This is a genomic window from Nocardioides cremeus (assembly GCF_030518195.1).
Classification (GTDB): Bacteria; Actinomycetota; Actinomycetes; order Propionibacteriales; family Nocardioidaceae; genus Nocardioides; species Nocardioides cremeus.
In genome coordinates this window covers 1-53,257 of the sequence record NZ_JAULSC010000015.1, presented here as the reverse complement: position 1 = coordinate 53,257, position 53,257 = coordinate 1, and the positions used below count along the sequence as shown (strand labels likewise).

Below are 53,257 nucleotides of genomic sequence, written 5' to 3'. Positions count from 1 at the left end.
GTGCGCGAGGCGTACGACGCCGCGCACTGACCCGCACCCACCAGCACCACCCAGCAGCACCCCAGCACCACCCGGAGGCCCGTTCGCTGACAGCGGACGGGTCTTCGGTCGTGAGGGGGAACGCGTAGGCTGGTCGTGGGGTTGGAACAGATGTCTCCACCGCTCGACGATCGGGCGGGGAATCCCCCACACAGCTTGAGGAGCGATGCCCATGTTCGAGCGGTTTACCGACCGAGCCCGCCGGGTGGTCGTGCTGGCCCAGGAAGAGGCCCGCATGCTCTCCCACAACTACATCGGCACCGAGCACATCCTGCTGGGCCTGATCCACGAGGGCGAGGGCGTGGCCGCGAAGGCGCTGGAGAGCCTCGACATCTCGCTCGAGGCGGTGCGTGCCCAGGTCGAGGAGATCATCGGCCAGGGCCAGCAGGCGCCCAGCGGCCACATCCCCTTCACCCCGCGCGCCAAGAAGGTGCTCGAGCTCTCGCTGCGCGAGGCGCTCCAGCTCGGCCACTCCTACATCGGCACCGAGCACATCCTGCTCGGGCTGATCCGCGAGGGAGAGGGCGTGGCCGCGCAGGTGCTGCAGAAGCTCGGCGCCGACCTCAACCGGGTCCGCCAGCAGGTCATCCAGCTGCTCTCGGGCTTCCAGGGCAAGGAGTCCACGGCCTCGGCCGCGGCGGCGACGTCCGGTGCCGGCGAGGCGCCGTCGTCCTCGCTGGTGCTCGACCAGTTCGGGCGCAACCTGACCCAGGACGCCCGCGAGGGCAAGCTCGACCCGGTGATCGGGCGCGACCAGGAGATCGAGCGGGTCATGCAGATCCTCTCGCGGCGCACGAAGAACAACCCGGTCCTGATCGGTGAGCCCGGCGTCGGCAAGACCACCGTCGTCGAGGGCCTGGCCGCCGACATCGTCAAGGGCAACGTGCCCGAGACGCTGAAGGACAAGCAGATCTACACGCTCGACCTGGGTGCCCTGGTGGCCGGCTCGCGCTACCGCGGTGACTTCGAGGAGCGCCTGAAGAAGGTGCTGAAGGAGATCCGCACCCGCGGCGACATCGTGCTGTTCATCGACGAGATCCACACCCTCGTCGGTGCCGGCGCGGCCGAGGGCGCGATCGACGCCGCCAGCATCCTCAAGCCGATGCTGGCCCGCGGCGAGCTGCAGACCATCGGTGCCACCACGCTCGACGAGTACCGCAAGCACCTGGAGAAGGACGCCGCGCTCGAGCGCCGCTTCCAGCCGATCCAGGTCGCGGAGCCCTCGATCGCGCACACCATCGAGATGCTCAAGGGCCTGCGCGACCGCTACGAGGCGCACCACCGGGTCACCATCACCGACGAGGCGCTGGTCTCGGCCGCCACCCTGGCCGACCGCTACATCTCCGACCGGTTCCTGCCCGACAAGGCGATCGACCTCATCGACGAGGCCGGCTCGCGCCTGCGCATCCGCCGGATGACCGCGCCCGCCGACCTGCGTGAGTACGACGACAAGATCGACGCGGTGCGGCAGAAGAAGGAGGCCGCCATCGACGGCCAGGACTTCGAGGCCGCCGCCCGGCTGCGCGACGAGGAGAAGCAGCTCATCCTCAAGAAGGCCGAGCGCGAGAAGCAGTGGCGCGCCGGCGACATGGACGAGGTCGCCGAGGTCGACGAGGAGCTGATCGCCGAGGTGCTCGCCGTGGCGACCGGCATCCCGATCGTGAAGCTGTCGGAGGAGGAGTCCACGCGGCTGCTCAAGATGGAGGACGAGCTGCACAAGCGCGTCATCGGCCAGGACGAGGCCGTCCGGGCCCTGTCGCGGGCGATCCGACGTACGCGTGCCGGCCTGAAGGACCCCAAGCGTCCCGGTGGTTCGTTCATCTTCGCCGGCCCCTCGGGCGTCGGAAAGACGTGGCTCTCCAAGTCGCTCGCCGAATTCCTCTTCGGTGACGAGGACTCGCTGATCCAGCTCGACATGAGCGAGTTCTCCGAGAAGCACACGGTGAGCCGTCTGTTCGGTTCTCCTCCGGGCTACGTCGGTTATGAAGAGGGCGGTCAGCTGACCGAGAAGGTGCGGCGCAAGCCGTTCTCGGTGGTGCTCTTCGACGAGGTCGAGAAGGCGCACCCCGACATCTTCAACAGCCTGCTGCAGATTCTCGAGGAGGGCCGTCTGACCGATTCGCAGGGTCGGGTGGTCGACTTCAAGAACACCGTCATCATCATGACCACCAACCTCGGCACCCGAGACATCGCCAAGTCGGTCCACCTCGGTTTCAACCAGGGTGGCGACGCGGCCGGTTCCTACGAGCTGATGAAGGGCAAGGTCCGCGACGAGCTCAAGCAGCACTTCCGGCCCGAGTTCCTCAACCGGGTCGACGAGACGATCGTCTTCCCGCCGCTCTCGCGCGAGCAGATCGTGCACATGGTCGACAACATGGTCGCCGGTGTGGAGCTGCGGCTTCGCGACCGCGACATGGGCCTGGAGCTGACGCAGACGGCCAAGAACCTGTTGGCCGAGCGGGGCTTCGACCCGGTCCTGGGTGCCCGGCCGCTGCGCCGCACGGTGCAGCGCGAGATCGAGGACACCCTCGCCGAGAAGATGCTCTTCGGCGAGGTCGGCCCCGGCCAGCTGGTGCTGGTCGACGTGGAGGGCGAGGGCGCCGAGGCGACCTTCACCTTCACCGGCCAGAAGGTCGCGGCGCTGCCCGACGTCCCGCCGCTCGAGGCCGCCGGCGCGGTCGAGGGCCCGGACGACGAGTCCGGCCCGACCGACGTGCCGAAGGGTGGCCCCGCTCCCGAGTGAGGCGCCTGAGCACTCACTCGTGCGTCCGGGGCCGCGGGGGACGTCATACCTCTGGCTCGAACGGACGTTCCGCCCGTACGACGTCCCGCGCGCCTCAGGGCAGGGCGTAGACGTCGGGCGCGACCTGGGCGACCAGCCGGTCGGCGACCAGTCCGGCCAGGCAGCGGGTGCGCTGCGCCTCGTCGGGCCAGGTCGCGTCGAGGGCCGAGCGGTGCACCGGCGCGTGGTTCTCGCGCAGCACCGCCATCAGCCGGCCCCGGCACTGCCGGTCGGTGCCGTCCCAGGCCTGCGCGCGCCGCGGCGGGCCGTCGTACGCCGGGTGGCCGGCCAGGTGCCACGCGCACCGCTCGGCGACCGGGCAGGCCTCGCAGCGTGGGCCGGCCGCGGTGCAGACCAGCGCTCCCAGCTCCATCACTGCGACCGCCCAGGTGGCCGCGGTGGCGGCGTCGTCGGGCACCAGCGCCGCGGCGGCGTCACGCTCGGCGCGGGTCAGCGAACGCCCCGGCAGCTCGGCGCCGCCGACGACGCGTGCCAGCACCCGGCGCACGTTGGTGTCGAGCACGACGTGGCGGCGCCCGAAGGCGAAGCTCGCCACCGCCGCGGCGGTGTAGTCGCCGACCCCGGGCAGGGCGAGCAGGTCGTCGTAGTCGGAGGGCACCTCGCCGTCGTGCTCGGCGACGATCGCGGTGGCGGCGGCGTGCAGCCGCAGCGCGCGGCGCGGGTAGCCCAGCCGACCCCAGGCCCGCACGGCCTCGCCGGTCGGCTCCGCGGCCAGGTCGGCGGGGGTGGGCCAGCGCTCCAGCCAGGCCTCGTGCACCGGCAGCACCCGCACGACCGGGGTCTGCTGCAGCATCAGCTCGGAGACCAGCACCGACCACGGCGAGGCCTCCGGCCGACGCCAGGGCAGGTCGCGCTGGTGCTCGTCGTACCAGTCCAGGATCGGGTCGTGCAGGTCGCTGGTGGGCATCGGTGACATTCTCCGCCAGGGCCTCGGAGCGCCTCGCCGAGCCCCCCGCCGAGGCTGGCTAGATTGGTGCCCCATGAGCACCATGACCCGGGGACCCCACGCGCCCGCGGTCTACTGGCGCCGACGTCTGGTCGTGGCGCTGGTGGCCCTCTTCCTCGTCTTCGGCACCGCCCGGCTGCTCGGGCTCGGCGGCGACGACGACACCGCCGAGGACCAGCTGGTGCAGAGCTCGGCCGAGACGACGTCGGAGACCGAGGAGACGTCGGGGCAGGTCGCCCCCTCGTCGGTGCTGCCGACCAGCGACGCCGCCGCCACCTCCGGGGACGGCACCGGGCAGACCAGCGGCCAGGGCTCGGGGAAGAACAAGAAGAAGAAGGCCAAGGAGCCCGCCGCGCCCCCCGAGCCGGTCGGCACGTGCGTGGCCAGCGACGTCCGGGTCGAGCCCGTCGTCGAGGACGCGGTGGCCGGGCGCAGCGTGACCATCGGCCTCGAGCTGCGCACCCGCGACGCGGTGGCCTGCACGTGGGAGGTCTCGCCCGGCGCGCTGACCATGAAGATCACCTCGGGGCCCGACGAGATCTGGACCAGCCGGCAGTGCCCCAAGGCGGTGCCGACCGAGGAGGTCGTGCTGCGCAACCAGGGCACTACCACGGTCGAGGTGGTCTGGAGCTCGCGCCGCTCCGACGACTCGTGCAGCAAGCTGACCGACTGGGCGCTCCCCGGCTTCTACCACGTGACGGCGGCCGCGCTGGCCGGTGAGCCGCGCGACCTCCAGTTCGAGCTGGAGGCGCCGGTGGCGCCCACCGTCACCGCCTCGCCCGAGCCGGAGACCGGCGAGAAGAACAAGAAGAAGGATCGCGGCTAGGCCCGCGAGCGCCCCAGCACCGTCTCGTCGAGGTGCTCGAGCAGGTCGCGCGGGGTGTCGTGCACGCTGACGGCCCCGGCCTCGAGCAGCTCGGCGGTGCTGATGCCGCCGGTGCGCAGGCCGATGCAGGCCACGCCCGCGCGCTTGGCGGACTCCACGTCCCACACCGTGTCGCCCAGCATCACCGTCCGCTCGGGGTCGTGGGAGCCCAAAGCGACCTCGAGCAGGTCGGGCGCGGGCTTGGACTCGTCGGCGTCGCCGCCGGCCACCCGGTCGTGCAGCAGCGGCCCGGCGCCCTCGACGATCTCCAGCAGCCGCTCGCTGAGCTCCTTGTCGGCCGAGCTGGCCAGCACCAGGGTGAAGCCGCGGGTGCGCAGCTCCTCCAGCAGCTCGACCGCGCCGTCGGTGGCCACGATCTCGTGGAAGCGCTCGTCGAGGCGCTCCTTGTGGCGGGCACGCACCTCGTCGCCGACCGCGTTCTCGACGCTCTCGCCGGCGACCGCGGCGACCAGCCGGTCGCCGCCCATCCCGATCGAGCGGTGCAGGCGGTGCGCGGCCACGTCGACCCCGACGTCGCGGAACGCGGCGCGCCAGGCGGTGGTGTGCTGGTAGACCGAGTCGACGAGGGTCCCGTCGAGGTCGAGCAGGACGGTGTCGATGCCGGCGTCGTGGGAAGTCATGGGGGCCACCGTCGCACGCGGGCGCGGATGCGCCTTCACCCCGAGGGGCGTGGGTACGCCGCCGGTCCGGCGGCCCGGCGTACGATCTGTCGATCCCTGACCCCGAGGAGCGTCTCCGTGACGAACCGATCAGCCGAGCCCACCGACGACCTCGAGCTCGCCGACGTCCTCTGGTTCGTCGTCGCGGTCGGCTTCTACGCCTTGGCCGCGCTGCCCGCGGCGTGGGCCGTCAACGCGATCATCGACGCCGGGCACGCCGACTACGTGCCGACCCTCGTGCTCGTCGCCGTGGTCGGTGCCGTGGTGAGGGTGGACCCGTTCTCGCTGCGCGACGGGCGGGGCTAGGGGGTCGAGCGGGGGGACCCGGGCGATCAGCCCGGTCGATCAACCCAGCCGGTCGCGCAGCTTGGCCAGCAGCGGCTCGGCGGCCTCGTCGAGGAAGCGCTGCTGCTGCTCGTCGCCGACCTGCACGAGCGCGACGTCGGTGAAGCCCGCGTCCTTGAAGGCCGAGACCGACTCGACGATCTTGTCGAGGTCGGGGCCGCAGGGGATGTTCTCGGCGACGTCCTCGGGGCGCACGAACTGCGTGGCTCCCGCGAAGCCGGCGGTGGTCGGCAGGTCGGCGTTGACCTTCCAGCCGCCGGCGAACCAGCGGAACTGCGCGTGCGCCCGCTCGCGGGCCGCGTCCTCGTCGGGGTCCCAGCAGATCGGGATCTGCCCGATGGCCCGGGCGCCGTCGCCGATGCGCGGCGCGCCCTCGACGGCGTTCCAGGAGCTGACGAGGTCGGGATCGGGCTCGACGGCGATCAGGTCGTCGGCGAGCGGGGCGAAGCGCTGCACGCCCTTGTCGCCGGCCACCGCCAGCGCCAGGCGCACCGGCTCGTCGGGCAGGTCCCAGATGCGCGAGGAGTCGACGTCGAAGTGCTCGCCGCGGTAGGTGACCAGGTCGCCGGCGTGCAGGGCGCGGATGATCTCGAGGGCCTCGACGAGCATCGCCTGGCGGGTGTCGACCGCCGGCCAGCCGTGCCCGACGGTGTGCTCGTTGAGGTTCTCGCCGCTGCCCAGCCCGAGGGTGAAGCGGCCGTTGCTGAGCACGCCCATGGTCGCGGCCTTCTGGGCAACCACGGCCGGGTGGTACCTGATGGTGGGGCAGGTGATGTAGGTCATCAGCTCGACCCGCTCGGTGACCTGGCTGACCGCGCCGAGCATCGACCAGGCGTACGGCGCGTGGCCCTGCTCGGTCAGCCACGGGCTGAAGTGGTCGCTGGAGACCTCGAAGTCGAAGCCGGCCCGTTCCGCGTCAGCGGCGTAGCCCACCAGCTCGCGAGGCCCGCTCTGCTCGGTCATCAACGTGTACCCGAATCGCATGGCACCGACGCTAGGAACGCCCGCCGCGCGGCTGCTCACCCGGCCGGGTGCGACCGATCTGGCTGATTCGGCTGCGCGCGGCGCCCGGGCCGGGGCACCATGTGTGGCGTCGCGACACCGCACGACGTCGTGGTGGCGACGACCGCGGAGCAAACCCTCCACAAAGTCTCCACAGAACGACCGGGGCGGACCAAAACCTCACCTCGGCGGGTGAAAGGTGCACTTGTGGGCTCGGAGCAAGGGCCGATCGGCAGTACTTTCGAGGATGTGTCTACCTCTCGTCCCGTCCGTGTGGCCCTCATCGACAACTTCGAGGTGTCCGTCGCGGGCCTGCGGGCGCTCCTCGCCCCCTTCTCGGGCCGGGTGAACCTCCTCGAGCTGCGCACGGCGATGAACAAGCCGTCCGCGGTCGACGTGATCCTCTACGAGCCGGTGCGCCAGTCGCCGACCACGCAGGGGATGCTGCGCGACCTGGTGCGGGCCTCGCAGAAGCAGGCGGTCGTCTACTCGTGGCGCGACCAGGAGGGCGAGCTGCGAGGCTCCTTCGCCGGCCACCTGTCCAAGGCGCTGCCGGTCAGCGAGCTGGTCGCGGCGCTCGAGAGCCTGCACGACGGCGGCGAGATGACCTCCCGGCGCCGGATGCCGGCCGACCCCGGACCCTTGAGCATCATCTCGCGCGCGTCGGCGACCGACGTCGAGCTGACGCCTCGGGAGGCCGAGATCCTGGCCCTGGTCACCCAGGGGCTGACGAACTCCGAGATCGGCGCGCAGCTCTACCTGAGCATCAACTCGGTCAAGACCTACATCCGTGCGGCCTACCGCAAGATCGAGGTCACCCGTCGCGCCCAGGCCGTGGCGTGGGGCATGGAGCACGGCCTCGCGCCGCTCAGCGAGCGCGCGATGGCGAGCGTCTGAGCAAAATCTGCGGGAAGCCCCGCAGACGGGCAGAAGTTTGCTACTGTCCTCCGCGAACGTACGGGGACACTCCTCGACCGGGTGATGCATCACCAGCGCCGGGTGATTTCGATACGTGTCCGCGGCCCTCGTGGCCGCGACGCAGGCGGTGGGCCTCGACCCTAACGAGGCCCACCGTTCTGTCGTTGTAGGGCGTTTCGCACCCGCCTGGGGGTCTCCTTCCCCGGCTGGCGGGGTCCTAATCCTCCCGACCCGGACGGATCTCGCAGAGGCTCGGAATCCCAGGGCCTCAGCGGCGTCGACGGGGGTCGAGGGTCACCAGGGCGCCCAGCACGGCGACGGCCCCGGAGACGATCTCGCTGGCGGCGCTGGTCTGGGTGTCGTGGGCCCCGACGAAGCCGACGAGGATCATCACGGCGCCGGTCGCGAGGGCGATCGCGGTGGCGACCAGGGTGCGGCCGTGCCGCACCAGCCAGAGCCCGGCCAGGAGCAGCACGATCCCGCCGCCCATCGCCCACCAGGTGCCCACGCGCCCGGTGGGCGTCTCGGGGTAGAGGACCCACTGGGAGAGGGCCAGCCAGGCGCCGGCCGCCAGGACCAGCAGGGCGCCCACGGGCACCAGGTTGAGCCGGGTGCCGCGCCGGTCCTCGAGGCGGCGGCGTACCTCGTGGGTGAGCTCCTCGGCGTGCTCGGCCGTGGCGTCGTCGTCCTGGCGGGTGCCGGCTCCGGGCCGTTCGACGGTCTCGTTCTCGCCGCTGACCAGGTCGGCGGGGGAGGAGCCGGTGTCGACGTCCCACATCAGCCCGCTGCGCCAGGCGCCGACGGCCCCGGCCAGCAGCAGGACGCCGCCCACGACGCCGACGACGACGTCGAGCATGATCACGCCGATCCCCAGCACCACCACCCCGGCCAGCAGGACCAGCAGGCTGGCCCAGGTCCACCGGGTGTGCACCGTGTGCGTGCGGCCGCTGTAGTGCGGCTCCGGGTCGTCGTTCGTGCGGTCGGGGGTTCGCTCGTCGGTCATCGTCGGTTGCCACCTCCGTGCTCGGTCTCACCGGCACGGGTACCCCGCTGGGGACGGGCGCACACCTGCGAAAGGGTGGGCCCCGTGGGACTCGAACCCACAACCAAGAGATTAAAAGTCTCCTGCTCTGCCAATTGAGCTAGAGGCCCTGATTTCGCGGCAAGTATGCCGTGGCAAGGTCGACGGCGACACGCGAGGGTGCCCGGCTCGATGCATGCGATCGGCAGGCACGGGGCACGTGTCGCCGGGTGCCGTCACGGGGCGTCCGAGCGGCCGGCCACGTGTCTGGTCGACGTCGAGGGGAGCGAGTGGAGATGGCTGGGTCAGGCAGGGTCACCGAGGCGATGCTGCGTGCCCCGAAGACCCTGCCGGCCCACGCGAGCGTCGGCGACGTGCGCGCGCTGCTGCTCGACGACCACGTGCACATGGCGCTGCTGGTCTCGGGCGACCGCCTGGTCGGCACGGTGACCCGGGCCGACCTCGAGGCCACGGATGCTTCCGACCCGGCCGCCCCGGCGGTCTCGATCTCCAGGCTGGAGGGGCGCACCGTGGCTCCCCTCGACCCTCTCGAAGCCGCGCGGTCACACCTCGTCGCCACCGGCCAGCGGCGTCTTGCCGTGGTGGACCGGGCCGGCACGCTGCTGGGGCTGCTGTGCCTCAAGCGCACCGGCGACGGGTTCTGCAGCGACCGGGACGTCGCGTCGCGCGCGGCGGCCCGCCGCGTCAGGCCCTGAAGAGGGACTCGTACGCCGCGCGCACGCGCTCGCGGTCCGCGTCGAGCGCGGGCGCGTCCTGGCTCATGGTGTGCACCATCGCCGCCTGCCGGCGCAGGGCGGACACCGCGCCCGGGCGCTGCTCGGTGTCGAGCGAGCGTTCCACGGAGTGCAGGACCTCGAGCAGGTAGATCAGCGCGGTCGGCTGGTCGGCCGAGGCGATGCGCAGCTCGTCGAACGCCAGGCCGACCAGCTGCTCGTGTGTGGTCGCCCTCGGCACCATCAACGACTGGCCCCGGTCGCCGCTCAGCCGCTGCGCGGGAGGGACGCGACGCAGCAGGTCGGCCAGCAGCACCCCCATGTGCGAGAGCGCGTCGTGCGCGGTCGTCGGGTCGTTGATGCCCGGGCTCATCGCCTTGAGCGCGACGTCGGCGAGCTGGCGCACGCCGTAGGCCAGGTCCTGCTGCATGGTCCTGGTCTCGCCGACGATCACGGCGCGCCGGATGGCGTCCTCGACGTCGTCGTCGACCGCGTCCGGCGGCCAGACGTGGCACACCGGCGTGTTCTGGACCGCGTAGAGCCCGGCGAAGGTGTCCAGCCGCACCCGGCAGCCCGCCGGGACCGCCGCCAGCAGGCCGTCGTAGTCGACGTTCTGCACCCAGCCGTGACCGACGAAGCGCACCGGCGCGGCGGTGTCGGGCAGGCCGAGCGCCTCACCGGCGTCCGTGGCGTCGGCGTCGGGGTCCGGTTCCGGCCACCCCACCCGCGCCTGCTCGAGCGCCTCGCAGGTGACCCGGTGCAGGATCTTGGAGATGTCCATCGAGTGCGCCGCGTGGTTGATGAACGCGACGATGGCCAGGATCGAGGCGATGCCCAGCACCACGGCGAGCAGGATCGAGACGCTGGGCACGATCCCGTCGCCCTCGGACTCCAGCGAGCTGCGCACCGCACGAAGCACGACGAGGCAGTAGGTGAAGGTGCCGATCACCAGCCCCATGACCCGCTTGTTGAACGGGTCGCGGAACATCCCGTGCACCACGCGCGGCGAGTACTGGCTCGAGGCCAGGGAGATGAGCAGGAGGCTGACCGAGAACGCGATGCCCGCGAAGGTGAGCGTCGCGCCGGCCACCGTGGTCAGGACTGTCCGGGCGCTGTCGACCGTGGCGGTCAGCCGGGGGTGGATGCCCTCGACCCACGCGTCCACCAGGAGCATCACCTCCCCGAGCACCACGGCCGTCACGACGCAGACCATCGGCACGAAGAAGAGGCTGCTGCGCACGCTGTCGGCGTACGAGCGGAGTCGGTGCAGCATGCCGGGCTCGCTTCCTGGTGGGTGTGCGTGACCGTAGCCGACCTGCGGCCCCTCGTGCGGCCGTCCGGGCTCGTGGTTGACGGCGACGGGCCCGCAGGGCACGGTCCTGCCAGGTCGGGGGCCGGCCGCACCGCCCAGACCTGGCCGTCCTGGCCGCCCTGACCACGACGCGAGGAGACCTGATGAACGACGTGCGCGTCGAGACCGACGGCGACGTCACCACGATCGTGATGAGCCGCCCCGAGCGGCACAACGCGGTCGGGCGTTCCATGGCCGACGAGCTGGCGCAGGCCTTCCGCGACTTCGAGGAGTCGGAGGCCAAGGTCGCCGTGCTGGCCGGCGACGGGCCCTCGTTCTGCGCCGGGGCCGACCTGAAGGCGGTCGGCACGACCGAGGCCAACCGGGTCTCGCCCGGCGGCGACGGGCCGATGGGGCCGACCCGGATGGAGCTCTCCAAGCCGGTGGTCGCCGCGATCCACGGCCACGCGGTCGCGGGCGGGCTCGAGCTCGCCGTGTGGTGCGACCTGCGGGTGGCCGACGAGGACGCCGTCCTCGGGGTCTACTGCCGCCGCTGGGGGGTCCCCCTCATCGACGGCGGGACGGTGCGGCTGCCGCGCCTCATCGGCCACGGCCGGGCGATGGACCTCATCCTCACCGGCCGGGCCGTGGGTGCGCAGGAGGCGCTGGAGATGGGCCTGGTCAACCGGGTGGCCCCGGCCGGCACCGTCCGGGCCGCGGCCACCGCGCTGGCCCACGACATCGCGCGGATGCCGCAGACCTGCCTGCGCGGCGACCTCCGCTCGGCGCGTGCCCAGTGGGGCGAGACCGAGGAGGAGGCGATGCGGCGCGAGCTCGCCATCGGGCTGGTCTCCCTCGAGGCCGACGGGCTCGCCGGCGCGGGCCGGTTCGCGGCGGGCCGGGGCCGCGGCGGGTCCTTCGAGGACATCTGAGGCCCACTAGGGTGCGGCCATGACCAGCACCGGACCCGAGGCCACGACCACCCACGACGGCCCCCTGCGCGTCGAGCGTGACGGCCACGTCGAGACCTGGACGATCGACCTGCCCGAGACCCGCAACCCGATCTCGGGGCCCGACGTGGTCGCGGCGTTCGTCGAGCACACCGCCCGGGTGGACCGCGACGGCGACGTGCGCGCGGTCATCCTGACCGGGGCCGGGTCGGCCTTCTCGGCCGGTGGCAACGTGCACGAGATGGCCGAGCGGCGCGGGATGTTCTCGGGGGCGCCGTACGAGCAGCGCAACGGCTACCGGCACGGCATCCAGCAGATCCCGCTGGCGCTGCGCCGCTGCGAGGTGCCCTTCATCGCGGCCGTCAACGGTCCCGCGGTCGGCGCCGGCTGCGACCTGGCGATGATGTGCGACCTGCGCATCGCCTCCACCAAGGCCTTCTTCGCCGAGTCCTTCGTGCAGCTCGGGATCATCCCCGGCGACGGGGGAGCGTGGTTCCTGACCCGCGCGATCGGGCCGGCCCGGGCCGCCGAGATGGCCCTGACCGGCGACCGGGTCGATGCCGCGACCGCTCTGGAGTGGGGGATGGTCTCGCGCGTCGTCGAGCCCGAGGACCTCCTCGGCGCCGCCCGCGACCTGGCCGAGCGGGTCGCCAAGAACCCTCCGCACGCGACCCGGATGGCCAAGAAGCTCCTCCAGGAGTCCCAGCAGCGCGACCTCGAGGGCGTCCTCGAGCTCAGCGCAGCGATGCAGGCGATCTCCCACCACACCCAGGACCACACCGACGCGGTGCAGGCCTTCGTCGAGCGCACCCGCCGGTAGGGCGGTTCGCCCACGCCCGGGGCCCCGCGGGGTCGATGATGTCGCGGTGACATCGCCCCTCTCCCGCCGCGCGGCCTCCCTGGTCGCCGCGCTCGCGGTCTCGGTCCCCCTGCTCGCCACCCTGGCCACCGCGCCGGCCTCGTCGGCACCCACCGCGCCGTCCGCAGCCGCCTTGCGTACGTCGGCAGCCGACACCCCCACCATCCGCTGGCGCGACTGCGGACGCTTCGACTGCGGGCGGATGGTCGCGCCGCTCGACCACGACGAGCCCGACGGCGCCGACATCACCCTCAACCTGGTGCGGGTCCCGGCCCGCAAGCCCGCCCGGCGCGTCGGCGCCGTCTTCGTCAACCCCGGGGGCCCGGGTGGCGGCGCGGCCGACTTCGCGCCGTACGCCGCCAGGCTGCTGGGGCCCAAGGTGCGCAAGCGCTTCGACGTGGTCGGTGTCGACCCCCGCGGCGTCGCCGGCAGCAGCGGGCTGGCCTGCCGCGGGCGCAGCGACGCGTCGTACCCGCGCGTGGCCTTCCCCGACACCCGCAGCCAGCGGCGCGACTGGCTGGAGTTCGACGCCACCGTGCAGCGCCTGTGCGGGCGCGAGCGGATCGTCGACCACATGAGCACCGCCGACACGGCCCGCGACATGGACCTGGTGCGCCAGGCGCTGGGTGACGAGCAGGCGAGCTTCTTCGGGGCGTCCTACGGATCGGTACTGGGCGCGACCTGGGTCTCGCTGTTCCCCGACACGGTGCGGGTCGCGGTCGTCGACGGCGTGCTCGACCCGGTGGCCTGGACGACCGGGCGCGACCTGCCCGACGGCACCCCCGGCGCCAGCCTGCCCGCCAGCGGCCGGCTGGGCAGCGAGGTCGGCGCCCGCGACGCGCTGGCTGCCGGGCTCGCCGAGTGCGACGCCGCCGGGCGGCGGGAGTGCCGCCTGGCCGGCGGTGCGCTGGGCCGCTGGGACGCGGTCGCGGCCCGGCTGCGCGGCGACCGCGCGGCCGCGCGCCGGGTGGGGTTGTCCTACTCCGACTTCGTCGGCGCCACGCTCGGGATGCTCTACGGCGGCGACGTGGCCTTCATCGCCGACTTCACCTTCCGTGCCGAGCGCCAGCTGGCCCGTTCCGCCGGCCGCCCGCTCTCCGGCGAGGCGGCCGAGGTGGACGGGTCGCTGACGCGCAGCGTGCGCGAGGTCCGCGACCGCCTGGCCGACTCCCCGTTCCCCGGCCCGTGGAGCGCCACCGCCGCGCAGCGGCGCGCCGGCTCGCGGATCTGGGTCGACGGCAGCTTCCACGGGGTGCTGTGCTCCGACGCGCTCAACCCCACCGACACCGACGCCTGGGTCGAGAACGCCGAGCGCACCCGCGCCGCGGGCGCCGACTTCGGTCCGCTGTGGTCGTGGAGCTCGTCGGCCTGCGCGGCCTGGCCGGGCTCGGGCGAGGACGCCTACCGCGGACCGTTCGCGATGCCGGGTGCCGAGCGGCTGCTGGTGGTCAGCAACCGTCACGACCCGGCCACCCCGTTGAGCGGCGCGGTGGCGCTGCAGGAGCTGATGCCCGGCTCGCGGCTGGTCACGACCGGTGAGACCGGCCACGTCGCCACGGGCACCAACAGGTGTGCCACGGCGCTGGTGCGACAGGCCCTGAGCACCGCCCGCACGCCCGCCGAGGACGTCTTCTGCGCCCGCGAACGGGCCCCGTTCACCGGGTGATCGAGAAAAAGACGCCCGCGATTGGTTTGCGGACGGGGTGGGCGCGGTAGTGTGGGGCTCAGCAACAGATGCAAGTTCCAGCAGGTCGACGCCAGCGGAGTTTGTGATCCAACGGCGTTTCAGCTTGTACGGGTCCTGCCAAGGTCAAAGCAAGTCGGAGCGACGTGTCACCGCATCAAGTTTGCCGGGCCGTCGAAGTGACGGTCCTCGCTTTGACTAAGGAGTACCAAGCACATGGCACAGGGCACCGTTAAGTGGTTCAACGCCGAGAAGGGTTTCGGCTTCATTGCGCAGGAGGACGGCGGCGACGACGTCTTCGTGCACTACTCGGCGATCCAGACCCAGGGCTACAAGTCCCTGGACGAGAACCAGAAGGTCGAGTTCGACGTCACGCAGGGCCCCAAGGGCCCGCAGGCGGAGAACGTTCGTCCCGTCTGATCAGGACGTCTCCGGCTCCTAGCCGGTAGCAGCACGACGAGGCCCCACCCGGTGACGGGTGGGGCCTTCGTTGCGTCCGGGGCGGGCGTTGCTGAGTTTTGGCACAGAATTGTCGCGGTGGGTGTTTGCTTGGCCGGTGCGTCGGGCAGTCTGGTCTCCGATGGACATCAACGAGCTGAGCGGAGGAAGAGTGCACGATCAGTTCGACGTCTCGCTCGAGGACTCCGACCTGCTCGGGGAGGTCGAGCTGACCACCAACCTCATCATCGCGGCCTCGGAGTCCGAGGAGCACCTCAGCCAGCCCGAGATCGACGACATCCTCGGCATCGCGCTGCGCCGCGACGCCTCCTGACGCCCGGTCCTGCAGGGCCGCCCCGAAGCGGCCCTGCGGCGCCGGGCTCTTTTCTTGTTTGCATTCCTACCCTAGGGGGGTACCCTATGGACATGGTTGAGCACCAGCACGGGTACCTGCACCGCAAGGACGACTACCTCGCCCGCCTGCGCCGCATCGAGGGCCAGGCCCGCGGCCTGCAGCGGATGGTCGAGGAGGAGCAGTACTGCATCGACATCCTGACCCAGGTCTCGGCGATGACGAAGGCGCTGCAGGCGGTCTCGCTGGGGCTGCTCGACGAGCACATGCACCACTGCGTCGCCGACGCGGCCCGGGCCGGCGAGGCCGAGGGGCGCGCCAAGATCGACGAGGCCGTCGCCGCCATCACCCGACTCGTGAAGTCCTGAAGGAGCACCGCATGAGCACCCACACCAGCACCTGGACCGTCGCCGGCATGACCTGCGGGCACTGCGTCGCCTCGGTCACCGAGGAGATCGCCGAGATCGACGGCGTCGAGACCGTCGACGTCACCCTCGAGAGCGGCGAGGTCGTCGTGACCAGCAACGCCCCGCTCGAGCGGGTCAGCGTCGAGCGCGCCGTCAGCGAGGCGGGATACGAGCTGACGTCATGACCACCACCTCGACCGGCCCCGGCCCCGCCGACACTGCCGACACCGCCGAGCGGGGCACCGAGGTCGACGTCGACCTCGCCATCACCGGCATGACCTGCGCCTCGTGCGCCAACCGCATCGAGCGCAAGCTCAACAAGCTCGAGGGCGTCAGCGCGACGGTCAACTACGCCACCGAGAAGGCGCACGTCGTCGCCCCCGCCTCGATCAGCACCGACCTGCTGCTCGAGACCGTCGCCAAGGCGGGGTACGCCGCCAGCGTGCCCGACCCCGGGAGCGACACCGACGACGCGGCCGACGAGCTCGCGGCGCTGCGCCGCCGGCTGGTGTTCTCCGCGGTGCTGGCCGTGCCGGTGGTCGCGCTGGCGATGGTGCCGGCGTGGCAGTTCGACCGCTGGGCCTGGGTCTCGCTGGTGCTGGCCACCCCCGTGGTGCTGTGGGGCGCCTGGCCCTTCCACCGGGCTGCGGTGACCAACCTGCGCCACGGCTCGACGACCATGGACACGCTCGTCTCCGTGGGCGTCGGGGCGGCGTACCTGTGGTCGGTCGTCGCGCTGGTCGTCGGTGACGCCGGCATGCCCGGCATGACCCACGGGTTCTCGCTGAGCCTGCAGCGTGGCGACGGCCTCGACGAGGTCTACCTCGAGGTCGCGGCCGGGGTCACCACGTTCCTGCTGGCCGGGCGCTGGTTCGAGAAGCGCTCGAAGCGCCGCGCCGGGGCCGCGCTCGAGGCGCTGCTGCGGATGGGCGCCAAAGAGGTCGCGCTGCTGCGCGACGGCGTCGAGACGCAGGTGCCCGCCGAGAGCCTGCGGGTCGGTGACGTCTTCGTGGTGCGACCCGGCGAGAAGGTGGCCACCGACGGCGAGGTCGTCGAGGGTGTCTCGGCGGTCGACGTGTCGATGCTGACCGGCGAGCCGGTGCCGGTCGACGTCGGCCCGGGCGACGTGGTCACCGGGGCCACCGTCAACGCCGGCGGCCGGCTGGTCGTGCGCGCCACCCGCGTCGGCTCCGACACCCAGCTGGCCCAGATGGCGCGCCTGGTCGAGCAGGCCCAGCAGGGCAAGGCCGAGGTGCAGCGCCTCGCCGACCGGGTCTCCGGCGTCTTCGTGCCCGTGGTCATCGCGCTCTCGCTGCTGACGCTGGCCGTGTGGCTGCTCAGCGGCGCCGGCGCGACCACCGCCTTCGCCGCGGCCGTCGCGGTGCTGATCATCGCCTGCCCCTGCGCCCTGGGCCTGGCCACGCCGACCGCGCTGATGGTGGGCACCGGTCGCGGTGCCCAGCTCGGCATCCTGATCCGCGGGCCCGAGATCCTCGAGTCCACCCGCCGTGTCGACACCGTCGTGCTCGACAAGACCGGCACCGTCACCACGGGGCGGATGAGCCTGGTCGACGTGGTCGCCCACGGGGCGGACGAGTCCGAGGTCCGCCGGGTCGCGGCCGCGCTCGAGCACGGATCGGAGCACCCCATCGCCCGCGCCGTGGCCACGGCCGCGCCGCGCGAGGAGCACCCCGAGGTGAGCGGCTTCGCCAACCGCGAGGGCCTCGGCGTCGTCGGCGACGTCTCGGGGCGGCGTACGGCGGTGGGACGCCCGGCGCTGCTCGAGGCCGAGGGCCTGGCCCTGCCCGGGCCGCTCGCCGACGCGCTCGAGGCGGCCCAGGCACAGGGCCGCACGCCGGTGCTGGTCGGCTGGGACGGCGCGGCCCGCGGCGTGCTGGTCGTCGCCGACACCGTCAAGGACACCTCCGCCGAGGCCGTCGCGAGGTTGCGCGCGCTGGGTCTCGAGCCGGTGCTGCTCACCGGCGACCACGAGCGGGCCGCCCGGTCGGTGGCCGCCGAGGTCGGCATCGAGACCGTGGTCGCCGACGTGCTGCCGGCCGACAAGGTCAGCGAGGTGCGCCGGCTGCAGGAGTCGGGCCGCGTGGTGGCGATGGTCGGCGACGGCGTCAACGACGCCGCCGCGCTCGCCCAGGCCGACCTCGGCATCGCGATGGGCACCGGCACCGACGTGGCCATCGAGGCCGCCGACCTGACCCTGGTCAGCGGCGACCTGCGCGTCGCCGGCGACGCGGTCGCGCTCGCGCGCCGCACCCTGGGCACCATCCGCGGCAACCTCTTCTGGGCCTTCGCCTACAACGTCGCCGCGCTCCCGCTGGCCGCTCTCGGCCTGCTCAGCCCGATGATCGCCGGCCTCGCGATGGCGCTCTCCTCCGTCTTCGTCGTCACCAACAGCCTGCGCCTGCGCCGCTTCCGCGGCGCCGTCGCTGGCTGACGGAGGCGCGCACCTCACCGCCGTTGGTTGAGCAGCGAGGGCCGAAGGCTCGAGCGTCGCCGAAACCCGGTGACCCCATGGCGTACGCCGCGTGGTCACCGTGGTGGGCAGCTCGCGGGGTCTCGGCGTCGTTCGTCGCTGGCGCTCCTCACTGCTCGACCAACGACGTCGTTGGTTGAGGAAGGCGCGCAGCGCCTGTCTCGAAACCCGGTGACTCCATGGCGTACTGCGAGCGCGGTTCTCGCGGGGTCTCGGCGTCGCTCGTCGCTGGCGCTCCTCACTGCTCGACCAACGAGGGGGGCCCTCAGCAGGTGGCGAAGAGGACGGGGCCGTCGGAGAGGTCGCTGAGGGGGTAGGCGCCGGCGACGGGGGAGAGGTCGAGGGTGACGGTGGTGCCGTCGGCGGTGACCTCGTCGACGCTGAACCGGTCGGAGAACGCCCCGCCCTGGCCGGGCGCGGGGCCGGCGGCGAGCGCGGCGCGGGTGTCGGCGTTGGTGCGGGCCTGCTCCTCGCTCTCGAAGCCCAGCCCGACCCGCAGGTCGAGCGGCTCCTGCGAGCCGCCGTCACCGTCCTCCTCGGGCGGCAGCAGCGCCAGCATGAAGCCCGTCAGCGGGTTGACCGGCCCGGCCTGCGCCAGCAGCTCGTCGGCGGCCGCCTGGTCGGACTCGCCGGCCGCGCCCATCGACAGCGCGCCGCAGGCCTGCTCCCCGGTGAGCAGCACCGCGCTGAGCGGCTGCTCGGGCAGGGTGCCGAGCACGTCGGTGACGCCGGCCGCGCTCGGCTCGTGCTCCTCGGCGGCCTCCTCGAGGCCGCGCTCGAGGTAGGTGCGCTGGTCGCTGGTCAGCACCAGCGAGCGGTCTTCGTCGAAGGCGACGAACTGCAGGGTGGGGGTGCCGGCGGTGCCGCTGGCCTGGTTGAGCCGGGCCAGCACCTCCTCGCCGCCCTCCCACACCCCGTCGGCCTCGTCGGGGCGGGTGTAGCCGATCGCCTCGAGCCGGTCGCCCAGCGCGGCGGTGTCGGCGTCCTCGCCGAGCCCCACGATCTCCAGCGCCCCATCCGGCGACTGCGCCAGCAGCTCCCAGTCGATGCTCGCCGGCGACCAGCCGAACGACTGCACCAGCAGCGGCGCCGACTCCACCAGCCCCGAGGCCGAGGTCAGGTCGGCGTCGAAGCCCGCGTCGAGCAGGCGGCGTACGGCGGCCTCGTCGGTGCCGGTGACCCCCAGCCGCTCGCGCACCGCCGCCCAGTCGGTCCAGGTCCAGCGCTGGCTGTCGGCGGGGGCAAGCGAGACCGCCCGCTCGAGGTCGCTGCCGGGCCCGCGCCACCAGCGCACCCCCACTGCGAGCACGGCGATCAGCAGCAGGGTCAGGACCACCACGCCGGCCACGACGAGCGCGCGGCGCCGCGGGTCCATCCCGGCCGTCGAGACGTCGTCGGCAGCGGTGGCGGAGGTGCTGGTGGATGAGCTGCTGCTCGGCTCGGGCACGGGTCGGGCTCCTCATCGCGGCGAAGGTGGTGTGAGACTACGGGCATGGCAGACGTCCCGAGCCGGTCCCGTGACGTCCTCGCCGCCGGGGTGGTGGTCTTCCGGCCCGGCCGCGAGGTGCTCCTGGTGCACCGGCAGCGCTACGACGACTGGTCCTTCCCCAAGGGCAAGCTCGACCCGGGGGAGCACGCGAGCACCGCCGCCGTGCGCGAGGTCGAGGAGGAGACCGGGCTGCACGTGCGCCTGGGCCCGCCGCTGCCCTCGCAGCGCTACCCCAACGCCAAGACCATGAAGACGGTCCACTACTGGGTCGGGCGGGTGGTCTCCGACGACTCCGTCGACCACTACGAGCTGAACGACGAGATCAGCGGCGTGCGCTGGGTGCCGGTCGAGGAGGCCGCGGCGCTGCTGACCTACGAGCGCGACCGGGAGCTCCTCGAGACCGCGCTCGGCGTGCGCAAGCGCACCCACGCCCTGGTCGTGCAGCGCCACGCCCGCGCCCGGGCCCGCTCGACGTGGCGCGGCGACGACCGGGAGCGCCCGCTGCAGCAGGTGGGGCGCACCCAGGCCTTCGGACTTGTGCCGGTGCTCGCGGCGTACGACGTGCGCCGGCTGGCGACCTCGCCGGCGGTGCGCTGCCTCGAGACCCTCACGCCGTACGCCGAGACGATCGGGGCCGACCTCGAGCACGTCGAGGAGGTGACCGAGGGCGCCGCGACCGAGGGCTCGGTGACCAAGGTCGTCACCGGCCTGGTCGAGGACCTGCACACCACCCGCCGCGGCGCGGTGCTGTGCACCCACCGCCCGGTGCTTCCGCTGGTCTTCGAGGCGCTCGGCCTCGACGACCCGGCCCTGGCGCCCGGCGAGATGGTCGTGGTGCACCTGCGCAAGGGCCGTGTGGTGGCCACCGAGCGGCACCTGCCGCACTGACGCGCCGTTGCCACTGGTCCAGACCGGCGTCAATGCCCCGGGGGGCAGATCCGGTGCAAGTTCATGTGACCGCCGTCTCGCGCTCCGGCTGTTGTTGCCGAGTTGGTGGAGCGGGTTCACCCTCCGTTCACCGACGCCCACAGGGCTGGTCACTTGCGCTGCTTAGCGTCGGTGCTGTCCGCAGAACATGAGACTCCAGGAGTGAAGAAGTGACGAGCACTTCCATCCGTCGGGCGATCGTCCCCGGCATCGCAGCGCTGACCCTCGCGCTGTCGGCCTGTGGCGCCGCCAACGAGGACACCGGCAGCACCTCCGTCGACGGCGGCGGCGACCTGTCCGGCACGCTCGCCGGCGGCGGCGCCTCCACGCAGCAGGCCGCCATGGGCGCCTGGGCGGTCGGCTTCCAGGGCATCAACCCCGACGTCACCGTCGAGTACGACCCGATCGGCTCGGGCGGTGGCCGTGAGAACTTCATCAGCGGCGCCTTCCCCTTCGCCGGCTCCGACGCCTACCTGACCGACGACGAGGGCGAGCTCTCCGACGCCACCGAGCGCTGCGGCGGCGAGGCCCCGATCCAGGTGCCGAGCTACATCAGCCCCATCGCGGTGGCCTACAACCTGCCCGGCGTCGACGAGCTGCGCCTCTCCCCGCAGGCCCTGGCCGGCATCATGGCCGGCAAGATCACCACCTGGGACGACGAGGCCATCGCCGAGGACAACCCCGACGCCGACCTGCCCTCCGAGCGCATCAACACGGTGCACCGCTCCGACGAGTCGGGCACCACCGAGAACTTCACCGACTACCTGACCACCGTCGCCCCCGACGCGTGGGACGCGGGCGTCGTGGAGACCTGGCCGACCGAGTACGGCGGCGAGGGTGCCAAGGGCACCTCCGGCGTGGTGCAGACGGTCGAGAACTCGGAGTTCTCCATCGGGTACGCCGACGCCAGCCAGACCGCCGAGCTGGGCCAGGCCCTCATCGGGGTCGGTGACGACTTCGTCGAGCCGTCGGCCGAGGCCGCCGCCAAGATCCTCGAGGCCTCGCCCGAGGCCGAGAGCGCCAGCGACACCGCGGTGATCTACGACCTCGACTTCGCCACCGAGGAGGCCGGCACCTACCCGATCGTGCTGACGTCCTACCTGATGGCCTGCCAGTCCTACGACGACGCCGCCGACGGCGAGCTCGTCAAGGCGTTCGTGGAGTACGTGATCTCCGACGAGGGCCAGGACCAGGCCGCCGCCGAGGCCGGTTCGGCCCCGCTGTCGGACTCGATCCAGGAGCAGTCGCTGTCGATCATCGAGAACATCGGCTGAGGCCGTAGTTTTCACCGTGTGCCCCACCACGACGTGGTGACGAGGGGCTCGGGACCGTCCACCATGGTCCCGGGCCCCTTGACCACGCCCGGCACCACCACCGCACCAGACCAGGAGACCCACCCGTGGCGATGACCACCGAGCCTCGATCCGACCGGGACGTGACGGCGATCGACCAGTCGACCGGTCGGGTCGGCGACGTCGTGTTCGCCGGCCTGGCCCGCAGCTCCGGCCTGCTCATCATGCTGGCCCTGGCCGGCGTGGCGGTCTTCCTGGTGGTGCAGGGCTCCGGGGCCCTGGGCAACACCGGCGACGCCGTCTACGGCAAGGACAGCATCTGGGGCTACGTGTGGCCGCTGCTGTTCGGCACCCTGCTGGCCTCGGTGATCGCGATGATCATCGCCGCTCCGCTGGCCATCGGGGTGGCGCTGATCATCTCCCACTACGCGCCGCGCCCGGTCGCCAAGACGCTGGGCTGGCTGATCGACCTGCTGGCCGCGATCCCCTCGGTCGTCTACGGCCTGTGGGGCATCAACTTCCTGGCCCTCAACCTGGTGCCCGCCTACGACTGGCTGCAGCGCAACGCCGGGTGGATCCCGTTCTTCGAGGGGCCGGTGCCCAACTCGGGACGCACCATGCTCACCGCCGGCATCGTGCTGGCGGTGATGGCGCTGCCGATCATCACCGCGATCTGCCGCGAGGTCTTCGCCCAGACGCCGAAGATGCACCAGGAGGCCGCCCTGGCCCTGGGGGCGACCCGGTGGGAGATGATCCGGATGACGGTCTTCCCCTACGCCCGCTCCGGCATGATCTCGGCCGTGCTGCTCGGCCTGGGCCGCGCGCTCGGCGAGACGATGGCCGTGGCCCTGGTGCTGGCCCCGAGCCTGCTGGTCTCGTTCAACCTGATCACCGCCGAGCAGAGCTCCTCGACGATCGCGGCCAACATCGCGCTGAACTTCGGCAACGCCTCCGGCGCCAAGATCGACACCCTCATCTTCACCGGCCTGGTGCTGTTCATCATCACCTTCGCCGTCAACTTCCTCGGTCGGGCCATCGCAGTCCGCGGCGTGGCGAAGGGCTGATCACGATGACCGACACCACCCTGACCCCCGTCGACGAGACCGGGCGCCACTCCATGCCGCTGCAGGGCGCCCAGCTGCCCCGCTACGCCCCGGGCCTGGCAGCCGGCATCGCCGTCGGCATCGCCGTGCTCGCGGTGCTGCTGGGCGGCGTCGGCGCCGTCGCCGCCGTGATGATCGGCTGGGTCCTGCTCGCCGTCGGGCTGCCCGCCTGGTCGCGTGCGGTCGAGGGACCCCGCAAGGCCGCCGACCGGGTCGCCGGTGTGCTGGTGTGGTCGGCGTTCGCGCTGGCGATGATCCCGCTGGTCTCGCTGGTGTGGACCGTGGTGAGCAAGGGCCTGCCGATCCTCTCGGCGCAGTTCTTCCAGAACTCGATGCGCGGCATCCTCGGCGAGGGCGGCGGCATCTACCACGCGGTGATGGGCACGCTGATCATCACCGCGCTCGCCACCTTGATCTCCGTGCCGATCGGCGTGCTGAGCGCCATCTACCTGGTGGAGTACGGCAAGGGCTCCAAGCTCGCCCGGGTGATCACCTTCCTGGTCGACGTGATGACGGGCATCCCCTCCATCGTGGCCGGGCTCTTCGCCTACGCGCTGTTCGTGATCTTCTTCGGCCCCGGGGTCCGGATGGGCTTCGGCGGCTCGGTGGCGCTGTCGGTGCTGATGATCCCGATCGTGGTCCGCGCGACCGAGGAGATGCTCAAGCTGGTGCCCGACGAGCTGCGCGAGGCGTCGTACGCCCTGGGCGTGCCGAAGTGGCGCACCATCGTCAAGGTGGTGCTGCCGACCGCGGTCGCCGGCATCGTCACCGGCGTCACCCTCGCCGTGGCCCGCGTCGCGGGCGAGACCGCCCCGCTGCTGATCATCGCCGGCCTGACCACCGGGGCGAACTTCAACCCGTTCTCGGAGCGGATGGCCACGCTGCCGGTCTTCATCTTCTACGCGATCACCGAGCCCGGCATCTACGACGAGGAGATGGCCGCCTACGCCTGGGGCGCGGCGCTGACCCTGGTCACGCTCGTGATGGTCCTCAACGTCGCGGCCCGCGTCATCGGCAGCGTCTTCGCCCCCAAGACCGGCCGCTGACGCGCCGCTGACCCGCCCACGGGCCCTCAGACTTCCTCTCCGACCCACACCTCAAGGACACTGTTTCCATGGCCAAGAGCATCGACGTCTCCGACCTCAACATCTACTACGGCGACTTCCTCGCCGTCGAGGGCGTCAGCATGACCATCAAGGCACGGTCGGTGACCGCCTTCATCGGCCCGTCGGGCTGCGGCAAGTCGACCTTCCTCCGCTCGCTCAACCGCATGCACGAGGTCATCCCCGGGGCCCGCGTCGAGGGCAAGGTGATGGTCGACGGGCAGTCGCTCTACGAGCCCTCGGTCGACCCGGTGGCCGTGCGCCGCCAGATCGGGATGGTCTTCCAGCGCCCCAACCCGTTCCCGACGATGTCGATCTACGACAACGTGCTGTCGGGCAAGAAGCTCAACTCCAAGCGGATGAAGAAGTCGGAGTCCGACGACCTGGTGGAGAAGTCGCTGCGCGGCGCCAACCTGTGGACCGAGGTCAAGGACCGGCTCGGCAAGCCCGGCATGGGCCTCTCCGGCGGCCAGCAGCAGCGCCTGTGCATCGCGCGCGCCATCGCCGTCGAGCCGCAGGTGCTGCTGATGGACGAGCCCTGCTCGGCGCTCGACCCGATCTCGACCTCGGCGATCGAGGACCTCATCCACGAGCTGAAGTCCGACTACACGATCGTCATCGTCACCCACAACATGCAGCAGGCCGCCCGCGTCTCCGACGAGACCGGCTTCTTCAACCTCAAGGCCACCGGTGAGCCCGGCCAGCTGGTGGAGTTCAACTCCACCAAGCAGATGTTCACCAACCCCGACAACGAGGCCACCGAGGCCTACATCTCCGGCCGCTTCGGCTGATCCTGACGGTCCTCACGGCGACACGCCGCGAGGGCGTCAGGGCCGTCAGGACGGTGCTGGCGGGGCTGCCTGTGGAGGGAGCCTGCACGCCACGCGCCGGGTGAGCATGCTTGCTCGCCATGACCGGGACGCGACCGACGCTGGGCGCCGCGCGCGACGTGGTGCTGCCGGTCCGGCTCGACCCGTCGGGAGTGGCCGGGCCGACCGCGCGAGCGGCGGCCGGCCCCGAGTGGCGGCGCACGTCGCACGGGCGCTACGTGCCGGCGTACGTCGAGCCGACCGCGGCGCAGCGCGTCGCCGAGGTGGGTGCAACGCTGCCGCGCGCGGCGGCCGTGACCGGATGGGCCGCGCTGACCTGGCGCGGCGCCCGCTGGTTCGAGGGCCTGGGTCCTGACGGCGTGGCATTCCCGGTGCCGGTGGTCGCGCCCACCCGCTGCCTGCGACCGCGTGACAGCCTGGTGCTGCACGAGGAGCGGTTGCCGGTCGTCGACCGTGAGGTGGTCGACGGTCTCGCGGTGACCACCTCCGTCCGCTCCACCGTCTCGCTGCTCCGGCACGCCCCCGACCTCGACACCGCGGTCTCGCAGCTGGAGATGGCCTACGCCAGCGACCTGGTCTCGCCTGCGGAGGTCGCCGCCTGGGTGCGCGCTCACCCCGGCCTGCCCGGCGTCGTCCGGGCGCGCGAGGCGCTGGCCCTGGCCGACGAGAACGTCTGGTCGCCCATGGAGTGGACGCTGCGCCGCACCTGGGCCGAGCAGGTGCCGGCGGCCAGGCTGCTCACCAACCGCCCCGTCTTCGACCGCACCGGCAAGCACATCGCCACGCCCGACGTCATCGACCCGGAGACGGGGGTGCTGGGCGAGTACGACGGTGCTGACCACCACGGCGGCGCCCGCCGGGCCCGCGACCTGCGCCGCGAGGGCGACCTGCGCAGGCACGGGCTCGAGCCCGTGGTGATGGTGGGCGCCGACGCGCACCGACCAGGGGCGTTCTGCTCACGGCTGCGTGACGCGTACACCCGCGTGGCGCGGCGGGCGGCCACCGAGCGCGACTGGACGCTCGAGCTGCCGCACTGGTGGCGGCCCACCCACACCGTCCAGCTGCGGCGCGCCATCGAGGGCACCGAGCGCGAGATCTGGCTCGGCGAGCGCAGCGCCCGCCCACCGTCCTGACGACCCTGACGCGATCGCGGCGTGTCGCGGTGAGGGTCGTCAGGACGGTCAGGGCAGCTGGAAGACGTAGTGCGAGAGCCAGTAGAAGGAGGCGGCGACCAGGCCGGCGGCGGGGAAGGTGAGCACCCAGGCGGTGACGATGGAGCGGGCCACGCCCCAGCGCACGGCCGAGAAGCGCTTGGTGGCGCCGGCGCCCATCACCGCGGAGGTGATGGTGTGGGTGGTGGAGATGGGGGCCTCGAAGACGAACGCGGTGGTGTAGAGGACACCGGCGGCGATCGTCTCGGAGGCGAAGCCGCGGGCCGGGTCGAGGGCGATGATGCGTCGGCCCAGGGTGCGCATGATCCGCCAGCCACCGGCCCAGGTGCCGGCCGAGATCGCGGCGGCCGCGGCGACGATCACCCAGATGGGCAGGTCGTCGTCGGCGCCGGCGTACCCGCCGACGACCAGGGCCAGGAAGATCACGCCCATCGTCTTCTGGGCGTCCTGCAGGCCGTGGCCCAGCGCCATCGCGGCGGCCGAGACGGTCTGGGCGATCCGGAAGCCGCGCTGGGTGCGGTGCGGGTTGCGGCGCCGGAAGACCCACATGATGGCCAGCATCAGCGCGAAGGCGGCAGCGAACCCGAAGAGCGGCGAGGCGACCATCGGGATCAGGATCTTGTCGACGATGACGTCCCACTTCACCAGCGACCCCGAGGCGATGGCCGCGCCGACCAGGCCGCCGATCAGGGCGTGCGAGGAGGAGGAAGGCAGCCCGTAGTACCAGGTCAGCAGGTTCCAGCCGATCGCGCCGAGCAGGCCCGACATCACGACGACCAGCCCCGCGGTGCCGGCTTCGGGGGTGATCACCGAGCCGACGGTGTTGGCGACCTCCTGGCCCAGGAAGGCGCCGATGAAGTTCATCACCGCCGCCATCCCGAGCGCCACGCGCGGGGTCAGCGCGCGCGTCGAGACCGACGTGGCGATGGCGTTGGCGGCGTCGTGGAAGCCGTTGGTGTAGTCGAAGACCAGAGCGACGACGACGACCGCGATGACGATCGCGAGGGTCAACTCAGGACTCCTTGACCGCGATCTGCTCGATCGTGTTGGCGACCTTCTCGAAGGCGTCGATGGAGCCCTCGAGCGCCTCGGCGATGTCCTTGAGCTTGAGCACCTCCATCGCCTTGAACTCGCCCGAGAACAGGTGCGCCATGATCCGCCGGTGGTTGCGGTCGCCGGCGTTCTCGAGCCGGTTGATCTCGATCCAGTACTCGTCGAGCGAGGCCATCGAGCGCAGCCCGGGCATCACCGTGGCGGTCAGGTCGGCGCACTGCTGCAGCAGCTCGACCTGGTCGAGCAGCGCGGCCGGCAGCACCTTGGGCTCGTAGAGCAGCACCATGTCGACGGCCTCGTCCATCATGTCCATCACGTCGTCGAGCCCCGAGGCCAGCGCGTAGATGTCCTCGCGGTCGAAGGGCGTGACGAAGGTCGAGTTCACCTGCTTGACGATGGTGTGGGTGGTCTCGTCGGCGGCGTGCTCGGCGTCGCGCATCCGCTGCGCCACGCTCTCCCGGTCGGCCCCCTCGGTGAGCATCTCGGCCAGCAGGCCGGCCCCGACCGCCAGGTGCTGGGCGGCGGCGGTGAAGTGGTCGTAGAACGAGGTCTCGACCGGACGGAAACGCAGTCGCACGGTGTGTCTCTCCTGGGGGCGACGAGATGGCCGCGCTCAGACTAGGGCCACCGGCGTCGAGGTGACCAACGCACGACGTGCAGGTGTACGGGGGGTGACGCGGCGGCTCAGCCGGTGGCGCTGGTGTGCCGCCGGCCCCGCTGCCGCTCGATCAGCGCCTCCTGCAGGTGTACGCCGCCCTCGTTGCGCGCCCAGGACCCGTCGCTGGTCAGCACCCACGCGCTGGTGTCGGGGTCGAAGGCCAGGTCGAGCAGGTCGCCGATGGACTCGATGCTGGCGGCGTCGGGCAGGCGCACCAGCACCTCGACGCGCCGGTCGAGGTTGCGGTGCATCAGGTCGGCCGAGCCGATCCAGGCGACCGGGTCGCCGCCGTTCTCGAACCAGAAGACCCGCGAGTGCTCCAGGAAGCGGCCCAGCACCGAGCGCACGGTGATGTTCTCACTCAGCCCGGGCACGCCGGGACGCAGCGCGCAGGTGCCGCGCACCAGCATCTCGACCGGCACCCCCGCATTGCTCGCCAGGTAGAGCGCGTCGATGACGGACTCGTCGACCACCGAGTTGGCCTTGATCCGGATCCGCGCGGGGCGGCCGGCGAGGTGGTGGCTGATCTCGTGGTGGACCTGCTCGATCAGCCCGGGCCGCACCGAGTCGGGGGCGACCAGCAGCTCGTCGTACGAGGCGTTGCGCGACCAGCCCGAGAGGTTGTTGAACAGGTGGGCGACGTCCTCGCCGATCCGCTCGTCGGTGGTGATCAGGCCGAGGTCCTCGTAGAGCCGCGAGGTCTTGGGGTTGTAGTTGCCGGTGCCGATGTGGGTGTAGCGGCGGATGCCGCCCTGGCCCTCGCCCTCGTCGCGCACCACCATCGAGAGCTTGCAGTGGGTCTTGAGGCCCACCAGGCCGTAGACGACGTGGCAGCCGGCCTGCTCGAGCTTGCGGGCCCAGCGGATGTTGGCCTGCTCGTCGAAGCGGGCCTTGATCTCGACGATCACCAGCACCTGCTTGCCGGCCTCGGCGGCGTCGATCAGGGCGTCGATGATGGGGGAGTCGCCGGAGGTGCGGTAGAGCGTCTGCTTGATCGCCAGCACGTGCGGGTCGGCGGCGGCCTGCTCGATGAAGCGCTGCACCGAGGTGGCGAACGAGTCGTAGGGGTGGTGCAGCAGCACGTCGTGGCGGCGCGCGGCCTTGAAGACGTCGACCGGGGCGGCCGACTCGACCTCCGAGAGCAGCCGGTGGGTCGTCGGCACGAACGCGGGGTACTTCAGCTCCTCGCGGCCGATGTCGGCGATGCTGTGCAGTCCGCGCAGGTCGAGCGGGCCGGGCAGGTGGAAGACCTCCTCGCGGCTCACCCCCAGTTCCTCCATCAGCAGCTCGAGGACCTGCGGGGCGATGGACTCCTCGACCTCCAGGCGCACCGCCGGCCCGAAGCGGCGGCGTAGCAGCTCCTTCTCCAGGGCGGCGAGGAGGTTCTCGGCGTCGTCCTCCTCCACCTCCAGGTCCTCGTTGCGGGTGACCCGGAAGGCGTGCGCCTCGCGCACCTCCATGCCCGGGAAGAGCCGCTTGAGGTGCTCGCGGATGACGTCCTCGAGCGGCACGAAGCGGTGGTTGCCCAGCGGCACGAACCGGCTGAAGCTCGGCGGCACCTTGACCCGGGCGAAGTGCTCCTTGCCCGTCTTGGGGTTGCGGATCATCACCGCGAGGTTGAGCGAGAGCCCGGAGATGTAGGGGAAGGGGTGCGCGGGGTCGACGGCCAGCGGGGTCAGCACCGGGAAGATCCGGTCCTTGAACATCCGCTTGCACTGCTTCTGCTCGTCGCGGTCGAGGTCGTCCCAGCGCACCAGCTCGATGTCGTGCTCGAGCAGCTCGGGCACGATCCGGTCGCGGAAGAGCGAGGCCTGGCGCTCGCTGAGCTCGCGGGTGGTGGTCCAGATCCGCTCGAGCACGTCGAGCGGCATCAGCCCGGAGGCGGCGCGCACGGCCAGCCCGGTGGCGATGCGGCGCTTGAGCCCGGCCACGCGGACCATGAAGAACTCGTCGAGGTTGCTGGTGAAGATCGCCAGGAACCGCACCCGCTCCAGCAGCGGCAGGTCGGGGTCCTCGGCCAGCTCGAGCACCCGCTGGTTGAAGTGCAGCCACGACAGCTCGCGGTCGAGGAAGCGGTCGTCGTGGGCCTGCACCGCGGCCAGGGCGTCCTCGTCGGGCCCGTACGCCGCCTGCTCGCCGTCGAGCGCCTCGGCCGCCTCGGCTGCCGGGTGGGACGAGCCGTCCTGGGGCTCGACGGGCGCCTCGGTGGGTGAGGGGGCGGGCGTCTCGGCCGGGGCGTCGACCGCGGACGGGGCAGCGGGGGCGGCGGGGTCGGGAGGCACGGCGGGCATGGGCCCAGTGTGGCACCGGTGGTTGAACAGGAGATGACGCTAGGTTGGGGACCCGTGATCACCTCCCACGCCCAGCAGGTCGTCGAGCGTCTCCTGGTCAGGGCGGTGACCGGTCTCCCTGAGGTCGTCCAGCGCCGGCTCGGCCGCCCGGTGGTGCGCGACACGCAGACCCTCGCCGACGACGTGCGGCTGATGCTGGCCCTGCAGCGCCTGGCCCGCGAGCCCGCCATCGAGACCATGCCGATCGTCGAGGGCCGCCGGGCGATGGCCCGCCAGACCGCGATCATCGCCGGCGACGACCCGGTCGCGGAGGTCCGCGACCTGCGGGTCGCCGACCTGCCGGCGCGGCTCTACGTACCCAGCGCCTGCCGCGGCGCGGGGCCCCACCCGACGCTGCTGTTCCTCCACGGCGGCGGGTTCGTCTACGGCGACCTCGACAGCCACGACGCGCCGTGCCGGCTGCTGGCCTCGGAGGCGGGGGTGAGGGTGCTGGCGGTCGACTACCGGCTCGCGCCCGAGCACCGCTTCCCGGCCGCCCACGACGACGCGTGGGCGGCGTACCGCTGGCTGCTCGAGCACGCCGACGAGGTCGGCGCCGACACCGCGCGGCTGGCGGTGGGCGGCGACTCCGCGGGCGCCAACCTGGCCGCGGCGACCGCGCTGGCCGCCGCGCGCGAGGGGCTGCCGCTGGCGCTGCAGCTGCTGGTCTACCCCGGCACCGACGCGCTGCGCGACACCGAGAGCCTGCGGCTCTTCGGCGACGGCTTCTACCTCACCCAGGGCTTCATCGACCTGGCCGCCGACGCCTACTACCCGCACCTGTCGCAGGACGAGCGGCGCGACCCGCGGCTCTCGCCGGCGTACGCCGACCTCGACGCGGTCGCCGACCGGCTCGCGCCCGTCTTCCTGTGCACCGCCGGCTTCGACCCGCTGCGCGACGAGGGCGAGGCATACGCGCGGCGCCTGGAGGAGGCCGGCGTGGCCGTCGAGGTGCGCCGCTTCGAGGACCAGATCCACGGCTTCCTCAACATGACCGGCGCCGGGCGCACGCCGCGCGCGGCCGTCATCGAGATCGCGCACCGGTTGGAGGCCGGGCTCGCCTAGAGCCCGGGCCAGGGCCGGGTCAGAGCTCGGGGCGCCAGGCGCGCAGCCCGCGCAGGAACTCCTCGGGGTCGACCATGGTCGCGTCGACGGCGACCGGCGGCAGCGTCTTGCGGTGGAAGAGCACCCGCCACTCGCGGTCGCCGACCTCGCCGACCACCTCGATGGTGGTGCCGGGGTTGGCGGCGCTGAAGCGGTGGTGGCCGTCGGCGTCGACGATGTCGACCATCCCGTCGTCGGCGATGGTGGCGTGGCCCGAGGCGCGCAGCGAGCGCGCCGCGACCGTGCCCAGCAGCACCCCGACCAGCAGGGCGCCCAGCGCCAACGGTGCCGTGAAGCCCTCGGCGAGGCCGACCCCGACGCCGACGAGCACCGCGAGCAGCGCCAGGGCGCCGGCGACGGCGCCGACCACCCGGCTGCGGGTGCGCGGGTGGGCGGCGGGCGGGTGCGGGTCGCGACCGGTCGGGCGTACGCCGTCGGCGGGCCCGTCGGGGCTGCCCAGCAGGCCCTGCAGGCCCCGTCCGCCGCCCGCCGAGCCGCCTGAGCCGCCTGAGCCACCTGCTCGACCGCCCTGCTGACGGGCCTGGGCCAGCTCGTCGGCGAGCGCGGCGGCGCGCTGCTCGGCCTCGAGCCGTTCGGCCATCGCGACCTCGACCAGCTCGGCGTGGTGGCGCACGGAGGCCTCGACGGCCTGGCGGTCGACGGCCCGGTCGGCCGCGGCCTGCTCGGCCTCGGCGCGGGCGGCGACGGCCTCGGCGGCAGCCCGCTCGGCGTCCTCGCGGGCCGTCTGTGCCTGGCTCAGCGCCTGGTGGTGGTCGCGGGCGGCGGCGCCCATCTGCTCGAGGACCTCGCTGGTGCGCTGCTCGGCGGCCTCGCGCTCGCGCACCGCCTCGGCGGCCATCTGGGCGTGGCGCTGGGCGTCGGTCTCCGCGACGGCGCGGGCCTCGGCGGCCACGGTCGCGGCCTGCTCGGCGGCGAGTCGGGCCTCGTGGGCCTCGGCGGCGAGCCGGGCGTGCTCGGTGGCGGCGGTGTCGGCGCCCGCGCGGGCCTCGTGGGCCTCCTGCGCGGCCCGGGCCTCGGCGGCGGCGTCGGCGCGCGCGGCCTCGAGGGCGCTGCCGGCGGCCTCGGCGTCGCGACCCCGGGCGGCGGCGGCCTGGTGGGCGGCGTCGGCCAGGGCGACGGACTCGCTGAGCCGCACCGCCGCGTCGGTGGCGGCCTGCTCGGCGCCCTCGCGGGCGGTGTGGGCCTGCTCGGCCAGCCGGGCGTGCTCGGCGGCGGTCTCCTCGGCGGCCTGCCGGGCGGCGGCGGACTGCTCGGCGGCGGCGTCGGCCTCGGCGCGCGCCCGGTGGGCGGCGGCCGCGGCCTCGCCCTGCTCCTGCGCGCGGGCGTCGGCCTCGGCGCGGGCCCGGTGCGCGGTCTCGGCCGCCTCGTGGGCGGTGCGGGCGACGGCCTCGGCCTGCTCGCGCGCGGCCAGCGCCTCGTCGGCCAGCCCGGCCTGCACCCGGCCGGCCTCCTCGGCCTCGAGCCGCGCGGCGCGGGCCTGCTCGGTCTCCTCGGCGCGGTCGCGGGCGGCCTGCTCGGCGGCCTGGCGGGCCTCGTGGGCCTGCTCGGCGAGGTGGGCCTGCTGGGCGGCGGCCTGGTCGGCCTCGGTGCGGGCGCGGGCGTGCTCGGCGGCGACGCGGTCGGCCTCCTCGCGGGCGGCTGCCTGCTCGGCGGCGGCGTCCTCGGCGGTGGTGCGGGCCTCGGCGGCGGTCTGGGCGCGGGCCTCGGCCTCGCGGGCGGTGTGCTCGGCGTTCTCTCGGTCGGAGTGGGCCTGGGTGGCGGCTTCGCCGTGGGCGGTGGCGACCTCCTCGGCCTGGCGGCGGGCGGTGAGGGCGTCCTCGGCGGCCGTCGCGGCGGCGGTGGCGGCCTGCTCGGCGGCAGTGCGGGCCTCGTGGGCGGCGGTGGCGGCCTCGGCCTGGGCGCGGGCGGCCTGGTCGGCCTCGGCGCGGGCGCGGGCGTGCTCGGCGGCGACGCGGTCGGCCTCCTCGCGGGCGGCTGCCTGCTCGGCGGCGGCGTCCTCGGCGGTGGTGCGGGCCTCGGCGGCGGTCTGGGCGCGGGCCTCGGCCTCGCGGGCGGTGTGCTCGGCGTTCTCTCGGTCGGAGTGGGCCTGGGTGGCGGCTTCGCCGTGGGCGGTGGCGACCTCCTCGGCCTGGCGGCGGGCGGTGAGGGCGTCCTCGGCGGCCGTCGCGGCGGCGGTGGCGGCCTGCTCGGCGGCAGTGCGGGCCTCGTGGGCGGCGGTGGCGGCCTCGGCCTGGGCGCGGGCGGCCTCGTCGGCCTCGGCGCGCGCGTCGGCGGCCACCCGGGCGGCCTCCTCGGCGGCGGCGCGCTGCTCGGCCTGCTCCTCGGCGCGGCGGGTGGCCTCCGCCTCGCGCCGCAGCGCCTCCTCCGCGGCCTGCTCGGCGGCCTCGCGGGCCTGCGCCGACTCCTGGGCGCGCTCCTGGATCGACGTCTCGGCCGCGGCCCGTGCCTCGGCGGCCACGCGAGCGGCCTCCTCGGCGGCCGAGCGGGCGGCGTACGCCTCCTGCGCGGCGGCGGCGAGCTCGGCGGCGGCCCGGTCGGCCTCGGCGCGCGCCTCGACGGCCTGCTGGGCCAGCTCCTCGGCGGCGATCCGCTCGGCGGCCTGCTCGGCGGCGGCCAGCTCGGCGGAGTGCCGCAGCGACGCGGCCCGCTCGGCGGCCGCGGTCTGGCTGGCGATCCGCTCCTGCAGCTCCTCCACCGACGGCGGCGGCGCGGCAGCACCGGCATCACCGGCCGCGCTGGTGGGGGACGGCGAGGCGGAGCGGCGCAGCCAGCGGCGCGGCTCGGTGGGGGGCTGACCGGGAGTGCTCATCGGGGTCAGTACACCAGCGCCTGCACCTGGTCGCCGAGGACCTCCTCGGCGAAGAGCGCCGCCCCGGCCATCCGCAGCCCCGGCGCGAGGTCGGCCTCGGTGATGCCGCGGCGCGCCGCGCACTGGGTGCACACCGTCACCCGGCCGCTGGCCAGCACCACCTCGAGCAGCTGCGCGACGGGGGTGGCGTGCTCGAGCCCGAGGTCGGGCCCCCCGCCCGCGACGGCGTACGACGCCGCGTCACCGGTCAGCCACAGCGAGACGTCGGCGCCGGCCGCGGCCGCGGAGGCCGCCACGGTGAAGGCCTGGTTGGAGCGCTCGGGGTCGCCGGCGGCGCAGGTGACCTTGATGACGAGGGGACGCATGGGCGCAGCCTAGACAAGGCCCTGCGCCGGGGTCGGGCCTATGGTGGAGACGTGCCGATCGAACTCCCGCCCAACCTGCATCCCCACTGTGGCCCCCTCGTCTGGCTGCTCGGCACCTGGACCGGCAGCGGCAAGGGCGACTACCCCGGGATCGAGCCCTACGACTACCAGCAGGAGCTGGTCTTCCAGCAGGACGGCCGCCCGTTCCTGCACTACTTCTCCCGCTCGTGGGTCGTCGACGAGAACGGCGAGAAGGTCCGCGACGCCGCCCAGGAGACCGGCTTCCTGCGCTGCCCCGAGGTCGGCAAGGTCGAGATGGTGCTGGCGCACAACACCGGCATCTCCGAGATCTGGTACGGCAACGCCGAGGACGGCAAGATCGAGCTGCGCACCGCCGGCGTGGCCTTCACCGAGACCGCCCGCGAGGTCACCGGCGGCCACCGGCTCTACGGCAACGTCGAGGGCGACCTGCTCTACGCCTACGACATGGAGGCCGAGGGCAAGGAGCTGCAGCCGCACCTGTGGGCACGGCTCAAGAGGTCCTGAGGTCCGCGATGCGACAGGCCGGGCGATGACCGACGACCTGCGCCGGCGCCTGGCCGGGCGCGGCTACCGGCTCACGCCCCAGCGCGAGCTGGTGCTGCGCGCGGTCGAGTCGCTGGGCCACGCCACGCCCGACGAGGTGCTGGCCGAGGTGCGCCAGCACTCCTCGGCGGTCAACGTCTCCACCGTCTACCGCAACCTCGAGGTGCTCGAGGAGCTCGGGCTGGTGCGCCACGCGCACCTCTCCGACCGGGCACCGACCTACCACTCCGTCACCGACCACGAGCACTTCCACCTGGTGTGCCGCAGCTGCCGGGGGGTGGTCTCGGTCGGCGCCGAGGCCGCCTCGGTGCTGACCGGACGCCTCGCCGACGAGCACGGCTTCACCGCCGACATCGGTCACCTGACCGTCTTCGGCACCTGCGCCGAGTGCGCACGAGAGGAGAACCCATGACCACCACCCCTCCCAGCCAGCCCAGCCAGCCCAGCCCCCTGCTCGACCTCCCCGGCGCCGTCGCCGGCAACGGCGTCGACGCCCCGGTGGCCGCCCACTACGGCTCCTTCAACGCCGAGCAGCGCACGCTCGAGTCGGGGGAGGGCTTCGTCGACCTCTCCCACCGCGACGTGCTGCGCATCGAGGGCCCCGACCGGCTGACCTGGCTGCACTCGCTGACCACCCAGTTCTTCCTCGACCTCGCCCCGCGGGTGTGGACCGACGCGCTGGTGCTCTCCCCGCAGGGCCACGTCGAGCACGCCTTCAGCGGGTACGACGACGGCGAGGCGTTCGTGGCCCACACCGAGCCCGGCGCGGCCGCGGCGCTGCTGGGGTTCCTCGAGCGGATGAAGTTCATGACCCGCGTCGAGCTCTCCGACGTCACCGACACCGTCGCGGTGACCTGGCGCGCCTCGTCGAGCGGCACGACGTACGAGCTGGTGCCCCGCGACCAGCTGGCGACGTACGCCGCCGCCGCGGGGCCGGCCTGCGGGATGTGGGCCTTCGAGGCGCTGCGCATCGCCCGCGGCGAGCCGCGCCACCTGGTCGACACCGACGCGCGCACCATCCCCAACGAGGCCGGCTGGGTCGGCCCGGCGGTGCACCTCGACAAGGGCTGCTACCGCGGCCAGGAGACCGTGGCGCGGGTGCACACCCTGGGCCGCCCGCCGCGGCGGCTGACGCTGCTGCACCTCGACGGCACCGAGAACCGGCTGCCCGAGCAGGGTGCCGAGCTGCTCCACGGCGAGAAGGTCGTCGGCTTCGTCGGCAGCTCGGCGCGCCACCACGAGCTGGGCCCGATCGCCCTGGCGATGGTCAAGCGCAACGTGCCGCTGGAGGCGACCCTCGAGGTCGACTCGATGCCCGCGGCCCAGGAGGTCGTGGTCGACCCGGAGGTCGGGCTGCACGTGCGGCCCAAGCTGCGCTGAGCGGCCTCAGCGCGAGTGCTGCTCGATGTGCGGGCAGCGGCGCCCGTACTTGCGACGGCAGCGGATCGTGCGGCGGAGCTTGCGGAACACGACGGGAAGCACCTCTTCTCGAGTCGGCCCGAGACGGCGATGACCACTGCAAAGTCAAGCGCACCCGCCGGGACCGCGCAGCATGGTCGACCGCGCGGTCCAGACAGCTCTCACCCCTGGGGAGGGCGTGGCCCCGTCGCGCGGTGGGCAGCGTGGAGTCATGAGCACTCCAGGCACCCACCCCGACCCGCCCCACGGCGAGGTCGACGTCGACACGCTGTCCACGCCGCAGCTGATGTCTCGGCTCTCGCAGCAGACCTCCGAGCTGGTCAGCGCCGAGCTGCGGCTGGCGAAGGCCGAGATCCAGCAGAGCGTCAAGCACGCCGGGATCGGCGTCGGGCTCCTCGGTGGCGCGGGCACGCTGGTCTGGTTCGCGCTGGGCACGCTGGTGGCCGCCGCCGTGCTGGCCCTCGACCTGGTGCTGCCCGCCTGGGCCGCGGCACTCGTGGTGGCCGGCGTGCTGCTGGCCGCGGCCGCGCTGCTGGGCCTCGTGGGCAAGAAGCAGGTCGACCAGGCCACCCCGCCGGTCTCGGCCACCCAGACCAACGTGCAGCGCGACGTCGAGACCGTGAAGGAGGCCCGCCGCCATGGCTGAGCCGCAGCAGGACCCCCGCGAGGGCTCCCAGGACCAGACTCCGGAGCAGATCGAGGCCGAGATCGAGGCCGCCCGCCAGCGTCTCGGCGAGACCGTCGAGGCGCTGGGCGCCAAGACCGACGTGAAGGGCCGCGTCTCGCACCGCGCGCAGTCGGTGCGCGAGCAGCACGGCACCGCGCTGCTGGCCGGCGGCATCGGCGCGCTGGTGCTGGTGGTCGGCGTCGTGGCGTGGCGGCGGCGCGGGTGAGCGACGACACCCGCCAGGCCGAGCGCCCGGTCGATCCCGACCACGACGCCAAGCCGGACTCGCCCGACGACCTGACCGGCCCGTCGTGGAAGTACGTGCTGCGCAAGACCGGACGCGAGTTCGGCAAGGACCAGTGCACCGACCTGGCCGCGGCGCTGACCTACTACGCGGTGCTGGCGCTCTTCCCCGGCCTGCTGGCGCTGCTGAGCCTGGTGGGCCTGCTGGGCCAGGGCCAGGAGTCGGCGCGCACCATCCTGGGCATCCTGCGTGACGTCGGCGCCGGCTCGGTCGCCGACACCCTCGAGCCCACGCTGCTCGACCTGAGCCAGAGCACCGGGGCGGGCCTCGCGCTCGTCGTGGGCCTGCTGGCCGCGCTGTGGTCGGCCAGCGGCTACGTCACCTCGTTCGGGCGGGCGATGAACCGCATCCACGAGGTCGGCGAGGGCCGTCCGATCTGGAAGCTGCGCCCGGTGATGCTGCTGGTGACCCTGGTCGAGGTGGTGCTGGCGGCCGCCGTGCTGACCGCGCTGGTGGTCACCGGGCCCGCCGCGGAGGCCGTCGGGTCGGCGATCGGCGTCGGTGACACGGCCGTGCTGGTGTGGAGCATCGCCAAGTGGCCGGTGCTGCTGGTCGCGGTGGTGCTGATGGTGGCGATCCTCTTCTACTCCACCCCCAACGTGGAGCAGCCGAAGTTCCGCTGGATCTCGGTCGGTGCCGCGCTGGCCATCCTGGTCTGGGCGCTGGCGTCGGCGGCGTTCGGCTTCTACGTCGCCAACTTCTCCAGCTACGACAAGACCTACGGCTCGCTGGCCGGCGTCATCGTCTTCCTACTGTGGGTGTGGCTGACCAACCTGGCGCTGCTCTTCGGCGCCGAGCTCGACTCCGAGCTCGAGCGCGGCCGTGAGCTGCAGGCCGGGCTGCCGGCCGAGGACCAGCTGCAGCTGCCGCCGCGCGACACCCGCAACATCGAGAAGGCCGAGGAGAAGCACGAGGAGGACGTGGCGATCGGGCGCGCGCTGCGCGAGAGCCACGGCCACGAGGACGACCCCGACGAGGTCGGCCCGGGCACGGGTGCGGGGGTCGACCCCGACCCAAAAGCACCGGGCACGACCACAGCGACGGGCACAGCGACGAGCACGAGGGAGACACGATGAGGCGCGAGGAACGCACCAGCACGTCGGCCCGGATCCTCTACCGGCCGGTCGGCATCACCAGCTCGATCGTCGCCGGCGTGGTGGCCGGCCAGGTCTTCAAGCAGGTCTGGAAGCGGGTCAGCGCCGGTGACGGCGCCGACGCCCCCAGGGCGCTGGAGTCGGAGTACTCGATGAAGGAGGTGCTGGCCGCGGCGGCCCTGCAGGGTGCCGTCTTCGCGGTGGTCAAGGCCGCCGTCGACCGCGGCGGGGCCCGGGCCTTCCAGCGGGCCACGGGGGAGTGGCCCGGCGACTGACCCTCCGCCCGGCCGGCGAGGGTGCCGGCGGGCGCGCGTAAACCTTGCGTTAAACGTGGGGTAAAGCGTCTGGGTGCTGGCCGCCGGCGGCCATAGGCTGCCTCCTGCCGCCGCACGCCCACGACCGTCCGCGAGGTGCTCGTCGCCTCGTGCCCGCCCGGAAGCCACCCGCTTGCACCCGCCCACCGACGACCCGTCCACCACCCCCACCCGTCGCGAACGGGTGACCCCGCACGACGCGGTCGCCCCCGGTGCCGCGGTGCCTCTGCACGAGGCCGGGGACGAGCAGGGCGCGCCGGTCGTGCTGCTGCACCATCGCGGAGCGGACGCCCAGGTGTGGGCGCCGACGCTGGCGCTGGGCTCGTGGAGCGTGCGCCTGCTGGCCCCCGATCTGGCCGGCCTGGCCGACCTGCCCGGTGTGAGCGAGGGCGCCGACGCGGCGTACGTCGTCGACTCGCTGCGCGCCACCGAGCGGCGCGCGCTGCTGGTGGTCGCCGAGGGCGACGCGGCCCCGCTGGCCGTCGAGATGGCGCTGGCCCGTCCCGAGGCCGTGGCCGGCCTGGTGCTGCTGGCCCCCGACGAGCACACCGCCCGGGCCGTGGTGGAGCGGCTGCGCCTGCTCACGGTGCCGGTGTGGGCGGCCGCCGGGGAGCGTTCCGACCCGGGCGCGGCGTCCTCGAGCGTCGAGGTGCCGGGGGCGCGGTGGCTGCGCCTGCCCGGCGTCGGCGACGAGCCGGTCACCGAGCACCCCGACCTGGTCATCGACCTGGTGCACGGCGCGGTCGCCGAGCTCGCGGCGACCCCGCGGCCTCAGGACGGGCGTCGGTACATCACGTGGGTGTCCTCCGAGGCGTGCGTGAAGCCCAGCTTGTCGCGGTAGACCCGGATCGCCGCGGCGTTGTCGGACTCGACGTAGAGGATCACCTCGTTGACCTGCAGGTCGGCCAGGTGGTGCAGGCCGGCGAGGGTGACCAGCCGGCCCAGGCCGGCGCCCTGCGCGTCGGGGTCGACCCCGACGACGTACACCTCGCCGAGGTCGTGGGTGTGCCGCTTGGTCCAGTGGAAGGCCAGCAGACGGCCCTCGGCGCCCTCGGAGGTGTCGACGGCGAGGATCAGCCCGGCGGGGTCGAACCACTGCTCGGCCATCCGCTCGGCGAGGTTCTCGGCGTCCATCGCGCCCTGCTCGGGGTGGGCGGCGAAGGCGGCGGCGTTGAGGCGCAGCACCGCGTCGGCGTCGGCGTCGGTGTAGGAGCGCAGCCGCACGCCCGGGGGCGGCTCGAGGCGCGGCAGCGGGGTCGACGTACGCCGGCGCATCACCCACAGCTCGCGGGCGCGCTCGAAGCCGGTGCGCTCGGCGAGGCGGCGGGCGGCGGGGTGGTCGGCGTGCGACCAGGCCTCGAGGGCGACCTGGGGGCCGACCTCGCCGATCAGCCGCTCGAGCAGCTTGGCGCCCAGGCCGTGGCCGCGGGCCTCGGGGGCGACGACGAGGGAGATCTGTCCGTCGACGAGCACGGCGACGGCGTCGCCCTCGACCCACGACCGGAACCGGTCGGGGTGGCGCAGCGCCATCAAGGTGGCCTCGTCGAGCGGAGCGGTGCCGTCGGCGGCCTCCGAGAGGGCCGCGACCCGTTCGATCTGGCGGGCGTCGTGGAGGGAGTCCATTCCCCCGAGCCTAGCCAGAGGCCGGCTCGGTGACCCCGGCTTCCCTCGATGGCTCGGTGACGGCACGCGCGTCGGCCTCGGCGCGGGCGTCCTTGGCCGGCACCACGAAGCGGTAGCCGACGTTGCGCACGGTGCCGATGAGCGTCTCGTGCTCGACGCCGAGCTTGGCGCGCAGGCGGCGCACGTGCACGTCGACGGTGCGGGTGCCGCCGAAGTAGTCGTAGCCCCAGACCTCCTGCAGCAGCTGCTGGCGGTTGAAGACCCGCCCGGGGTGCTGGGCCAGGTGCTTGAGGAGCTCGAACTCCTTGAAGGTCAGGTCGAGGGGGCGCTTGCCGATGCGCGCGGTGTAGGTCGTCTCGTCGACGGTGACCTCGCCGGAGCGGATCAGGTGGCTCTCGGGGTCGTCGGCGTCGCGGCGCGCGGCCAGGCGGCCGATGCCGAGCTTGATGCGGGCCTCGAGCTCGGCTGGGCCGCAGGTGTGCAGCACCACGTCGTCCATGCCCCAGTCGTGGCTGACCACGGCCAGCCCGCCCTCGGTGACCACCAGCAGCACCGGCTGGTCGCTGCCGGTGGTGCGGATGAGGCGGCACAGGTCGCGGGCGTGCGCGAGGTCCTGGCGGCCGTCGACGAGCAGCAGGTCGGCGTCGGGCGCCTCGAGGAGCGCGCTGCCCTCGGGCGGCAGCACCCGGACCTGGTGGCCCAGCAGGGCGAGCCCGGGGAGCACCTCGGCCGAGGGCTGCAGGGCGCTGGTCAGGAGGAGAATCGTGCTCACGGTGGGTCCCTCCGGTGTGCGGGGGACCAGAACGCATCGTTGGGCTCCGGTCGGTGATCCGGGTTGAATACTACCCAAGGCAGCACCGGGCGCAGGAGGAACCGATCGTGGACGAGACAGACGTGGTGCACGTGCACTACTGGGCCGGGGCCAAGCACGCGGCCGGGACCGGCTCCGACCGGCTCGAGGTCGACGGCGCGCTGACGCTCGCCGACGTCGTACGCCGCGCGGTCGCGCTGCACCCCGGCACCGACCTCGAGCGGGTGCTCGCGGTCTGCTCGACGCTGATCGGCGAGCAGCCGGTGGGCAGCCAGGATCCGGGCTCGGTGCGGGTCGAGCCGGGTGCGACCGTGGAGTTCCTGCCGCCCTTCGCCGGCGGCTGAGCGACGCGGACCCAGCGGGGCCGGCCTCGGACGGTCTAGACCTTCGCGTCGGCATCGCTCCAGGTCAGAGGCGGTGCGCAAACCCAGGACGGTATGCGACGTGATCTGCGTCACCACGCCCGGCGGTGCTCGTTGGGCTGGTGAGCCCGCGACCGCCGCGGCTCGAAGGAGGGTCTCATGCAGCAGATGATCAAGGTCCTGGTCGCGCTGGGGGCGTCGTTGGCGCTCGTGCTCGGCTTCACCGCGTCGGCCGCCGGCGCCTCGTCCGCCCAGTCGTCCGCCCAGTCGTCCGTCTCGGCGACCGCGGCCGAGGATGCGGACTGCGCGCAGGAGCGTCGCGACGTGCGGGCCGCCGAGCGCAAGGTGGCCAAGAAGGAGCGCAAGCTGGAGCGGGCGGACCGTCCGGCCAAGGTCGAGCGGGCGCAGAAGCAGCTGGTGCGTGCCGAGCGCAAGCAGGCACGCGCATCCGCCGCCCTGGCCGCGTGCCAGGCCGAACCGGGCACCGAGGAGCCCGGCACGGAGGAGCCCGCCGCCAGTCCGATCCAGGCGCTGTGCGACGCCGGTGTGCCGCAGGCCGTCTGCGACGCCTTCCCCAGCCTGCCCGGCGGGGGCGCAGGTGACGGCAGCGCCAGCCCGATCCAGGCTCTGTGCGACGCCGGCCTGCCCCAGGCGCTCTGCGACGCCGCGACCGGTCCCGCGGGCCCCGGTGGCGACAGCCCGCTGCAGCCCCTGTGCGACGCCGGGCTCCCGCAGCAGATCTGCGACGCCGCGTCCGGTGGTGACCTGCCCGGTATCCCGGGCCTGCCGGGCCTGCCCGGCCTGCCCGGCGGCCCCGGTGAGGGTGGTGGCGACAGCCCCCTGCAGCCCCTCTGCGACGCCGGGCTCCCGCAGCAGGTCTGCGACCTGCTGGGCGGCGGCCTCCCGGGCCTGCCCGAGCTGCCGGGTCTGCCGGGTCTCCCGGGCCTGCCCCGCGCTGCCTGAGGCGCCACCTGGCGTGACCGACGCACGGCCGTCCCCTGGTGGGGCGGCCGTGCGGCGCGTCAGGACCTCCTGCGTCGCTCGCGTGCGCGCAGCTCCCAGCCGCGGAGGGGGTGTTGGGTGAGGTGCCATCGGGGGTCGTGGGCGCGGTGGTGGTGCCAGGAGCACAGGGGGATGGCGTCGAGGTCGGTGTCGCCGTGGTGTGACCAGGGGGTCAGGTGGTGGATCTCGGACCAGGCGAACGGTCTTTCGCAGGTCCCGATCGCACACGTGTCGTGGACGAGCGCGAGGGCTTTTCGTTGGTGGTGGCTATGGAGCCTCCGAGTCCTGCCGAGGTCGAGGGGGACTGACGTGGTGTTGAGGACGGCGGGGACGAGTCCTGCCTCGCAGGCCAGGCGGCGCAGGTCGCCGGCGGCGGTGCGGATGCCGGTGTCGAGCTTGGCGGTGCCGGTCTCGTCGGGGCCGTGCCAGTCGGGCCAGTCGGCGGGGTCGAGCTTCCCGGCTTGGGTGAGGTCGTGGGTGAGGTCCTCGGCGGTCATGGTGACCAGCAGTGTGAGGGCGTTGGCGCCGTTCCAGCCGTCGGTGGGCAGGTGCTCGATGAGCTCGCACAGGGCGTTGCCTGCGATTTCCCAGCCGGACAGGCCGTGGCCGGGGCCGGTGGGCGCGGACTCGTCGTAGCCGGAGATGGTCTCGCCCTCGGGGCTGGTCTTGGTCTTGTTGAGCCGCCGGGGTGCCGACAGGGTCTCCAGCGCGGTGCGGAGCAGGGAGCCGTGCAGCTCGGGGATGGTGAACTTGCCGGAGTAGGTGCCGTCGCCGTTGTCGTGCAGCGCCAGGTAGGTCTCGTGCTTGGCGCGGCGGGACTCGCGCCCGAGCATGATCGCTTCGTGCTTGTCGGCCAGGTCGCGGTCGACGATGTCGAGCATCCGTCGGGCGGCTTGCCGCAGCCGTTTGGCGTTCATGGCTCGACCTGACCTGGTGCCGATGCCGGTGGCCTTGTTGACCAGGACCTCCTCGGCGGCCGCGAGCTGCTCGACCGTTGTCTCGAGGGGTGCCTGCTCGGCGGCGCGGACGATGACGCGGACCTGGTCGGCGCGCAGCTGCCCGGCGGCGTAGGCCTCACGTGTGTGGTGGTACTTGGTCTTGAGGAGCTGGGCGAGGTGGAGTCCGCCGGCGTTGATCTCGCGGGTGGTGCCGGTCAGTGCGGCGGCCCAGGCGTCGGTGCCGGTGGCGGCCTCGTCGGCGGCGACCTGGCGGCGTTCGGCCTCGGCGAGGACCTTGAGGCGCAGCGCCTCGGTCTGGGACTCCAGGGTCGCCAGTGTGGTGAGCAGCTGGCCGAGCTCGTCGCGGTGCACCCGGTCGAGCGCGACCTCGTGGGCCCGGGCCAGGTGGGCGCTCGCCTCGCTCACCGCGGGGGCCGCGGTGGGGGTGGGGAGTGCCTGGACCGTCATGGGTTCATTCTCTCAAGGCAAGGACCGGATGGGAACACCAGTTCGACAATCTGTGGAGAACTTCTCGCACCTGTCGCGACGCCGTGCATCGCGGCTGGAGACGCGCCAACGGCCGCCCCGAGCGGGGCGGCCGTTCGCGGTGTGCAGGGGTCGGGCTCAGCTCTCGATGGCGCTGGTCTCGCGCTCGGGAGAGGTGGATCCGATCTCGATCTTGCGCGGCTTCGCCTTCTCGGCGACCGGCACGACCAGGCGCAGCACGCCGGCGTCGTACGTCGCCTCGATGCGGTCGAGGTCGAGGTTGTCGCCGAGGACCAGCTGGCGGCTGAAGACGCCGGTGGGTCGCTCGGAGGCCAACCGCTCCCAGTCGCCGTTCCGGGCGACGCGCTCGGCGCGCACGGTCAGCACGTTGCGCTCGACGTCGAGGTCGATGCTCTCGCGGTTGACGCCCGGCACGTCGAGCTCGATGACGAACTGCTCGCCCTCGCGCCAGGCGTCCATCGGCATGACGGCCGGGCGGTTCGTCGTCCCCAGCAGCTGCTGGGTCAGGCGGTCGAAGTCGCGGAAGGGGTCGGTGGATCGCAGCAACATGGGGTGTCCTCCTTGAGTTCGGATGGTGGTCGGTCGGATGGTCCAGACGGTCTGCGTAAGCCCGCCGTACCTATATTCGTGGTTACAGGTTTGTTGTAATCCATCCAGTAGGTCAGACTCAAGTGGCGGGGCTGAGAATTCTCTGAGATTCGGCCGAGACGGAGGTGGCGGCGATGGCGGTGCGAGCCCAGGGGGTGTTCGCGATCTCGGTGGCGGCGCAGATGGTGCGCATGGAGGTGCAGAACCTGCGCGTCTACGAGCGGCGCGGGCTGCTCAACCCCGACCGCACCGAGGGCGGCAACCGGCTCTACAGCGAGGCCGACATCGAGGTGCTGCACCGCATCCGCGAGCTGCTCGCCGACGGCCTCAACCTGGCGGGCGTGGCGCGGGTGCTGGAGCTCGAGGCGGAGGTGCGTCGGCTGCGCTCACAGCTCGCCTCGAGGCGCCGAGACTGAGAAAAACCGGGAGAAAGGCCCGCCAGGTCGCGGTTTCGGGGGGTTTGCTGGTTAGGGTGCGGTGAACGACGGACCCCACGACGAGCAACATGATGAAGGAGAACTGCATGAACAAGGGAGAGCTTCGCGAGACCGTGGCCAAGGAGACCGGGCTGACCGGTGCCGACGCCGAGCGTGCCGTCGACGCCGCGCTGTCGGCGATCGTCTCGGCTGTGGCCAAGGGTGAGCGCGTGAGCATCGCCGGTTTCGGCACCTTCGAGCCCCGTGAGCGTTCGGCTCGCGAGGGTCGCAACCCGCAGACCGGCGAGACCATGCAGATCGCCGCGACGACCGTCCCCGGCTTCAAGGCCGCGGCCGCGTTCAAGAAGGCCGTCTCCGGCTGATCCAGCCACTGACGCCAACGAGGGCCGGGCTCCGCTTCACGCGGAGCCCGGCCCTCGGTCGTTGGTGGGTGTGTCTCGCTCAGGCGGCGGACTGCACCAGGCGCGGGGGCGCCGGGTGGCGGCGTACGTCGGCGGGCGGCTGGCCACGGCGCAGCAGCGAGCCGACGACGATGCCGGCGACGAGCGAGAGGGCCGCCCACGCGACGAGCGCGAGCGCGATGAGGGTGAGGGTGGTCAGCACGGGTCTCCCTGGGGGGTGGGGAACGGCCTGGTGATCCACTGTGCGGTTGCTGTGCCGGCGTGTCAGGGGGATGGCAGAGAATCCGCGGTGGACTAGACCATCATGCCTCAGCAGGAGTCGGACTGGAAGTGCGTCCTGTCACTCCCGGGTCGCCCGAGGGTGGCGACGGCCGCCTCGATCTGGTGGACGTCGAGCTTGTGGCCGTCGCGGAAGGCGCGTCCGATGGCGACGGCCAGCGGCAGGGGCGCCAGGCACCACAGGCAGACGACGAGCGTCGTCGCGATCAGCAGGTCCATGTCGCCCTCCAAGGTCTTCTTGCCCTGATGCCCGGTAGTTCGTCGCTTGAACCGTCGGCGGATGTAAAAATCCGGCGGTGGTCCAGACCTCGGTGGGCGTGGCCCTGGTCGGTGCGGGCGCGAGGTGGAATGTGCGGCCGTGACGCGCTGTTGACGCGGACGTGCCTACCGGACTGTGGATCGCCCTCGCGGCCGTCGTGATCGCTCTCGCCTTCGGCGCCTACCGCGCCCTGACGGACGGGCGGTTCCGCGGCACCCACGAGGTGCGTGGTGCTGCCGGTGGCGCTGGCGCAGCGGCCGCGGAGCCGGCCGTGGCCGAGCGGACCGTCTGGGACGACGTCGTCGCGGCCGTGCCCGACGCGCAGCTGGGGGAGCGGGCGACCTTCGTGCAGTTCTCCTCGGCGTTCTGCGCGCCCTGCCGCGCGACGCGCCGGACGCTGAGCGAGGTGGTCGAGCTGGTGCCGGGCGTGGTGCACCTCGAGGTCGACGCCGAGCACCACCTCGACCTCGTACGCCGCCTCGACGTGCTGCGCACCCCCACCACCCTGGTCCTCGACGCGTCAGGCCGCGAGGCCACCCGCGCCGCGGGGGCTCCGCGCAAGGAGACCGTGCTGGCGACCCTCGGCTCGGTCGTCGGGGACTGACTCGCGGGGCTGGACCTGGGCCAGCGGTGAGCTGGCAACAGTTTTGGCTGCTGGGTCCGGTTGCTGACGCACCGCCCAGGGAGATTGGTTGTTGCGGGGCAGGAGGCTGATGTCACACACGCCCCGAACATATATATGCGGATCGCATATGATTGGATCATGCAGTCCAACCTTGAAGAAGCGATCAACGAGTGGCACGCGAGCGTCAATGCCGGCGACCTACAGCGATCTGCGCGGGCGGTCGGCGATCCGGTTGTGGTGCTCGGGCCGAAGGGGGCGGGCCCGATCGCCCCTGCGCAGTTCGCCGAGTGGGTGGAGCGCTCGGGGATCAAGCTGGTTCCTCGGTCCTGGCACCCAGTCAGCGAGCGACTGATGGTGGTCGAGGAGGACGCGACCTGGCCCGAGAGCACGGAATCCACGCGGGTGGCGACGGTCTTCCGCGCTGCCGGTGGGAAGGTCACGGCTGCTCTCAGGCTGCCGGACCTCAAGGCCGCTCTCGAGCTGGCCTACATCTGCCGCGAGATGGCGGCAACCGAATGACAGGCCCTGGCCCGGGACAGGTCCTGTTCCACTTCGTCAGGTACTGGTCGCGCCGAGTTGTCGCAGCGGACACGGGCGGCGAGCAGGGACGGCTCGTGCTCGTCTGCGAGGCCGCCCATGCGATCAGTCTTCGCGCGACCCCGGCAACGGTGAACGCGATCGCGCACGAGATCGGGATCGACCAGAGCGGCGCGTCACGGTTGATCAAGAGCGCCACGGCAGCTGGGTATCTGGTCATGGCGGCGTCCACGGCCGATGGTCGACGACGCGAAGCATCGCTCACCTCTGCGGGCCGGTTAATGCTGGACCAGGCGCATCGTTGGCAGGAGGAAGTGCTCGTTGAGCTGACCAGGGGCTGGAGCGACAAAGAGCGCCGCGACTTCCAGCAGGCAATGACCGACCTGGTCGAGCGCTCCTACGCGATGGACGCGTGAGCCACGTCAACGCCTCGCTCAGCACGGAGGGACGCCGCCGGTTGGTCGAGCGCTGCAAGGCGCGCCCCATCGCCCACGCGGCCGCCGGGGTGGGAATCTCGCGGCTTGTGCGTCGAAGTGGGTCAATAGCTGACGGCGTCACAGCGATGCTGGACTGCGCGATCGCTCATCGAGCCCGCACCGTAGCCCGAAGGCCACACCAGCCTGGGTCATCGAAAAGATCGAGTCCTGGCGACGCGAGCACAAGTGGTCCGCCGATCGCATCACCGGTGAGCCCGCCGAGTTCGGCGTCGGCATCAACCGCCGAACCGTCACCCGCCACCTGCAAGCTTCGTCACCGACAACGGACCTGCTACCGCTCCGGTGACTCCGCCCGGATCGTCGGCCGACGCTCATGAGATCAGAAGACGAAGCCGTAGACCCGCGCCACAACGGAAAGGTTGAGCGCCACCATCGAATCCTGGCCGAGCCATTGCTCTACGCCCGCCAGCTCAAGAGCGAGGACGCCCGCTCTTCGGCGATCGCTGTCTGAAACATCGACTACAGCTACCACCGCCCGCACAGCGGAGCCGATGGACGGCCCCCAGCATCTCGCCTTCGGGGCGGCGTCACCATCGTCCAGCCCTCTTGCAGCTAGTCGTAGGAGACCAGCTGCGGCTGGGCGGTGCGGACCTGGAGGTCCTGCGCGGGGCTGGTCATGGTGACCGTGCCGTCGACGTCGCGCCACGGCCCGTTGCCCAGCCGCCACCGTGCGCCCCACGTGGTGGTGAGGGCGAGGGTGACGGGGCCGGCCTCGGTGTAGCGGTGCGAGACGTATTGGTCCATCGGCACGCCGCGCGCCCACGGGCGCCCGGGGTCGGTGGTGGTCATGGTCTCGCCGTTGCCGAGGCTCCAGGTGAAGCTGGCCGGGCTGATGTCGAAGGTGACCTGTCGCCCGAGCAGCTGGACGGTCTCGGTGAACGGCTCGGCCTGGGTGTGCAGGATCGTGTCGAAGTTGACCAGCGTCTCCCCGCCCGGCGGCTGCACCTCCAGGGGTGCCTCCGGCAGGGGGATGCGGCGGAAGGCCTCGAGGATGCGGCCCGGGGTCAGGACGGGTGCGGTTGCTGCGGCGACGGGGTCGCCGGGCTCGATGCACTGTTGGCCTAGGTTCGTGACGTTGCCGCCTTGATGCAGGTTCACGTGGTACATCAGCCCGTCTTGGCCACACGCCACTTGGTTCGCGCCGCAACCAAACGCCGTCGAGTCAGTGATGCCGTCACTGTGCATACAAACGGGTTGGAGTGAGTACGTAGCGCCGCTACTGCTAGCGGACTGGATGTCCTCAGATTCGACCCCCGTCTCGGATGCGCAAACGAGGCTGGTGGTGAACACGCCGGAAGCTGCTTGGGTTTCACTTGCGCAACCGTCCGCAGCCGTCGCTGGAGCGCTAGGGAACAGCGAGGAGGCGACGATGAACAGGACCATGGCGAACCTCATGACTGCAGGGCCAGTTCTTGCATCGTCCACTCGTTGCCCGACCAGGCAACGGTAGCGGTGACAGTTAAAGGCCCACCCGGGAACTTGGTTTTCTCTCCATCGGCACTCATCACGGTCTGTGGCGCCTGTCGAACTCGAACAGCGACTTGCCGCTCGTCGTCCTCAAGGCCAGGCGAGATGCCAATCTGATCCACGCTCCATCCCTTGGTTTGGATAGAGCCGCCTGCCCCGTATATCTCTTTGGACTTCTCGAAGATGTTTGCGCAGGACTGGCACTCACCGCTGCTGATTGCACGGAGGTCCGACCGCTCGCCGGTCACCTGCATCTCGTTGAAGACCTCGAGCCAGTGCTCGACAAACGCAACCGCACCGTCATCGGTCTTCTTCTCCCACGCCTCCTTCTCCACCGCCGCACTCGCACTCGGCGAGGCCGAGACGGTCGCGGTGGGAGTCGGGTCGGCGACCTGGGGCGTGGGGTCGTCCCCACCGCAACCGGCCAGGGCGAGCACGGCCGCGCCGGCGGCGTACGCGAGGTGTCGTCTCATCTGTTCTGCTTTCCCGAGAGGGCGCCCACGGGAGCGGGGTGGGCGCGATTCACGGTAGAGACCTACCCAGTTCGGCGCCAGGTCTCACCTGGCGCCTGTGGACAAGCCCCGCAGCGACCGCAGATCAGGCGGGCGAGAGGTAGTCGGCCGCGTCCTCGACGCCCCGCTCGAGCCGGGTCACGTCGACGCGCACCATGTGCTCGATGACCTGCTCGAACGAGACGCTGGGCGTCCAGCCGAGCTGCTCGCGCGCCTTGGTCGGGTCGCCCACGAGGTCGGCGACGTCGGCGGGGCGCATCAGCGCCGGGTCCTGGCGCAGGTAGCCCTCGGGCGAGCCGAGCCCCGCGGCGGCGAAGGCCACCTCCACCACCTCGGCCAGGGGCCGGGAGGTGCCGGTGGCGACGATGAAGTCCTGCGGGTCGTCGAGCTGCAGCATCCGCTGCATCGCGACGGCGTAGTCGCCGGCGAACCCCCAGTCGCGGCGTACGTCGAGGTTGCCCAGCACCACCTCGTCGCGCCGCCCGAGCGCGATCTCGGCGACCGAGCGGGTGATCTTGCGGGTCACGAACTGCTCGCCGCGCAGCGGGCTCTCGTGGTTGTAGAGCGTGCCGGTGGCGGTGAACAGCCCGTAGGACTCGCGGTAGTTGACGACCAGGTGGTGGGCGAACGACTTCGAGGCGGCGTACGGCGAGCGCGGGTGGTGGGGGGTGCCCTCGGTCTGGGGCTGCTGGTCGGAGGTCCCGAACATCTCCGAGCTCGAGGGCTGGAAGAACCGCGGCGACCAGCCGTGCCGGTCGCGGAAGGCGACGAGCTCCTCGAGCATCCGCAGCACCGCGAGCCCGTTGGTCTCGGCGACCACCTCGGCGTGCCCCCACGACGCCCCCACCGACGAGAAGCCGGCGAGGTTGTAGATCTCGTCGGGCTGCAGCCCCTCGAGCACCGCCGCCCAGCCCTCGTGGTCGCGCTGGTCGAGGTCGACCAGCTGCACGCCGTCGAGGTAGGCGTAGGCGCGCCCCAGCGTCAGCGGCGCCCACCGGCTGCCCGGGCGCAGCGTGCCGACCACGTGGTAGCCCAGCGAGCGCAGGTGCCGGGCCAGGTAGACCCCGTCCTGGCCGGCCACGCCGGTCACGAGGGCGGTGCGCGTGCGGCCGGCGGGTCGGGTGCTCATGGTGCGACGACCCTAGCGTCGCGCCTTTCGCGCGTCCCCGATCCTGGTGACGTACGCCGGCACCGCGCCCACGCGACGCCCACCGGGTGTGTCCTGGGCAGATGAGCCTGCTGCACCGAGCGCCCGCGACGACCTGTCCCCAGTGCGGTCACTCCTGCCTGGGGCCGGTGCAGCGGGTGCTGGAGCCGCTGGTGTGGTCGCAGCGCTGCTGCCACGTGCTGGTCGACGACCCGTGGTCCTACTACGGCGGCGACGAGTGCGGCTGCTCGGGCGAGCTGCACCAGCGCCGGCTACTCCACCGACTCCGTGTCGGGGCAGTCCCGCGGGGACAGCTTGTCCGCCGTGCTCGGGTCCACTGACACCGACGACCGGATCGTCAGGGCCGACGGAGCGGCCCCGATCGGCACCACGGGTGCCGGCGCCGCGTCGACGGGCGGCAGCTGCGCGTGCACCCGCAGGTCGTGGGTGGGGGACTCCTCGATCCAGATGCGCTCCGCCTCCGCCTCGATGAGCACGTGCTCGATAGCGGCGAGCAGGGCGTCCTGCAGGGTCTGGTCCAGGCCCGGGAACAGGCTGACGATGCGACGTCCGGTGTATCGGGTCATGTCAGGCCAACGACCTTTCGCTGGAGAAGTGACGCGCCGGTAACCTTTCTCATCATGCAAGACGCGTGTCCGACTGGTGAGACGTGATGCGGAATACCCGAGGTGCGGATCGTATTGTCACCCACATGATCACGACTTGGCTCACGAAGCGGCGCGCAGTCGACCACTGCCGCATGCGCTCGAGCCTGTGTCGGATGTCGTGACGGCGCTGCCTTTCCTCCTGCTCCTCGTCTGAGCACGCGCAGCGCCGTCGACCGCGACCCGCAGGGCCGCGGTTCCAGCCGTTCCGGCGACGCCATCCTCAGGAGAGACATGTCGAGCACGACCACCGAGCGCACCTCCGCGCCCGTCACCCAGCCCCACGCCACGGGCCACGCTCCGGCGCGGGCCGGCATCGACCCCCGCGGCCCGCAGTTCGCCGCCGGCGTCACCGCCCTGGTGCTGATCGCGATCCTCGGCCTGCCGCCGGTCGCGGCGCTGGTGCTGACCATCGCCCAGGCCTCGCTCTTCGCGCTCGGCGCCGCCCGCGGCGTGCAGCACACCCCGCACTCGTGGGCCTTCAAGCGGTTCATCCGCCCCCGGCTCGCCGCTCCCCACGAGCTCGAGGACCCGGCCCCGCCGCGCTTCGCGCAGAGCGTCGGCCTGGTCTTCACCCTGGTCGCGATCGCCGGGTACGCCGCCGGCCTCACCGTCCTGGCCCAGGTCGCGATCGGCTTCGCGCTGGTCGCCGCCACCCTCAACGCCGTCTTCCGGTTCTGCCTCGGCTGCGAGATGTACCTGCTGATCAGGCGCGCCACCTCCTGAGACCTTCACACACTTCCCTGCACGTCAACGAAAGGCCTTTCTATGACCCGCGAGACCAGCCTCGTCACCACCCAGTGGGTGGAGGAGCACGCCCACGACGACAACGTCGTCCTCATCGAGGTCGACGAGGACACCACCGCCTACGACAAGGGCCACATCGCCGGCGCGATCAAGCTCGACTGGACCACCGACCTGCAGGACCAGGTGCGTCGCGACTTCGTCAACAAGCGCCAGTTCGAGGAGCTGCTCAGCGAGCGCGGCGTCGCCAACGACGACACCGTGGTGCTCTACGGCGGCAACAACAACTGGTTCGCCGCCTACGCCTACTGGTACTTCACGCTCTACGGCCACGCCGACGTCAAGCTGATGGACGGCGGCCGCAAGAAGTGGGAGCTCGACTCGCGCCCGCTCACCGACGAGGTGCCCAGCCGCGAGAAGACGTCGTACACCGCGACCGAGCAGGACCGCTCGATCCGCGCCTTCCGCGACGACACCGTCGCCGCGATCGGCACCCAGAACCTGATCGACGTGCGCAGCCCCGACGAGTACGCCGGCCGCCTGCTCGCCCCGGCCCACCTGCCGCAGGAGCAGGCCCAGCGCGCCGGCCACGTGCCGACCAGCCTCAACGTGCCGTGGAGCAAGAACTGCAACGACGACGGCACCTTCAAGTCCGACGAGGACCTCAAGGCGCTCTACGCCGAGGTCGGCATCGACGACTCCAAGGACACCATCGCGCTGTGCCGCATCGGTGAGCGCTCGTCGCTGACCTGGTTCGTGCTCAAGGAGCTCCTCGGCCACCAGAACGTGAAGAACTACGACGGCTCCTGGACCGAGTACGGCTCGCTCGTGGGCGTCCCGATCGCGCTCGGCGACGAGCCCGGCACCGCCGAGGACGCCTGATGTGCGGCGCGACCCAGGGCGGTCTCTCGCTCGACGGCATCGACGTGGCCAAGGAGGCCGTGGTGCAGGGGCAGGTGCTGCGCGACGGTGAGCCGGTGGCCAGCGCCTACGTGCGCCTGCTCGACCGCACCGGCGAGTTCACCGCCGAGGTCCCCACCTCAGCGACCGGGCACTTCCGGTTCTTCGCCGGCAACGGCGAGTGGACCCTGCGCACCCTGGCCCCCAAGGCCGACCCCGTGGACCGCAAGGTCCACGCCCAGGTGGGCGAGGTCGCCGAGGTCTCCATCAGCGTCTGAGCCATCTCTGGCACCCTGGATCCCAGCGAGCCCCCGTGCAGCGGCACGGGGGTTCGTTGCGTCTGCACCCCCGTTGGCTGAGGAGGCCGCGCTAGCAACCGTCTGATACGAAGATAAACAGTTGGCCGGGGTTAGCTGGCTTTCTCCAGGGTGACGGTGTAGCCGAGTTGTTCGAGCTGGTGCAGGGCGCGGCCTTTGGTGCGCTCAGGGCGCA

General features: G+C 72.5%; 60 protein-coding genes, 1 tRNA gene and 1 pseudogene (1 of these 62 cut by a window edge). 40 read left to right on the top strand and 22 right to left on the bottom strand.

Annotated features, from left to right (window positions below; translation table 11 throughout):
- A protein-coding gene (locus QWJ41_RS14400; protein ID WP_302709100.1) for a histone-like nucleoid-structuring protein Lsr2 crosses the window boundary here: on the top strand, positions 1-30 show its 3' portion. It extends 318 nt beyond the left edge of the window; 30 of the gene's 348 nt are visible here — the last part of the coding sequence; the start codon falls outside the window, past its left edge; the stop codon is at positions 28-30.
- Positions 31-211: 181 nt separating this feature from the next.
- Positions 212-2,782, top strand: coding sequence for an ATP-dependent Clp protease ATP-binding subunit (locus tag QWJ41_RS14395; RefSeq protein ID WP_302709099.1), 2,571 nt, complete (start codon positions 212-214; stop codon positions 2,780-2,782).
- Positions 2,783-2,876: 94 nt separating this feature from the next.
- Here QWJ41_RS14395 and QWJ41_RS14390 read toward each other — a convergent pair whose 3' ends face one another.
- Positions 2,877-3,758 carry an HhH-GPD family protein gene (locus QWJ41_RS14390; protein ID WP_439117330.1) on the bottom strand — a complete coding sequence of 294 codons (882 nt, stop codon included), beginning with the start codon at positions 3,756-3,758 and terminating at the stop codon, positions 2,877-2,879.
- Between the two features lie 64 nt (positions 3,759-3,822).
- Between QWJ41_RS14390 and QWJ41_RS14385 the strand changes: the two genes are divergently transcribed.
- Entirely contained in the window at positions 3,823-4,614 is a 792-nt protein-coding gene (locus QWJ41_RS14385) for a hypothetical protein (protein WP_302709097.1), read from the top strand.
- Here the strand turns inward: QWJ41_RS14385 and QWJ41_RS14380 are convergent.
- A complete protein-coding gene (locus QWJ41_RS14380) occupies positions 4,611-5,294 on the bottom strand; it encodes an HAD family hydrolase (RefSeq protein WP_302709096.1) in 684 nt (227 codons plus the stop codon). The genes QWJ41_RS14385 and QWJ41_RS14380 overlap by 4 nt on opposite strands.
- 117 nt (positions 5,295-5,411) lie before the next feature.
- On the opposite strand from QWJ41_RS14380, the gene QWJ41_RS14375 reads away from it, so the two are divergent.
- Positions 5,412-5,639 (top strand): hypothetical protein, encoded by a 228-nt coding sequence (locus QWJ41_RS14375; RefSeq protein ID WP_302709095.1) that lies wholly within the window; start codon positions 5,412-5,414, stop codon positions 5,637-5,639.
- Positions 5,640-5,678: 39 nt separating this feature from the next.
- Here the strand turns inward: QWJ41_RS14375 and QWJ41_RS14370 are convergent, their stop codons facing one another.
- Positions 5,679-6,662, bottom strand: coding sequence for a TIGR03557 family F420-dependent LLM class oxidoreductase (locus QWJ41_RS14370; protein WP_302709094.1), 984 nt, complete (start codon positions 6,660-6,662; stop codon positions 5,679-5,681).
- A 267-nt stretch (positions 6,663-6,929) separates the two neighbouring features.
- Between QWJ41_RS14370 and QWJ41_RS14365 the strand changes: the two genes are divergently transcribed.
- Complete coding sequence (locus tag QWJ41_RS14365; RefSeq protein WP_302709093.1) at positions 6,930-7,577, top strand: helix-turn-helix transcriptional regulator; 648 nt, start codon at positions 6,930-6,932, stop codon at positions 7,575-7,577.
- A gap of 289 nt (positions 7,578-7,866) precedes the next feature.
- Here the strand turns inward: QWJ41_RS14365 and QWJ41_RS14360 are convergent, their stop codons facing one another.
- Together QWJ41_RS14360 and QWJ41_RS14355 are read right to left on the bottom strand one after the other, a co-directional pair.
- Entirely contained in the window at positions 7,867-8,601 is a 735-nt protein-coding gene (locus QWJ41_RS14360) for a DMT family transporter (protein WP_302709092.1), read from the bottom strand.
- 76 nt (positions 8,602-8,677) lie between these two features.
- Positions 8,678-8,750, bottom strand: a tRNA-Lys gene (locus tag QWJ41_RS14355).
- Positions 8,751-8,915: 165 nt separating this feature from the next.
- Here QWJ41_RS14355 and QWJ41_RS14350 point away from each other — a divergent pair.
- On the top strand, positions 8,916-9,335 hold the full coding sequence (locus QWJ41_RS14350; RefSeq protein ID WP_302709091.1) for a CBS domain-containing protein: 420 nt from the start codon (positions 8,916-8,918) through the stop codon (positions 9,333-9,335).
- Here QWJ41_RS14350 and QWJ41_RS14345 read toward each other — a convergent pair.
- A complete protein-coding gene (locus tag QWJ41_RS14345; protein WP_302709090.1) occupies positions 9,325-10,626 on the bottom strand; it encodes a DUF2254 domain-containing protein in 1,302 nt (433 codons plus the stop codon). The genes QWJ41_RS14350 and QWJ41_RS14345 overlap by 11 nt on opposite strands.
- Positions 10,627-10,808: 182 nt before the next feature.
- On the opposite strand from QWJ41_RS14345, the gene QWJ41_RS14340 reads away from it, so the two are divergent.
- From QWJ41_RS14340 to QWJ41_RS14305, 8 genes are all read left to right on the top strand, one after another.
- Positions 10,809-11,576, top strand: coding sequence for a crotonase/enoyl-CoA hydratase family protein (locus QWJ41_RS14340; protein ID WP_302709089.1), 768 nt, complete (start codon positions 10,809-10,811; stop codon positions 11,574-11,576).
- 19 nt (positions 11,577-11,595) lie between these two features.
- On the top strand, positions 11,596-12,414 hold the full coding sequence (locus QWJ41_RS14335) for a crotonase/enoyl-CoA hydratase family protein (RefSeq protein ID WP_302709088.1): 819 nt from the start codon (positions 11,596-11,598) through the stop codon (positions 12,412-12,414).
- A gap of 46 nt (positions 12,415-12,460) precedes the next feature.
- Positions 12,461-14,119, top strand: a complete 1,659-nt coding sequence (locus tag QWJ41_RS14330) for an alpha/beta hydrolase (RefSeq protein ID WP_302709087.1) — start codon at positions 12,461-12,463, stop codon at positions 14,117-14,119.
- A gap of 234 nt (positions 14,120-14,353) precedes the next feature.
- On the top strand, positions 14,354-14,557 hold the full coding sequence (locus QWJ41_RS14325; RefSeq protein ID WP_056863399.1) for a cold-shock protein: 204 nt from the start codon (positions 14,354-14,356) through the stop codon (positions 14,555-14,557).
- 160 nt (positions 14,558-14,717) lie between these two features.
- Complete coding sequence (locus QWJ41_RS14320) at positions 14,718-14,909, top strand: hypothetical protein (protein WP_302709086.1); 192 nt, start codon at positions 14,718-14,720, stop codon at positions 14,907-14,909.
- Positions 14,910-15,001: 92 nt separating this feature from the next.
- Positions 15,002-15,295: a metal-sensitive transcriptional regulator gene (locus QWJ41_RS14315; RefSeq protein WP_179615261.1), complete on the top strand. Its 294-nt coding sequence runs from the start codon at positions 15,002-15,004 to the stop codon at positions 15,293-15,295.
- An 11-nt stretch (positions 15,296-15,306) separates the two neighbouring features.
- Positions 15,307-15,519, top strand: a complete 213-nt coding sequence (locus tag QWJ41_RS14310) for a heavy-metal-associated domain-containing protein (RefSeq protein WP_302709084.1) — start codon at positions 15,307-15,309, stop codon at positions 15,517-15,519.
- Positions 15,516-17,786: a heavy metal translocating P-type ATPase gene (locus QWJ41_RS14305; RefSeq protein ID WP_336623294.1), complete on the top strand. Its 2,271-nt coding sequence runs from the start codon at positions 15,516-15,518 to the stop codon at positions 17,784-17,786. Before QWJ41_RS14310 ends, QWJ41_RS14305 begins: the two co-directional genes overlap by 4 nt.
- 304 nt (positions 17,787-18,090) lie before the next feature.
- Here the strand turns inward: QWJ41_RS14305 and QWJ41_RS14300 are convergent, their stop codons facing one another.
- Positions 18,091-19,272, bottom strand: a complete 1,182-nt coding sequence (locus QWJ41_RS14300) for a hypothetical protein (protein WP_302709083.1) — start codon at positions 19,270-19,272, stop codon at positions 18,091-18,093.
- Positions 19,273-19,317: 45 nt separating this feature from the next.
- Here QWJ41_RS14300 and QWJ41_RS14295 point away from each other — a divergent pair, with 45 nt between their 5' ends.
- The 6 genes from QWJ41_RS14295 to QWJ41_RS14270 all read left to right on the top strand — a co-directional run bounded on the left by QWJ41_RS14295 (position 19,318) and on the right by QWJ41_RS14270 (position 25,702).
- Positions 19,318-20,202 carry an NUDIX hydrolase gene (locus QWJ41_RS14295; RefSeq protein WP_302709082.1) on the top strand — a complete coding sequence of 295 codons (885 nt, stop codon included), beginning with the start codon at positions 19,318-19,320 and terminating at the stop codon, positions 20,200-20,202.
- A gap of 209 nt (positions 20,203-20,411) precedes the next feature.
- Positions 20,412-21,515 (top strand): phosphate ABC transporter substrate-binding protein PstS, encoded by a 1,104-nt coding sequence (pstS, locus tag QWJ41_RS14290; RefSeq protein WP_302709081.1) that lies wholly within the window; start codon positions 20,412-20,414, stop codon positions 21,513-21,515.
- Positions 21,516-21,646: 131 nt separating this feature from the next.
- Positions 21,647-22,597 (top strand): phosphate ABC transporter permease subunit PstC, encoded by a 951-nt coding sequence (gene pstC / locus QWJ41_RS14285; protein ID WP_302709144.1) that lies wholly within the window; start codon positions 21,647-21,649, stop codon positions 22,595-22,597.
- Positions 22,598-22,602: 5 nt separating this feature from the next.
- On the top strand, positions 22,603-23,682 hold the full coding sequence (pstA, locus tag QWJ41_RS14280) for a phosphate ABC transporter permease PstA (RefSeq protein ID WP_302709080.1): 1,080 nt from the start codon (positions 22,603-22,605) through the stop codon (positions 23,680-23,682).
- A gap of 68 nt (positions 23,683-23,750) precedes the next feature.
- Complete coding sequence (gene pstB, locus QWJ41_RS14275; RefSeq protein ID WP_302709079.1) at positions 23,751-24,530, top strand: phosphate ABC transporter ATP-binding protein PstB; 780 nt, start codon at positions 23,751-23,753, stop codon at positions 24,528-24,530.
- A gap of 119 nt (positions 24,531-24,649) precedes the next feature.
- Positions 24,650-25,702 (top strand): hypothetical protein, encoded by a 1,053-nt coding sequence (locus QWJ41_RS14270; RefSeq protein ID WP_302709078.1) that lies wholly within the window; start codon positions 24,650-24,652, stop codon positions 25,700-25,702.
- A 48-nt stretch (positions 25,703-25,750) separates the two neighbouring features.
- Here QWJ41_RS14270 and QWJ41_RS14265 read toward each other — a convergent pair whose 3' ends face one another.
- The 3 genes from QWJ41_RS14265 to QWJ41_RS14255 form a co-directional block, all read right to left on the bottom strand.
- A complete protein-coding gene (locus tag QWJ41_RS14265; protein ID WP_302709077.1) occupies positions 25,751-26,752 on the bottom strand; it encodes an inorganic phosphate transporter in 1,002 nt (333 codons plus the stop codon).
- 1 nt (position 26,753) lies between these two features.
- Positions 26,754-27,371: a DUF47 domain-containing protein gene (locus QWJ41_RS14260; protein WP_302709076.1), complete on the bottom strand. Its 618-nt coding sequence runs from the start codon at positions 27,369-27,371 to the stop codon at positions 26,754-26,756.
- Between the two features lie 107 nt (positions 27,372-27,478).
- Positions 27,479-29,743, bottom strand: a complete 2,265-nt coding sequence (locus QWJ41_RS14255; protein WP_302709075.1) for an RNA degradosome polyphosphate kinase — start codon at positions 29,741-29,743, stop codon at positions 27,479-27,481.
- Between the two features lie 54 nt (positions 29,744-29,797).
- On the opposite strand from QWJ41_RS14255, the gene QWJ41_RS14250 reads away from it, so the two are divergent.
- A complete protein-coding gene (locus tag QWJ41_RS14250) occupies positions 29,798-30,847 on the top strand; it encodes an alpha/beta hydrolase (RefSeq protein WP_302709074.1) in 1,050 nt (349 codons plus the stop codon).
- Between the two features lie 19 nt (positions 30,848-30,866).
- Here QWJ41_RS14250 and QWJ41_RS14245 read toward each other — a convergent pair whose 3' ends face one another.
- Entirely contained in the window at positions 30,867-33,716 is a 2,850-nt protein-coding gene (locus QWJ41_RS14245) for a coiled-coil domain-containing protein (protein WP_302709073.1), read from the bottom strand.
- Positions 33,717-33,721: 5 nt separating this feature from the next.
- On the bottom strand, positions 33,722-34,081 hold the full coding sequence (locus QWJ41_RS14240; protein ID WP_193669903.1) for a DsrE family protein: 360 nt from the start codon (positions 34,079-34,081) through the stop codon (positions 33,722-33,724).
- A 51-nt stretch (positions 34,082-34,132) separates the two neighbouring features.
- Here QWJ41_RS14240 and QWJ41_RS14235 point away from each other — a divergent pair, with 51 nt between their 5' ends.
- From QWJ41_RS14235 to QWJ41_RS14200, 8 genes are all read left to right on the top strand, one after another.
- Positions 34,133-34,627: a heme-binding beta-barrel domain-containing protein gene (locus QWJ41_RS14235; RefSeq protein WP_193669902.1), complete on the top strand. Its 495-nt coding sequence runs from the start codon at positions 34,133-34,135 to the stop codon at positions 34,625-34,627.
- A gap of 25 nt (positions 34,628-34,652) precedes the next feature.
- Positions 34,653-35,078 (top strand): Fur family transcriptional regulator, encoded by a 426-nt coding sequence (locus QWJ41_RS14230; RefSeq protein ID WP_193669901.1) that lies wholly within the window; start codon positions 34,653-34,655, stop codon positions 35,076-35,078.
- Positions 35,075-36,046: a CAF17-like 4Fe-4S cluster assembly/insertion protein YgfZ gene (ygfZ, locus tag QWJ41_RS14225; RefSeq protein WP_302709072.1), complete on the top strand. Its 972-nt coding sequence runs from the start codon at positions 35,075-35,077 to the stop codon at positions 36,044-36,046. Before QWJ41_RS14230 ends, ygfZ begins: the two co-directional genes overlap by 4 nt.
- A 250-nt stretch (positions 36,047-36,296) precedes the next feature.
- The gene (locus QWJ41_RS14220) at positions 36,297-36,731 is read left to right on the top strand and encodes a phage holin family protein (RefSeq protein ID WP_302709071.1); all 435 of its coding nucleotides are present in this window, start codon (positions 36,297-36,299) and stop codon (positions 36,729-36,731) included.
- Positions 36,724-36,978 carry a DUF3618 domain-containing protein gene (locus tag QWJ41_RS14215; protein WP_302709070.1) on the top strand — a complete coding sequence of 85 codons (255 nt, stop codon included), beginning with the start codon at positions 36,724-36,726 and terminating at the stop codon, positions 36,976-36,978. Before QWJ41_RS14220 ends, QWJ41_RS14215 begins: the two co-directional genes overlap by 8 nt.
- Complete coding sequence (locus tag QWJ41_RS14210; protein WP_302709069.1) at positions 36,975-38,132, top strand: YihY/virulence factor BrkB family protein; 1,158 nt, start codon at positions 36,975-36,977, stop codon at positions 38,130-38,132. The genes QWJ41_RS14215 and QWJ41_RS14210 overlap by 4 nt, the downstream gene beginning before the upstream one ends.
- Entirely contained in the window at positions 38,129-38,425 is a 297-nt protein-coding gene (locus tag QWJ41_RS14205; RefSeq protein WP_302709068.1) for a DUF4235 domain-containing protein, read from the top strand. Before QWJ41_RS14210 ends, QWJ41_RS14205 begins: the two co-directional genes overlap by 4 nt.
- A gap of 172 nt (positions 38,426-38,597) precedes the next feature.
- Positions 38,598-39,305 (top strand): alpha/beta fold hydrolase, encoded by a 708-nt coding sequence (locus QWJ41_RS14200; RefSeq protein ID WP_302709067.1) that lies wholly within the window; start codon positions 38,598-38,600, stop codon positions 39,303-39,305.
- Here QWJ41_RS14200 and mshD read toward each other — a convergent pair.
- Positions 39,236-40,087: a mycothiol synthase gene (gene mshD / locus QWJ41_RS14195; RefSeq protein ID WP_302709066.1), complete on the bottom strand. Its 852-nt coding sequence runs from the start codon at positions 40,085-40,087 to the stop codon at positions 39,236-39,238. The two genes, QWJ41_RS14200 and mshD, sit on opposite strands and share 70 nt — an antisense overlap.
- A 10-nt stretch (positions 40,088-40,097) precedes the next feature.
- Positions 40,098-40,859, bottom strand: a complete 762-nt coding sequence (locus tag QWJ41_RS14190; protein WP_302709065.1) for a response regulator transcription factor — start codon at positions 40,857-40,859, stop codon at positions 40,098-40,100.
- A gap of 107 nt (positions 40,860-40,966) precedes the next feature.
- Between QWJ41_RS14190 and QWJ41_RS14185 the strand changes: the two genes are divergently transcribed.
- Both QWJ41_RS14185 and QWJ41_RS14180 read left to right on the top strand, forming a co-directional pair.
- Entirely contained in the window at positions 40,967-41,242 is a 276-nt protein-coding gene (locus tag QWJ41_RS14185) for a MoaD/ThiS family protein (RefSeq protein WP_193669893.1), read from the top strand.
- A 177-nt stretch (positions 41,243-41,419) separates the two neighbouring features.
- On the top strand, positions 41,420-42,223 hold the full coding sequence (locus QWJ41_RS14180) for a hypothetical protein (protein WP_302709064.1): 804 nt from the start codon (positions 41,420-41,422) through the stop codon (positions 42,221-42,223).
- Positions 42,224-42,282: 59 nt separating this feature from the next.
- Here QWJ41_RS14180 and QWJ41_RS14175 read toward each other — a convergent pair whose 3' ends face one another.
- A complete protein-coding gene (locus tag QWJ41_RS14175; RefSeq protein WP_302709063.1) occupies positions 42,283-43,668 on the bottom strand; it encodes an HNH endonuclease signature motif containing protein in 1,386 nt (461 codons plus the stop codon).
- Positions 43,669-43,824: 156 nt separating this feature from the next.
- Entirely contained in the window at positions 43,825-44,256 is a 432-nt protein-coding gene (locus QWJ41_RS14170; protein WP_302709062.1) for an Hsp20/alpha crystallin family protein, read from the bottom strand.
- A 173-nt stretch (positions 44,257-44,429) separates the two neighbouring features.
- Between QWJ41_RS14170 and QWJ41_RS14165 the strand changes: the two genes are divergently transcribed.
- Positions 44,430-44,711: a MerR family transcriptional regulator gene (locus QWJ41_RS14165; protein WP_302709061.1), complete on the top strand. Its 282-nt coding sequence runs from the start codon at positions 44,430-44,432 to the stop codon at positions 44,709-44,711.
- Between the two features lie 89 nt (positions 44,712-44,800).
- Positions 44,801-45,094 (top strand): HU family DNA-binding protein, encoded by a 294-nt coding sequence (locus QWJ41_RS14160; RefSeq protein WP_372440057.1) that lies wholly within the window; start codon positions 44,801-44,803, stop codon positions 45,092-45,094.
- 79 nt (positions 45,095-45,173) lie between these two features.
- Here QWJ41_RS14160 and QWJ41_RS14155 read toward each other — a convergent pair whose 3' ends face one another.
- Both QWJ41_RS14155 and QWJ41_RS14150 read right to left on the bottom strand, forming a co-directional pair.
- The gene (locus QWJ41_RS14155) at positions 45,174-45,335 is read right to left on the bottom strand and encodes a hypothetical protein (protein ID WP_302709060.1); all 162 of its coding nucleotides are present in this window, start codon (positions 45,333-45,335) and stop codon (positions 45,174-45,176) included.
- 107 nt (positions 45,336-45,442) lie between these two features.
- The gene (locus tag QWJ41_RS14150; RefSeq protein ID WP_302709059.1) at positions 45,443-45,631 is read right to left on the bottom strand and encodes a hypothetical protein; all 189 of its coding nucleotides are present in this window, start codon (positions 45,629-45,631) and stop codon (positions 45,443-45,445) included.
- Positions 45,632-45,792: 161 nt separating this feature from the next.
- Here QWJ41_RS14150 and QWJ41_RS14145 point away from each other — a divergent pair, with 161 nt between their 5' ends.
- From QWJ41_RS14145 to QWJ41_RS14130, 4 genes and pseudogenes are all read left to right on the top strand, one after another.
- Positions 45,793-46,275, top strand: a complete 483-nt coding sequence (locus QWJ41_RS14145; RefSeq protein ID WP_302709058.1) for a TlpA family protein disulfide reductase — start codon at positions 45,793-45,795, stop codon at positions 46,273-46,275.
- Positions 46,276-46,434: 159 nt separating this feature from the next.
- Positions 46,435-46,815: a hypothetical protein gene (locus QWJ41_RS14140; protein ID WP_302709057.1), complete on the top strand. Its 381-nt coding sequence runs from the start codon at positions 46,435-46,437 to the stop codon at positions 46,813-46,815.
- 95 nt (positions 46,816-46,910) lie between these two features.
- Entirely contained in the window at positions 46,911-47,249 is a 339-nt protein-coding gene (locus tag QWJ41_RS14135) for a MarR family winged helix-turn-helix transcriptional regulator (RefSeq protein WP_302709056.1), read from the top strand.
- Positions 47,246-47,886: pseudogene (locus QWJ41_RS14130) on the top strand (helix-turn-helix domain-containing protein). The gene QWJ41_RS14135 and the pseudogene QWJ41_RS14130 overlap by 4 nt, the downstream one beginning before the upstream one ends.
- Here the strand turns inward: QWJ41_RS14130 and QWJ41_RS14125 are convergent.
- From QWJ41_RS14125 to QWJ41_RS14110, 4 genes are all read right to left on the bottom strand, one after another.
- Entirely contained in the window at positions 47,883-48,437 is a 555-nt protein-coding gene (locus QWJ41_RS14125) for a hypothetical protein (RefSeq protein ID WP_302709055.1), read from the bottom strand. The pseudogene QWJ41_RS14130 and the gene QWJ41_RS14125 overlap by 4 nt on opposite strands.
- 284 nt (positions 48,438-48,721) lie before the next feature.
- A complete protein-coding gene (locus tag QWJ41_RS14120; RefSeq protein WP_302709054.1) occupies positions 48,722-49,270 on the bottom strand; it encodes a DUF6318 family protein in 549 nt (182 codons plus the stop codon).
- A gap of 124 nt (positions 49,271-49,394) precedes the next feature.
- Positions 49,395-50,438, bottom strand: a complete 1,044-nt coding sequence (locus QWJ41_RS14115; protein ID WP_302709053.1) for a GDP-mannose 4,6-dehydratase — start codon at positions 50,436-50,438, stop codon at positions 49,395-49,397.
- Between the two features lie 290 nt (positions 50,439-50,728).
- Positions 50,729-51,043 carry a hypothetical protein gene (locus tag QWJ41_RS14110; RefSeq protein ID WP_302709052.1) on the bottom strand — a complete coding sequence of 105 codons (315 nt, stop codon included), beginning with the start codon at positions 51,041-51,043 and terminating at the stop codon, positions 50,729-50,731.
- 312 nt (positions 51,044-51,355) lie between these two features.
- On the opposite strand from QWJ41_RS14110, the gene QWJ41_RS14105 reads away from it, so the two are divergent.
- The 3 genes from QWJ41_RS14105 to QWJ41_RS14095 are packed head-to-tail and all read left to right on the top strand — an operon-like array spanning position 51,356 to position 53,043.
- Complete coding sequence (locus QWJ41_RS14105; RefSeq protein WP_302709051.1) at positions 51,356-51,847, top strand: DUF4395 domain-containing protein; 492 nt, start codon at positions 51,356-51,358, stop codon at positions 51,845-51,847.
- A gap of 42 nt (positions 51,848-51,889) precedes the next feature.
- Positions 51,890-52,747 (top strand): sulfurtransferase, encoded by an 858-nt coding sequence (locus tag QWJ41_RS14100; RefSeq protein ID WP_302709050.1) that lies wholly within the window; start codon positions 51,890-51,892, stop codon positions 52,745-52,747.
- Complete coding sequence (locus QWJ41_RS14095) at positions 52,747-53,043, top strand: DUF1416 domain-containing protein (protein ID WP_193669879.1); 297 nt, start codon at positions 52,747-52,749, stop codon at positions 53,041-53,043. Before QWJ41_RS14100 ends, QWJ41_RS14095 begins: the two co-directional genes overlap by 1 nt.
- Positions 53,044-53,257: the final 214 nt, after the last annotated feature.

What these genes read in the sequence shown, in the direction of transcription:
- QWJ41_RS14395 (WP_302709099.1), top strand. Translation starts at nt 212, where the DNA reads ATGTTCGAGCGGTTTACCGACCGAGCCCGCCGGGTGGTCGTGCTGGCC.
- QWJ41_RS14390 (WP_439117330.1), bottom strand. Translation starts at nt 3,758, where the DNA reads ATGTCACCGATGCCCACCAGCGACCTGCACGACCCGATCCTGGACTGG.
- QWJ41_RS14385 (WP_302709097.1), top strand. Translation starts at nt 3,823, where the DNA reads ATGAGCACCATGACCCGGGGACCCCACGCGCCCGCGGTCTACTGGCGC.
- QWJ41_RS14380 (WP_302709096.1), bottom strand. Translation starts at nt 5,294, where the DNA reads ATGACTTCCCACGACGCCGGCATCGACACCGTCCTGCTCGACCTCGAC.
- QWJ41_RS14370 (WP_302709094.1), bottom strand. Translation starts at nt 6,662, where the DNA reads ATGCGATTCGGGTACACGTTGATGACCGAGCAGAGCGGGCCTCGCGAG.
- QWJ41_RS14360 (WP_302709092.1), bottom strand. Translation starts at nt 8,601, where the DNA reads ATGACCGACGAGCGAACCCCCGACCGCACGAACGACGACCCGGAGCCG.
- QWJ41_RS14350 (WP_302709091.1), top strand. Translation starts at nt 8,916, where the DNA reads ATGGCTGGGTCAGGCAGGGTCACCGAGGCGATGCTGCGTGCCCCGAAG.
- QWJ41_RS14345 (WP_302709090.1), bottom strand. Translation starts at nt 10,626, where the DNA reads ATGCTGCACCGACTCCGCTCGTACGCCGACAGCGTGCGCAGCAGCCTC.
- QWJ41_RS14340 (WP_302709089.1), top strand. Translation starts at nt 10,809, where the DNA reads ATGAACGACGTGCGCGTCGAGACCGACGGCGACGTCACCACGATCGTG.
- QWJ41_RS14335 (WP_302709088.1), top strand. Translation starts at nt 11,596, where the DNA reads ATGACCAGCACCGGACCCGAGGCCACGACCACCCACGACGGCCCCCTG.
- QWJ41_RS14325 (WP_056863399.1), top strand. Translation starts at nt 14,354, where the DNA reads ATGGCACAGGGCACCGTTAAGTGGTTCAACGCCGAGAAGGGTTTCGGC.
- QWJ41_RS14320 (WP_302709086.1), top strand. Translation starts at nt 14,718, where the DNA reads ATGGACATCAACGAGCTGAGCGGAGGAAGAGTGCACGATCAGTTCGAC.
- QWJ41_RS14315 (WP_179615261.1), top strand. Translation starts at nt 15,002, where the DNA reads ATGGTTGAGCACCAGCACGGGTACCTGCACCGCAAGGACGACTACCTC.
- QWJ41_RS14310 (WP_302709084.1), top strand. Translation starts at nt 15,307, where the DNA reads ATGAGCACCCACACCAGCACCTGGACCGTCGCCGGCATGACCTGCGGG.
- QWJ41_RS14305 (WP_336623294.1), top strand. Translation starts at nt 15,516, where the DNA reads ATGACCACCACCTCGACCGGCCCCGGCCCCGCCGACACTGCCGACACC.
- QWJ41_RS14295 (WP_302709082.1), top strand. Translation starts at nt 19,318, where the DNA reads ATGGCAGACGTCCCGAGCCGGTCCCGTGACGTCCTCGCCGCCGGGGTG.
- pstC (WP_302709144.1), top strand. Translation starts at nt 21,647, where the DNA reads ATGACCACCGAGCCTCGATCCGACCGGGACGTGACGGCGATCGACCAG.
- pstA (WP_302709080.1), top strand. Translation starts at nt 22,603, where the DNA reads ATGACCGACACCACCCTGACCCCCGTCGACGAGACCGGGCGCCACTCC.
- pstB (WP_302709079.1), top strand. Translation starts at nt 23,751, where the DNA reads ATGGCCAAGAGCATCGACGTCTCCGACCTCAACATCTACTACGGCGAC.
- QWJ41_RS14270 (WP_302709078.1), top strand. Translation starts at nt 24,650, where the DNA reads ATGACCGGGACGCGACCGACGCTGGGCGCCGCGCGCGACGTGGTGCTG.
- QWJ41_RS14255 (WP_302709075.1), bottom strand. Translation starts at nt 29,743, where the DNA reads ATGCCCGCCGTGCCTCCCGACCCCGCCGCCCCCGCTGCCCCGTCCGCG.
- QWJ41_RS14245 (WP_302709073.1), bottom strand. Translation starts at nt 33,716, where the DNA reads ATGAGCACTCCCGGTCAGCCCCCCACCGAGCCGCGCCGCTGGCTGCGC.
- QWJ41_RS14240 (WP_193669903.1), bottom strand. Translation starts at nt 34,081, where the DNA reads ATGCGTCCCCTCGTCATCAAGGTCACCTGCGCCGCCGGCGACCCCGAG.
- QWJ41_RS14230 (WP_193669901.1), top strand. Translation starts at nt 34,653, where the DNA reads ATGACCGACGACCTGCGCCGGCGCCTGGCCGGGCGCGGCTACCGGCTC.
- ygfZ (WP_302709072.1), top strand. Translation starts at nt 35,075, where the DNA reads ATGACCACCACCCCTCCCAGCCAGCCCAGCCAGCCCAGCCCCCTGCTC.
- QWJ41_RS14220 (WP_302709071.1), top strand. Translation starts at nt 36,297, where the DNA reads ATGAGCACTCCAGGCACCCACCCCGACCCGCCCCACGGCGAGGTCGAC.
- QWJ41_RS14215 (WP_302709070.1), top strand. Translation starts at nt 36,724, where the DNA reads ATGGCTGAGCCGCAGCAGGACCCCCGCGAGGGCTCCCAGGACCAGACT.
- QWJ41_RS14205 (WP_302709068.1), top strand. Translation starts at nt 38,129, where the DNA reads ATGAGGCGCGAGGAACGCACCAGCACGTCGGCCCGGATCCTCTACCGG.
- mshD (WP_302709066.1), bottom strand. Translation starts at nt 40,087, where the DNA reads ATGGACTCCCTCCACGACGCCCGCCAGATCGAACGGGTCGCGGCCCTC.
- QWJ41_RS14180 (WP_302709064.1), top strand. Translation starts at nt 41,420, where the DNA reads ATGCAGCAGATGATCAAGGTCCTGGTCGCGCTGGGGGCGTCGTTGGCG.
- QWJ41_RS14175 (WP_302709063.1), bottom strand. Translation starts at nt 43,668, where the DNA reads ATGACGGTCCAGGCACTCCCCACCCCCACCGCGGCCCCCGCGGTGAGC.
- QWJ41_RS14170 (WP_302709062.1), bottom strand. Translation starts at nt 44,256, where the DNA reads ATGTTGCTGCGATCCACCGACCCCTTCCGCGACTTCGACCGCCTGACC.
- QWJ41_RS14165 (WP_302709061.1), top strand. Translation starts at nt 44,430, where the DNA reads ATGGCGGTGCGAGCCCAGGGGGTGTTCGCGATCTCGGTGGCGGCGCAG.
- QWJ41_RS14160 (WP_372440057.1), top strand. Translation starts at nt 44,801, where the DNA reads ATGATGAAGGAGAACTGCATGAACAAGGGAGAGCTTCGCGAGACCGTG.
- QWJ41_RS14150 (WP_302709059.1), bottom strand. Translation starts at nt 45,631, where the DNA reads ATGGACCTGCTGATCGCGACGACGCTCGTCGTCTGCCTGTGGTGCCTG.
- QWJ41_RS14140 (WP_302709057.1), top strand. Translation starts at nt 46,435, where the DNA reads ATGCAGTCCAACCTTGAAGAAGCGATCAACGAGTGGCACGCGAGCGTC.
- QWJ41_RS14125 (WP_302709055.1), bottom strand. Translation starts at nt 48,437, where the DNA reads ATGTACCACGTGAACCTGCATCAAGGCGGCAACGTCACGAACCTAGGC.
- QWJ41_RS14120 (WP_302709054.1), bottom strand. Translation starts at nt 49,270, where the DNA reads ATGAGACGACACCTCGCGTACGCCGCCGGCGCGGCCGTGCTCGCCCTG.
- QWJ41_RS14115 (WP_302709053.1), bottom strand. Translation starts at nt 50,438, where the DNA reads ATGAGCACCCGACCCGCCGGCCGCACGCGCACCGCCCTCGTGACCGGC.
- QWJ41_RS14110 (WP_302709052.1), bottom strand. Translation starts at nt 51,043, where the DNA reads ATGACCCGATACACCGGACGTCGCATCGTCAGCCTGTTCCCGGGCCTG.
- QWJ41_RS14105 (WP_302709051.1), top strand. Translation starts at nt 51,356, where the DNA reads ATGTCGAGCACGACCACCGAGCGCACCTCCGCGCCCGTCACCCAGCCC.
- QWJ41_RS14100 (WP_302709050.1), top strand. Translation starts at nt 51,890, where the DNA reads ATGACCCGCGAGACCAGCCTCGTCACCACCCAGTGGGTGGAGGAGCAC.
- QWJ41_RS14095 (WP_193669879.1), top strand. Translation starts at nt 52,747, where the DNA reads ATGTGCGGCGCGACCCAGGGCGGTCTCTCGCTCGACGGCATCGACGTG.